Below are 57,034 nucleotides of genomic sequence, written 5' to 3'. Positions count from 1 at the left end.
GAAGTAATTGAAGTCGGCACAGAGCCTTTGCGCTTAGCAAGCCCGTTCACCCCTTGGAGCATGCGCAGTGAAGAATTGTTTGCCCGGGGGTCAGAGCCCAGTACAGTATCAGAGCGATTTGTGGCAGACCCTGACAGACCTTCTGGATTGAGAGCGGACGTCAGCGGCAATACAGCAAACCTAAGCTGGAGCTATGGCGACGCCGACGGCATTTCATTTGAAGTGTCGGTCAATGGCGAAGTCTTGACGACGACCAGTGATACCAATTATTCTTATAATGGCCTTGAACAAGGCGTCCCTTATACGTTCCGTGTCGTCGCCATCCAAAATGGCAGACGCAGTGAACCTGCTTCTACGACCATTGAAATTGCCCCTCCAGAGGAAGAAGAACCCGAGGAAGAACCGGTCGAAGAGGAACCTGTAGAAGAAGAACCGGTTGAAGAGGAACCGGTTGAAGAAGAGCCTGTAGAAGAAGAACCGGCTGAAGAACCAACCGAAGAAGAACCGACTGAAGAAGAGCCGGTTGAAACACCGGATGAGCCCGTAGATACACCAGAACAGCCAGAAGAGCCGGATTCCGAAGATGACGCAGCCGCTGACGAAGAAGAAAGTTCAAGCAGTAGCTCTTCATCCAGCAACAACGGTAACGGTGGTAACGGTAATAACGGCAACGGTAATAGCAACGGCGACAATGATGACGCTGAAGATAATAGCGGTAACGAGTCCAACCGTGAAGAAGAAGATGCTGCAGAATAATACGCTATGGCCATAACAAAGAACCCGCTCACCTAAAAGGTGAGCGGGTTCTTTTCGACTAAAAAACCGAACGGAAAGCGTTCTCCGTTCGGTTTCATGCTAGTGATGAGAAACGACATTGATATGCAATTTTCACTCTTGATGCTCGACTGGATACCCGATCTTTTGGCGGGCGATTTTCTTCTTCAGCTCACGGAATAATTGCTCAAGCTGGCGGTATGCTGCGTGATCGCTTTTTGAATTTTGGACAAAAGACAGCCTCTCTTGCTCATTCAACGGCGACGGTGAGGATTCGCCGAAAAGAATAACAAGTGTGTGCTTTAATTCCACGTATAATTCGCAGCCTTTTGATATTAACTGGCGGCAAGTTGTCGGCTCTCGTTCAAAGCAATTCTGAATATCTTGGGACAGCTCCTGCCACGATTCGTAAAACGGCGAAACCATTTCGTCAATTGATTTCTGTGACAAGTTCATGCTTTACAAGCCCTTTTTTATCCCGCTTTTTTCCTTCACGGCAGCGATCGAACAACGGACAGACGTGACATCCTGGATTTTGCGCTTTGCAATGATAGCGTCCGAAGAAAATGATTTGATGATGCGTTTTCGACCAATTTTCTGCCGGTGTTTTTTTCATGATCGTTTCTTCCACTTGCAAGGGCGAATCTTTCCAGCGGCATAAACCGAGCCGTTTCGAGACCCGCTCCACATGTGTATCGACCGCCAAAGCCGGTTTGTTGAAAGCGACGGAAACGACGACGTTGGCGGTCTTTCTGCCAACCCCTGGGAACGTCATCAGGGTATCCCGATCTTCCGGTACTTGGCCATTAAACTGCTCAATCATCATCCGGCTAAGTGCCTGGATATTTTTCGCTTTATTACGGAACAAACCGATCGAGCGGATGTCTTGCTCTAATTCTTCTAATGGCACGGAAATGTAATCTTCAGGTGTATGGTATTTCTGGAAAAGATCAGCTGTTACTTTGTTGACCAATTTATCGGTGCATTGTGCAGATAATAACACCGCAATAACCAGATCAAACGGATTCCGGTGAACGAGTTCACAATGGGCATCCGGAAACATATGATCCATTTCTTCCAAACAAGCCAACCATTCTTTTTTCGTCATCATCGTGTCACCTGCTAATTCCGCTCTTCCAGCCAGTTATAGAATTGCACTTTTTTGGCGGTGCTTTCCTGTGGCTGAATGCGGATGTTTTTTTCGCGGAACGAACTCGCGTGCCGGGATACTTGGCTGGACGTCCGGATGTTCTTTTTCTTCCACTCGAACAAAATCCGGTCCACGTAGCGCAAGCTGATTTTTTGTGAAATGACAGCTTCTTTCAATGCCATGCGGATCACGTCCGGCGTATGGCCATCCTGGTCCATCCACATGGAGATCGTCTCAATTTCCATCGGCGACAAAAAGCGCCCGAATTCCTGTTCAAATAGCTGGAATATCTCGCCTTCCTGCTCTTTTTGTGTATGCTCTTTTTCAGTTTGCGCTTTCAGCTCTAAACATTCCACCAACTTTTCCCATAAGGGCTGCAAAGAAATCGTTTCCGTCAGCATGCCCTCCACCGTTTCCTGGCGGATCGACAGGTAGCCTTGCTGCATCAACTTCTGCATCATCGTTGTCACGCCGTCGTGTGTGGCGGACATGCGCGACGCGATTTCTTCAGGCGTCGGAAAAACGTTCCCTGCCTGCTGGAAAGATTGGATTTGCAAAAGCAAAGCCGCTTCTTCATCGCTGATCTTCAAGCGCCGGTAAAACTGAAAAAAAAGCTGGGAAATGGTAACATTCCCCTGCTCAATCCACTGCTGCAATCGATCAGATTGTTTCATATCCCAACCACCTTTCTGTATGCAAATTTCTAGTTGTCTAAAACTATCAAGATAATTCGGAAAGCTGCGGAGACTCCCGCGGGAAAGCGCAGCAGTTTTGCTTTATATCTTCAAGTGAGGATTTTTTCAATTAACTAGTTCCTTATGGATAAAGACGGTTCAACAAACGTGGGAATGGAATCGATTCGCGCACATGTTCAGCGCCGCTGATCCAAGCCACTGTCCGCTCGAGTCCAAGGCCGAAACCGGAATGCGGCACTGCTCCGTATTTGCTCAGGTCCAGATACCATTCGTAAGCAGCTTCATCTAAATTATGCTCTTTTATACGCTGCTTCATCAATTCGTAATCGTGGATCCGTTCAGATCCACCGATGATTTCGCCGTATCCTTCCGGTGCGATCATGTCTGCACACAATACGACGTCATCACGCTCTGGATGCGGCTGCATATAGAACGGCTTGATCCCGATCGGATAATGAGTGATGAAGATCGGCATGTCGTAGCTCTCGGCTAATGCCGTTTCGTGCGGAGCACCGAAATCTTCGCCCCATTTGATGTCTTTAAAGCCATTGTCGTTCAGCCATTTGATCGCATCGTCATAAGTGACGCGCGGGAACGGCGCTTTGATTTTTTCAAGTTTGGTCGTGTCGCGCTCAAGACGCTCAAGTTCAATCTGGCAATTTTTCAATACCGATTGCACAATGTGCGCTACAAACTGCTCTTGGACTTCCAAGCTCTCAGCGTGTTCTACGAACGCCATTTCCGGCTCGATCATCCAAAACTCGATCAAGTGGCGGCGTGTTTTCGATTTCTCGGCACGGAATGTCGGGCCGAATGAGAACACTTTCCCAAGTGCCATCGCAGCCGCTTCCATGTACAGTTGGCCAGATTGCGATAAATAAGCATCTTCGTCAAAGTATTTGGTCGCAAATAGCTCCGACGTGCCCTCCGGAGAAGAGCCCGTCAAAATCGGCGGGTCCACTTTGACGAATCCGTTGTCGTTGAAGAATTCGTAAGTCGCACGAATGATTTCATTGCGGATCTTCATGATGGCATGCTGTTTTCTTGAACGCAGCCATAGGTGGCGGTTGTCCATCAAAAACTCAGTGCCGTGTTCTTTCGGCGTGATTGGGAAATCTTTCGCTTCGTGAATCACTTCAATATCTGAGATTGCGAGTTCATAACCGAACGCCGAACGCTCGTCTTCTTTTACTTCGCCTATCACATATAGAGAGGTCTCTTGCGTCAAGGCTTTCGCTTTTGCGAAAATCTCTTCGCCCGCTTCTGCTTTTACAACGATGCCTTGCACGAATCCAGAGCCATCGCGCAATTGAAGAAAGGCGATTTTGCCGCTGGAGCGTTTATTGGCGACCCAAGCGCCGAGTTTGATTGTTTGTCCATTATACTTTGCCATCTCGGCAATAGTGATTTTTTTCATCTGTAAAATAGCCTCCAAATATATAGTGCTTATTCTTGCCAATGTTTTTGAACAAATTCACTGATCCGTTCGACCGCTTGTTCCAGTACTTCAAGTGATGTCGCATAAGACAAACGGATTGTCGAGTGCGCACCGAACCCGGATCCTGGAATCACTGCAACGTTCGCTTCTTCCAACAAAGCTTTCGCGAAATCATCGACTGAAGAAAAACCGGTTTTTGCTACTGCTTCTGAGACATCCGGCAGCAAATAAAATGCGCCTTGCGGATGCAGTACGGTGAATCCTGGTATCGCTGCAAGTTTCGGAAAAATGGCTTCCAGACGGCTTTCGAATGCCTGGCGCATTTCCTCTACTGCATCTTGAGGGCCATTATAAGCTTCGATCGCCGCGTACTGCGACGTGGTCGCCGGGTTCGACGTCGAATGGCTCGCAAGGTCGGTCATCGCTTTGATCAATTCTTTATCGCCAGCAGCATAGCCGATCCGCCAGCCGGTCATCGAATGGGATTTTGAAACGCCGTTAATGAGGACTGTGCGTTTCTTGGCATCATCAGACAATTCAGCAACCGACGTATGGGTCACCTTGCCGTAGATCAATTTCTCATAAATTTCATCGGAAACGATCAAAATATCCGCCTCGCGGCAAACTTCCGCGAGTGCCTGCAGTTCTTCTTTCGAGTAGATCATGCCGGTCGGATTACTCGGCGAGTTGATGATCACCGCTTTTGTCCGGTCCGTAATCGCTTCCTGCAATTGCTGCGGCGTGATTTTATACGATTGGTTGGCAGTCGCTTCAATATATACCGGTACGCCTCCAGCCAATTTCACTTGTTCAGGATAGCTGACCCAATAAGGAATTGGAATGATGACTTCGTCGCCTTCATTCAACAATACTTGGAACAGTGTATAAAGTACATGTTTTGCCCCTATGCCGACCATGATTTCCTTTTGGTCATAGGAAAGCCCCTGGTCTCGCTCGAGTTTATCTTGTATCGCCTTTTTCAACTCTGGCAAACCACCAGCTGGCGTATATTTCGTCTTGCCTTCTTGCATGGAGCGGTTTGCTGCGTCCAGAATGTTTTGCGGTGTATTATAATCCGGCTCGCCTGCGCCAAGGCCGATCACATCGACGCCTTGTGCTTTTAATTCATTGGCTTTTGCCGTAATCGCCAATGTTGTCGATGGCGTTAATGTCTTTACACGATTTGCTAATGTCAACAAATTTCTCAACCCTTTCACAAATTCAGTATGCGTTTCCACCACGTGCCGTCTTCCGCCAACAGATACACATAGTTCAGGCGGTCCGATTCATTCAGGAAGGCAATTTCCCATACCGCTCCCGCACTTTCCATGCCGAGCTTCGTATGAAGGATTTTCTTCACTTCCATATCGGCTTGGACAATCTCGCGTGCTTGTTGCGCGGTTACTTGATCTTCCAGCATCAGCGTCTCCATTTCCCCGTCTTCAGAGACGAAAACCGCCTTTAATCTACCTTCTTCATCCGTCCCGAGAACCGTCACCGATTGCACAGCACTAGTATAGACATAAGCCCGGTCCACTTCCGAGAGGACCCCATCTGCCTCTACTTGTTCGATCGCTGCCTGCTCTGTTTCGGAAAACGGCTTATTGCCCAAAAATAAAATGATGAGGACGATTACAACGGCGAGCAAAGCAAGGAAGCCAACGATAAACTTCATCCATTCTTTCATATAATCACCTAGGTTTTATAAACTGTAAAAACCGCTTTTGTCTGGTCGTCTTTATCAAGCGCCAAACCAAACATCAAATCACGGTCCTTCAATGTCCGGTTTAATGCATCGACCACTTTGTACAGATCGGATTGGTAGTCGACTTGCACAGTCGTTAATACTTCGATTTTGGACTCCATTGTTCGGCACTTCCTTTCGATTGAGGGCGAAACTTTGTCCGCTTTATCCTGCTTTAACGGTCCGTAAGACTCTCACTTCTTTAAGCGGGAGATCAACGGGCCGTAAAAGTCCGATTGGATCAACTTACAATCAGTGGGGAAAAGAATCCCCATTGATCGAAGTTTCTCTTTATCCTTGCTTATTATACCAATGTTCAATATCCGTTACCATCTTTTCCAAAGACACTTTCGCTATCGGCACATCCGGCAGAGCCTGCAGAAATTCCTGTCCGTAGGATTTCGTTTCGATGCGGCGGTCGAGTACGATAAACAAACCTTTATCATTTTTCGAGCGAATCAGACGGCCGAATCCTTGACGCAGACGCAGCACCGCTTCCGGCAGTGCATAATGCAGAAACGGATTGATGCCTTCTTTCGAAATAATGCGTGACTTCGCTTTGAATACCGGCTCTTCGGGTGACGTGAATGGCAGCCTAACGACGACGACCGCGCGCAACGCATCTCCCGGCACGTCGACGCCTTCCCAGAAACTATTCGTTCCGAACAACACCGATTTTTGGAAGCGCTGGAATGATTTCAGCAGCTTCATCCGGCTTCCTGATGACATGCCTTGTGCAAATAGCATATAATCGTCCAATAACTGAGAATCCTGAATCAAATCGACAGTTTTTCGGAGCATGTCCTGTGACGTAAACAGCACAAAACAGCGGCCTTCCGTCACCAGCACCGTCTGCGAAACAGCATCCGCCACCGATTCGATGTATTCATGCTGGGCGACTTGCTGAATGTCCGGCATATCTTCTACGATATACACTTTTGCCCCGCTGTAGAACTGGTCGGCCGGCTCAAATTTCTCGATGGGCACATGAAGCGGAATGCCCAACTGGTTGACGATAAAGCGTTCGTTCGACGGAACGCTCATCGTTCCCGAAAGCCAAATAATCGCTTTTTCTCCGCGTGCCTGCCCCACCACTTTATCGACGAGCGAAGCCACTTCATACGGCCGCTTGTACAGCGACAAACTAGTCGGCATGCTGCGCAGGTCGCCTTCGACCCAAGAAACTTCGTCTTCTTTCGGAAAAACGAAGATTTCACTGAATTCCACAGCTTTAAGCAATAATTCTTCTGTCCAATAGCGGAAGTCCGCAATGATAAGCCGGTCGGCCATCGTCAATTCCGTAAAACGCTCGGCTTTTTGCAAAATCGTCTGAGCCATATCGATCCAGCTGTTCAAAAAGCGCAGCAACTCCAAAAATTGCTCCCGCTCGAAATTCAGCTCATCCAACAATGCGGCGCATTTTTTCTGGCGGCTATTGTGGAATTTCTCTTGAAAAGCTTGCGCCAAGTCGAGTGAGATGACATCGAACAAACTGGTATATTTCAAAAACAGCGACTCCATTTGAAGCAACTCCGGCACCCTTGCAAACCGCTGCGCTTCCGCAACACGGTAAAATGAAGCAAATAGCTGGTTTTCATCAAAACTCCCAATCTGCCCGAAGACGTAGCGCCACTGTGTGTAGACAAAAGTCTTCTCCTTATGGGCGACTGCTGCTTGCACAACTTGGTGCGCTTCATCCCATATGTAAGCATCGACATTTTTCAGCACTGAGCGCTTTTGCGTGTGGGGGTTCAACAAAAAGGCATGATTTGTCACGATGACATGGGCGTGTTCTGCCTCAGTCAACGCGTATTCATAAAAATCAACTTTTTTTTCTTCGCGGGACAATTTGCGCAAATGCGACCGCCTGACTTTATCAATCAGCAATTGGCCGCCACTCGATGCGTTCAATTCATTCAAATCACCTGTACGGGTCGCAGTAAGCCATACGAGAATTTGCATGATGGTAAAGGTTTCATCGTAGGATTCATCGTCTCCGTGAAGCAAATCGAAAAAGCGGCTCAAGTCGATGTAATGTGTCAGTCCTTTAATAAGTGAAACGCGAACTCCTGTTCCTAAAAACTGTTCAGCCAGTTTGACTTCTTTTGATACGAGCTGATCTTGCAGATGTGTCGTGTACGTACTGACCACGACCTGTTTGCCGGATTCAAGCGCATAAGAGGCGGCCGGCAGCAGGTACCCGAGTGTTTTTCCCATTCCGGTCGATGCTTCAATCACAAGTTCTTTGCGCTCACGGATCGCTTGATCGATCGATCGCATCATCGCCACTTGGCTCGGCCGATTTTCGTAATTCGGCATGATTTTTTCCAGCCCGCTGCGCCAATCAGTAAGCGGTTCTGACGATTCTAATCCTTCACGACTGGTTTTCGGGACGATCGGAATGCCGCGGAAGTGCTTGAAGCGGTCCGCTTGGCTATTGCGCTTTTGCTGGGTGATTTCAAACAGCAAACGCGACAAATCCGATTTTAACTGGAAAGAACGTTTATGCAGCAGCACCAGCGTGTCGTACGGAAGTTCCACCAGCGCCTGTTTGGCTTTTAAAAACAATTCCGCCGTCGCAAAGGCATCATCATCTGCACGGTGTGCGCTCTCGAGCGCAATTCCTTGTTCTGCCACGATGTCCTGCAATTTATAGCTGAAGGCGGTCGGATAGACGAGGCGCGCGAGTTCCACCGTATCCATCGCAAGCCCGTGCCACATCGGCAGTCCTGCCCGCTTCAATTCCGCCTGAAGAAACGGCAAGTCGAAATGGATGTTGTGGGCGACAAAAATTGTGCCTTCTAAGCGGCTATATACTTCTTCCGCATGCGATTCGAACGGTTCAGCATCTACAACATCCTGCTCGGTAATATTGGTCAAGTCTTGTATGAACGCAGGGATTTTGCGCTGCGGATTGATAAATTTCGTATATGTATCAGTAATTTCGCCATGTTCGATTGTAACCATTGCCAGTTGGATAATCCGATCACCTTTTGCAGGGGAATGGCCCGTTGTTTCGATATCAACAACGATATATTTTTGGGAATTCATATTAACCCCTCTTTCTCAGGTGGTTCTCTCACGAAAAATTGTAACATATTCCCCGCCTGTTCGCCGGCTCCAACACTATGAAAAAAATAAACACCGCAATTAGGAAATCGTGCATTCCTGTTGCGGTGTTTTAGAGCTGTATTGTTACATGATTGTTGCTTCTGGCTCATAATGGATGATTTCTTTGATTGAATTGTCTGTATTCATGATCGCCACTGTCGGCTTATGGTCGCGTGCATCTTTATCCATGACATATCCGTAAGACAAGATGATGACGATGTCGCCACGTTGGACGAGGCGTGCCGCTGCACCGTTGACACAAATAACGCCGCTACCGCGCTCTCCGGCGATGATATATGTTTCAAAGCGGGCGCCGTTATTATTGTTGACGATGTGGACTTTCTCGTTCGGCAGCATGCCGACTGCATCCAGAAGATTCTGGTCGATCGTGATGCTACCGACATAATTCAAATCGGCTTCTGTCACAGTGGCACGGTGGATTTTGGAATTGAGCATCATTCTAAGCATAGGTCAGTTCTCCTTTAAAGTGAAAATGATATTGTCGATAAGACGGGCGCGCTCGAACTGTACAGCGAGCGCCAAGATTACTTGTCCGTTCGGGTCCGGCGTCAAATCGGGATAAGAAAGCAGTTCAATATAATCGATAACGCCTGACGTTTCGGCCTGAAGGAACTGCTCCATTTCAGGAACGGGGTTGCGGCCTTGTTGGGCAGCTGTTTTCCCTTGCTGCAAAGCTTCATAAAGCATCGACGCTTCCTTGCGCTCCGGCTCACTTAAATACACATTGCGCGAGCTTTTCGCCAAGCCGTCTTGTTCACGGACCGTGGCGACTCGGTGTATTTCCATCGGAAAGTTGAAATCGCGCACGAGCGATTCGATGATAGCCAACTGCTGGGCGTCCTTCTGGCCGAAATAGGCGATGTCGGGTTCAGCGAGGTGGAATAACTTCGTCACCACTTTCAAAACGCCATCGAAATGGCCGGGCCTGCTCGCACCACATAGAACGGTTGCAAGCGATCCAGCGCTTATCGAAAGCTGTGATTTGCGCGGATACATCTCCTCAGCAGACGGTGCAAAGATCACATCGACTCCTGCTTTTTCCGCTAGCATGCTGTCTCGCTCGAAATCGCGCGGGTAACGATCAAAATCTTCATTTGGCCCGAACTGTGCCGGATTGACGAAAATGCTCATGACGACTTGATCGTTTTCCGCTTTCGCCTGTTCGACGAGCGACAAATGTCCTTCGTGCAAGAAACCCATCGTCGGCACCAACCCGATTGATCGGCCACTATTTTTCACTTCCCTGACCCACGCTTTAAAATCCTGTAAACTTTTTACCACTTGCATGTTTTCCTCTCCTTTTTAGGAGAAAACCATATAAAAAGCCTTCTGTCGAAAGACAGAAGGACAGAAAATTCCAATTCGGTTTCCTCCGTCCCTGTCATGCGCTGATCAAGGCAGATTTGTATACAATTGTATTTGCTGTCTTGCGTTGCTGCGGTGCAGTTCACAGTGGATACTGCCCGTTATTTTCACTATAGCAGAATTTCCTGAACTTGCCTATATCCATTACTTCAGTTCGATATCAGCCGAATAAATGCCATGGAGCTTGCCGTCTGCCGTTCGGAGCTGCAAGACGCCGTCTTCTGTAATCCCTTCGGCAATGCCTTCCAAAGTTTCCCTGGACATCCGCGCTCGCACCGCTTTGCCGATCGTTGCCGAATGCCCTTCCCATAAATGTTTTAACGGGGAAAATCCATGCTCGATATACATGTCAGTATACAGTTCTAAGCATCGCAAAATTTCCTGCGCCAATTCACGGCGGTTCACCACAGTGCCCGATTCCAAGCTTAACGAAGTGGCGATGTCTTGGACTGATGGGTCGAAATCATCCAGCTGCTGATTGACGTTGACACCGATACCGATGATCAGCGCCTGAATGCCGTCCGCATCCGACTGTAGTTCGGTTAAGATGCCTGTTGCTTTTTTCGCACCGAATAAAATATCATTCGGCCATTTGATCATCGGCTCAAGCCCTGTGACTTGTTGTATAGCCCGGACGACCGCGACGGCCGCAACTAGCGTAAACTGAGGGGCTTTATGTGGCGGAACATTCGGCCGCAGTATGATACTCATCCAGATGCCTTTGCCATGTGCGGAATCCCATTTTCTCATCAAGCGCCCTCTGCCTTCGGTCTGCAGCTCTGCGATGACGACCGTTCCGTCCACTGCTCCTTCTTGGGCTAATTTGTGGGCGACGATTTGCGTCGACGCACATTGCTCCAAATGAGTAATGTGGCCCCCGATTTTTTTTGTATTGAGCCCCGTCTGGACAGAAAAGGCTTCCAGGTTATCCGGGCTTTTCTTGACGCGATAGCCTTTTTTGCGGACCGAATCGATTTCATAGCCCATCTCTTCTAGCTCTTTCATATGCTTCCATATGGCTGTCCGGGAAATGCCGAACTCCTCTGCCAGTTGCTGGCCCGATACAGGCTCCTCGCCAGCTTCTAGCAAACGTTTCGCCAATTTATGTGTGACGGTGATATTCATCAATAAACCAATCCTTTATCCGTTCTTTGTCATTGGCTAAACGGCGATTTACGACCGCTTGCTCAATTTGCAAGATCCATTCTTTCAACCAGGAACCGGCTTTTCGCCCTGTCCATTCCATCAGATCGCGGCCATTGACCGCCAATTCCGATTTCGAGCGGACTGGCAAGGCAGCTTTTCGCTCATTAATGGCATCATCCTGATGGACAACAGTTTGTGCAATCGCCAACTGGCGCTCCGTATACTGATAATAAACCCAATCATCCCAAACTACCAGGCGGCTTGCTTCAAGTGCCCGCTGCAAATCCTTCTTGTCGTGATTAGAGAAGCGGTATGCCCCTATGACCTCAAACTGTTTGTCGTTGTGGTGCAGAAGATAAAACCAACCGGATAAGGCATCATTAGACGATGGGAACATCGACCAATCAAGCGCAAACAAATCGCCTGCCGGGAGAGACTCATTGAGCCCGGTTTCGAGCAAATAGCCCATGCTTAGCTTCGGTGCAGGGGATACCATCACTTTATCCAGTTCGGCTTTGATCCGTTCAATTGCCACTGAGCGGATTCTCTCTGCATGTTGTATGATGGCCAGTAAAGTATCAGGGTCAATGCGAAACTCCAGTTGCCCCGAAAAGCGGATTGCCCGGAGCATGCGCAACGCATCTTCATAAAAGCGTTCTTTTGGATTTCCGACCGCCCGAATAAGCCCGGCTGCCAAATCTTCCCTTCCTTCAAACGGATCGATAAGGTCCAATTGCTCCGTCATCGCCATCGCATTGATGGTGAAGTCGCGGCGCCGCAAATCTTCCTGTAAGGAATTTACAAACTCCACTTTATCTGGACGGCGGTTATCCGAATATCCGCTTTCGGTCCGGAAAGTGGTCACTTCGGTTCCCGCGCCGCCAATAAGGACTAGTACAGTGCCGTGCTCGATGCCAGTATCCACCGTCCGCTCAAATAAAGCTTTCACTTGCTGCGGTGTTGCAGAAGTAGCAACATCGATGTCATGTGGCGTCACGCCACGCAAATAGTCCCTTACTGCACCGCCGACCATATACGCTTCAAACCCCGCCAGCTTTAAGCAGGCGATGATGGTTTTTGCATTTTCCATCAGCTATCCGCCTTTTTTAAAAGACGCGCATAGAGCGCTTCGTATTCGGCTAGGATTTTCTTGGAACTGAAACTCTGTGTCGCAGTTTTTAAGGCAGCGTCGCTCATCCGTTGATAAAGCTCTGCGTCGCCCAAGATCTTTATGGCAGCATCCGCTGCAGCGTCGCTATCGCCCAGTTCGACCAAATAACCATTTTTACCCGGTTCGATAATTTCCGGAATGCCGCCTATGCGCGTTCCAATCGCTGGAACGCCGCAAGCCATCGCTTCTAGCAGCACTAAGCCGAACGCTTCTTTTTCCGACATCAGCAATTTCACATCACTCATGCTGTACAATTCCGACAAGTTGTCGCGTTTTCCGAGAAACAGCACATCATTTTCCAAATGCAGTTCTTTGACGAGTTGATGGATCCAGCTTATTTCCGGTCCATCACCGACGAGCAGCAATTTGGCATTGAGCGCTTCCCGCACTTTTGCAAAAGTATAAATAACGTCTTCGACCCGTTTCACTTTGCGAAAATTCGACACATGAATCAAAACTTTCTCGTGCGCTTCGATGCTAAGTTCCTGTTTTAACCCAGCTGAATCGCGTACATGATATTCCCGTTCATCCACGAAATTATGGACCGTTTCAATTTTTTGGTCAGGAGCGATCATTTCGTATGTTTGCTGTTTCAACGAATCTGAAACTGCCGTCACGATATCCGATTTTTCAATGCCGTAGCGGATGGCGTCTTTCAGCGAGCTGTCCGTCCCGAGAACGGTAATATCAGTCCCATGCAAAGTCGTCACGATGCCGATGTCGGAGCCGGCCATATCGCGGCCCAAAATCGCACAGACTGCATGCGGGATGGCGTAATGGACATGCAGTAAATCAAGCTTTTCGTTTTTGATCACTTCCGCAATTTTGGTAGCAAGCGCAATATCGTAAGGGGCATATTGAAATACTGAGTAGCTGTTGACGTCCACTTGGTGGCTGAATATATTGGCGTACATCCGGTTCAGACGAAAAGGCGTACTGGATGTGATGAAGTGGATTTCGTGGCCTTTTTCTGCCAGCATCTTTCCAAGTTCCGTCGCCACTACGCCAGACCCGCCGACCGTCGGATAACACGTAATTCCGATTTTCATTTTTCGCACAGTTTTCTCCTCCTATTTCCGGCGCTCGCTTAGGAGCCGCCAATCGACCAAGCCTTTTTCCAGACCTTTCAGGAGGACCTCAGCTGTTCCCATATTGGTCGCAAGCGGAATTTGATAGACATCGCATAAACGGATCAATGCCGTGACATCCGGTTCATGTGGCTGCGCCGTCAGCGGGTCACGGAAAAAGATGATCATATCCATATCGTTTTGTGCGACCATCGCACCGATCTGCTGGTCACCGCCATGCGGCCCGGATTGGAAGCGGTGTACGGAAAGCCCCGTCTCATCGATTACCCGTTGGCCTGTCGTTCCCGTCGCATATAAAGTGTGTTTGGAAAGAATCGGCTTATAGGCCGTCGCAAACTGTATCAAATCATCTTTTTTTCGGTCGTGGGCAATCAATGCGATGTTCATCCAATCGTCTCCTCTAGGCGATGATGTGCTCAAGGCCATAAATTAATTGTTGCTTTTCCATTACTTCCCTTATAGACAAACTAACTCCGGACATGAACGAGCCGCGATTGAACGAATCATGGCGGATCGTCAACAGCTGACCTTCCCCCCCCATGAGCACTTGCTGATGGGCGACAAGGCCCGGAAGCCGCACACTATGTATTCGCATGCCTTCGTAATCTGCACCGCGTGCGCCTTCCAATGTTTCTTTTTCATGCGCATGGCCCTGTGGATGAGCAATTCTCTCTCTACTCATCAGATGGGCTGTTTTCATCGCTGTTCCAGACGGCGCGTCGAGTTTTTGATCATGGTGCATTTCGATGATCTCGACATCCGGCAAATATTTGGCCGCCTGTTCGGCAAACTTCATCATCAATACGGCACCCACCGCGAAATTCGGGGCGATGATGCAGCCGAGTCGCGAAGCTGTTGCAAGTTCCGTCAACTCTCGCAACTCATCTGTCGAAAATCCGGTTGTTCCGACAACCGGGCGAATCCCCAGCTGCAACGCTTGTTTTGTGTGGGCATAGACGTGCTCAGGTGTGGTCAAATCGACGAGCACATCCGGTAAACAGTTCTTGTGAAGCTCAGCCAAGTCGGTGAAGACCGGAACTTGGAAACTTTCCGGAAACAACCCAGTATCGGCTAAGGTTTTGCCTATTTCTTTGTAATCAAGTGCTGCCACCAATTCCATGTCGACATTTTCCATTACGGTATGTACTGCTTCTTTGCCCATTTTGCCACGTGCTCCGGCTATCGCTACTTTTATCGTCATGATTGCTCTTCCTTTCTTGTCCAACGGTCTTTGTCCCGAGTTTGAAACTTATCCATCACACGGTCATGTGCTTCCTGCAAATCGATATCGAGTGAGTTGGCCATGCTGATCAAGACAAACAGCACATCGCCCATTTCCTCTTCGATATTCTTCTCGGCTTCTGTCGCTTTTTTCTTTTTCGGACCGTAGACATGATTGACTTCCCGTGCCAGTTCGCCGAGTTCCTCAGTCATCCGCGCCAGCATTTCCATAGGCGCAAAATAACCTTCTTTGAACTGGCCGATATATTCGTCCACATCACGCTGCAATTGCCGCATGCTTTTTTCATCGCCCACTGTCATCACACTCCTCTTTCAATCGTAAAGAAAAGGAAGGTTATTGTCAAAATCGGCATTATGACAGATAATACAGAAGTTGACGAAAGGGTGATTTTAAATATGAAAGAACTACAGTTGAAAAATATCTTGTTCATCGTTCTAGGCTCAGCTATTTATAGTTTTGGTTTCGTGCATTTTAATATTCAAAATGAGCTCGGGGAAGGCGGTTTTGCCGGAATTACATTAATACTGTACTTCCTGTTGAATTGGGACCCGGCATTGATGAACTTATTGCTGAACATTCCGTTGTTTTTTGTCGGCTGGAAATTGCTCGGGCGCAAAGTGTTGCTCAATACCATTATTGGAACGGTTGCGGTTTCCGTGTTTTTGAAAATCTTCCTTATATACGAAATACAGATTCCTCTACGCGACGATTTGTTCCTCGCTGCTTTATTTGCCGGGGTGTTCATCGGTGTCGGGCTTGGCATCATCTTCCGTTTTGGCGGGACGACCGGTGGAGTCGATATCATTGCACGGCTCGTCCAAAAATACATCGGCTGGAGCATGGGCAAGACGATGTTCCTCTTCGATGCACTGGTCATCATGCTGTCTTGGCTGACATTCCTCGACTACCGCTCCATGATGTATACGCTGGTAGCTGTATTCGTCGGGGCGCGAGTCATTGATTTCGTGCAGGAAGGCGCGTATTCGGGGCGCGGCGCTTTAATCATTTCCAACTCACAAGAAGAAATCGCCAGCCGCATCGCAATCGAAATGGACCGCGGCATTACTATATTAAGAGGTTATGGCCATTTCACCAAAGAAGAGCGGGAAGTGTTGTATTGCGTCGTTGCACGCAATGAACTGGTCCGGCTGAAGAATATTGTCAATTCGGTAGACCCGCACGCCTTTGTCTCCTTGATTGAAGTGCATGACGTCATGGGCGAAGGATTCACACTCGATGAACAAAAGCAGCCGATTTAGCAATTGAACTGCAATGGAAGCATCAAAAAACGGGCGGGAAAAGCGATCGCTTTTCCCGCCCGTTTTATTTTTATGAACGATTCATACTAGTGTAGATCAATAGCAAGCGCGCAAGTTCGATGACTGCGACAGCAGTTGCTGCTACATAAGTCATCGCCGCAGCGTTCAATACTTTTTTCGCATGGCGTTCTTCTTCATTGCGGATGATGTTATGCGATAACAATTCATTCATCGCCCGGTTAGAAGCGTTGAACTCGACCGGCAATGTGACCAATTGGAACAATACCCCGATTGCCAGGAGTACGATCCCGATCAACAAAGCCCCGCTCATTTGCGCGAACAAACCAATCATGATGAATACCCAAGACATATTCGATGAAATATTGACGACTGGTACTAAACGGTGGCGGAAACGCAAGAACGAATAATCCGTCGCATCTTGAATGGCATGGCCGACTTCATGGGCAGCTACCGCTGTACCAGCGACAGAAGGCTCATGATAGTTATGGCTGCTTAACGCAACCGTTTTTGTCATCGGGTTGTAATGATCGCTCAACATGCCCCGGCTTTCAACGACTTTGATGTTATGAAGGCCATTCTGGTCAAGAATGATACGCGCCACTTCAGCACCGGTATGCCCGGATGTTGACCGGACTTTAGAATATTTCTTATACGTACTTTTTAATTTCATTTGAGCCCAGATAGGCACAATCAACAAGACGATAAAATAAATCAAATAGCCGCCCAATCCCATTATATTGATCAACCTCTCTTTTTGTTTCTATAAGCCTATTTTACTTGTTTTTCCCACTCACGGTCAACTGATACGCGCGTCGCTTCATGACGATTCAATGAAGCGACGACCCACGCAAATGCAATGCAGGCAATCGACAGCCAAAATGTAAAATAGCCGATTTGCGCACTGTATTCACTCAAGCTCGAGTAAATCGGCATCTGCCCAAACACATAATCAATGACGTCGTTATGCAATGTCCAAATTGCTGCCAGCGCAACAGAAACATAGCCGAAGCGGTAATGGTCGATATAAAGCACAGCTTGGAGTGCCATCGCAAAATGCGAAGCAACCAGCATCCACCCGAGCCAGCCGATAGAGCCTGTTTGCCAGAGCGTCAGTAAATTCATGACAACCGCCCATAATCCGTACTTGATTAATGTGACGAATGCTAAAGCCTCAAGCAGTGAATTGCGTTTCCCGACGATCCATAGCCCCAGCACAATGGTGAAAAACAGGCTGGCTGTCGGACTATCCGGTACAAAGATTAGAAAAATCGGCTCAGTGATGCGCAATTGCCAGCCATACCAAATATAGCCATAAATCGTTCCGCCTAAATTAACGAAAAACAATAAGATTAAAAAAGGGCGGAACATCAGCCAAGCAGAAACTTTCGCAACGAACTGCAACATGAAACCTTCCTTTCTTGTGCAGAAAAAAGAGCCGGTTTCCCGACTCTTTTCTTTTGCCAACTTATTCAGCTTCGAGTCCAGCTATGAACTCAGCCATAACTTGCAGATCTTCTTCAGATCCGTCTTCCCAAGATGGCGGCATTACTTGTGCTCCATCTCTTTCGATACCGTTTACAGCAATTTCAGCGATTTCTTCAGGTGACAAGCCAGTTCCAACTAATGTCGGTCCGACAGCCCCTTCTAAATTATCACCGTGACAACTGATACATGAAGATTGGGTGTAAATTTCATATCCCGGATCTTCTGTATCGATTTCTGCTTCTTCTGTAATCTCGCCTTGGCGTGCCGCTGCTTCCCAGTCATGGTTAGCGACGGATTCATAAGTCAAGAAAATGATCGAAGCGATTCCCAGAAGCATAAAGCCTGTCGGCAATGGACGCTTAGATGGGCGTCGTTCCGGTCCGCGATCGAGGAATGGTGCTAACATCAACGCACCGAATGCAAGACCCGGTATGATGATGGCGCCGACGACGTTAAACGGTCCGGACGCAAATTCATATTTCAATAATTGGTATAAGAACAAGAAATACCAGTCTGGCAATGGAATGTATGCTGTGTCTGTCGGATCAGCCTGGCCTTCAAGAGGCGAAGGGTGGGCGACAGTCAAGAGCAAGTATCCAATCAAGAAAACCGAACCGATCATCCATTCTTTCAAAAGGAAGTTCGGCCAGAAGGCTTCTGTTTTGCCAGGATATTCGGAGTAATCTTTCGGGATATTCGGCTTCCGAAACTCTTTGCTCGGTACGCGGGAATCCCCTACAAATTTCATCCCTTTTCCACGGTGCATAGTGTCCCCTCCTTAAAATCCTTGGTTAAGGATGAATTACAATGGTCCTGAAATACCTTGTCTTCTAATCATGATAAAGTGTGCTGCGAGCAACCCAAGCAAAGCAGCAGGCAAGAAGAAGACGTGGATCGCGAAGAAGCGCGTCAATGTTTGAGCTCCAAGGATAGCTGTATCCCCTGCAAGCAAAATTTTGATGGTTTCGCCGATTACCGGTACAGAAGCTGCAATTTCAATCCCAACTTTTGTTGCGAACAATGCTTTCATGTCCCATGGAAGCAAGTAACCTGTGAAGGAAAGACCAAGGATTACGCCGAATAGCAATACTCCAACGACCCAGTTCAATTCACGAGGTTTCTTATATGAACCTGTAAAGAATACTCGCAGCGTATGAAGGAAAATCATAACTACTACAAGAGAAGCTCCCCAGTGGTGCATACCACGCACAATTTCCCCAAAAGCGACTTCATTCTGGAGATAATAAACCGACTGCCAAGCATTTTCGATATCGGGTACGTAATACATCGTAAGGAACATACCAGATAAAATTTGGATGACTGTGATAAAGAATGTCAGCCCTCCGAAACAATAGACAAATGCTGAAAAGTGGTGTGCGGGGTTTACGTGCTCAGGTACTTCATGGTCTGCAATATCACGCCAGATCGGCGTGATGTCCAATCGCTCGTCTACCCAATCATATAACTTGTTTAGCACTGGTGTCGTACCCCCTAACTATTAAACTAAAGTATTTTCTTTTACTGCTCCGATGGCTACAAAACCATCTTGGTCTTCAACATCGAACTCATCAAGAGGGCCGATTGGCGGCGTACCTGCAATGTTGGCACCGTTTTTCTCGTAGCGGCCAGCGTGGCACGGGCAGAAAAATTGTGTCGGGTGTTCTGCATCTCCACCCCAGTTAACTGTACAACCCAAGTGCTTGCAGACAGGTGATAGCGCGATTAGCTTATCTCCATCTCTGTAAACCCAAGCAGAGTTCGTGACGTCAGATGTATACCAGCCATCAACTTGTTCGTATGAAAAGTCAACTCTTACAGGTTCCTCTGTAATCTCAGAAACCGCTTGGCCAGTTAATACATAATCCCCGGCGTCTTTTTGCTGAAGAACTGGATCCACTGCAAAGCGAACCATTGGCATTAGCATCCCTGCTGCCATGAAACCGCCCACACCTGTTAGTGTGTAACCTAAAAATTGGCGTCGTGATACACGATTATTACTCATCCTTTTCCCCCCTCTAACATTACAAGGTCAGTCCAATGGACATACTCATTCAGATATAATTACTAGGACAACCTAATGATATATCAATCAAAACTCAAGGTCAATATCGCATTCAGCTGAATGGAACACTTTGTGAACATTTCATGAATGATGTGTCCATTCTTTCATAAACAGCGGCAGCACTTGCCGCAACTGGTCTTCCATTACCGATTTCTTGAATGTTTGGTCCATATCCCCTGTAGGAATCGCCGGCAGCCATAAAACATTCGGTAAATCGTCCAGGGCGCGCCACTGGGCATCCGCTGTCAAATAAAACACATGTTGGAAGCTGGTTTTGCGAAGTTCCGCCTGCAAGTCCACGGCAAGCTTTGTTCGGTCCGACTCCCGGGCATAAGAAACAGGCGGAAACAAAAGAATCCGCCCTTTGAATTGTTTTTCCAATATAGCAGTCAAAGATTGCATATATTCGGATGCATTGGCGCTCGCTTTCATGCCGTTTGCACTTAAGTCTAGTTCAATCAACGGGATAACCGCCGTATCAACATATTCTTTCTGGCCCACATATTGATCAATGTCTTTGCTCGTAAAATGCATGCGTTGATTCACACTCCATCTCTTTTCATCGATTTCACTGTAGCGAGCAGAGCAGAGAGCTCAAAGAATCTGTCTTTATCGCCCGCATCCAATGCTTCATCGATTTTTTTCAGTATCGTTTCTACCTGATAGGAAGACAAGCTTTCATTCAATACTTGCTCCGCTAATAACCGGTCCTGTTCGCTCACAGCCGCCCCTTTAGGCAAATGTGGATTTTCCTCAAGCACTGCCAAGTAAAGCGGAACTGGCGGTATGCTCGGGAAATTCAATTGCACATACAGTGCTTCTTCCGGGTTGAGCCTGAGGTCGTGGAACGACTTCTCGGCATCTGCTGTCATCAGTTTTCCTTTATAGAATTGAAACGGTATCTCTTTGGATTCCGTTGTGGACATGACCATCGCACGGGGACAATAATGCGCTTCCTCTACAAAATGCGTTTTCTCCAATAATTCATCATTGCTCAATAAATAATTGAGGATCCAAATGCATTCACGTCTTTTCATCTTATAGGACCCAAGGAACCAACGGACAAATTGTTTTTTCTCGCCTACAGAAACGGATGCGGTCATAATGTCTCCCCCTTTCAGTCAAACGATTGAAGCCAATCAAACCATTGCGGATTTTCCGGCTCCAACGCCTGCAGCTCTTTGATTATTTCGAGAGCGCGTTCCCGTTTCCCTTCTTCCACTAAAAATAACGCATATGACTCAAGGAAACTTGCATCGTCGGAAAATGCTGGATGGGCTTTTTCGTAATATTCCAGTGCCAGATCGAATCGCTCGGTCCGATTATACGCTTGTGCAATCATCGGATAAAGTGCGTTCCAATCATCTCCGCTCTCGACAGCCATCGACGCGAGCTCCAATAGCTCCTCATCCTGCTCTTCGGCATGGAAATACGCCATCAATACATAAAGAGCCTCCATATATTCCGGGTCGAGCGCGATTGCTTGACGCAGCATCTTGACGCCTTCTTGCGGCTTTCCGAGCTTGAGCGCCAATTTCCCAGCAAACAAATACAATTCCTTGTCGAACTCATCGCGAGCCAGCCCTTGTTTAATCGCCTCGTAGGCTTGTTTATAATCTTCCATCATATTGAAGCATTGCGCTTTCAACAAATATGCAGAGAAATAATCCGGATCAGCTTCCAATAGTTCATCGAGCCTGCGCACAGAAAGTTCATACTGCTTTGACTGAAACGCAGCAAAAGCCGCGCCGAATAACACATCAGGCTTTACTTCTTCTTTCAGCGCACGTTCATAATGCGGCAATGCTTCCTCATAGGCAGCCCCAGCACTGTATACTTCCGCCAAACGCTCGTTCAAATTGACGCCTTCGATAGAAACTTTGTTACTTTCCAACTCTTGGTAAATACGCGCCGATTCCAAATAACGCCCGGAATCGAGCAAAAGTTCCGCCTTTGCCTGCTGCAACAGCGGCTCGCCCGGCATCAGGTCGATTGCTTCATCAAGACGATTTTCCGCCGCCTCAAGAAGCCCCTGTAATTGAAACAGATCCGCCAAAGCGATCAGCGCTTGCGGGTATAACTCATCGCCTTTTGGAATTTCCATCAACTCATTGAGCGCCTCGTCTTCCAAGTCCGCATCAATCAACAGATTGGCGCGGTCGATGCGCAGCTGGGTTTCTTCTGGAAACATGTATTGCAGGTGTTCGACAACGCGGAGCGCTTCCTCGATAAACCCGATTTCCTGGAGCCATTCCATGACCGCATATTGTTCATCGGGATTGCCCTTCAGGAGATATTGATCGAGCAGCGTATCCAGCGCTACTGTATCACCAGCCTGTACGGCTTGTTGTATTTTTTCTAATGTTGCCATGCACATCACCTATTCTTTGCAGTTATTATTGTTATCGTACACGAAACCATCATTGTAGCATAATAAAAACTCCCCCGAAGGAGAGTTATTGTGTGAGCTTATCCAGGTGTTCGAAAAAGCTTGGGTAGGAAATGGAAATACAGCCCGGATCATCAATCGTCACTGGTCCGTCTGTAATGAGCGAAGCTACTGCCGCCATCATGCCAAGGCGGTGATCACCATAGCTGGTCATCGGTGCACCACGCAAGGCTGTGGGGCCTTGAATGACCATGCCGTCCTCTGTCGCTTCAATGTCAGCTCCGAGCTTTTTCAGTTCGGTGACGACTGCTTGGATGCGATCGGTTTCTTTGACGCGCAATTCTTCCGCGTCCCGGATGACCGTCCTGCCGTTCGCCTGCGTCGCCACAAGTGCAATCAATGGAATCTCGTCGATCAGCCTCGGAATAAGAGCACCGCCAATTTCAGTTCCGGAAAGTGCAGCACTACGGATCTGGATGTCCGCAGATTGCTCACCCTCTGAATCTCGCTCGGTCAATCGAATATCCGCGCCCATCGATTCGAAAACATCCAGTATGCCGGTTCGCGTCGGGTTGATGCCGACATTCTTCAGTTCGATGTCGCTGCCTTCTGAAACCAGAGCTGCTCCAATCAAAAACGCAGCAGATGAGATGTCGCCAGGCACTTGTACGTGTGCCGCACTGAGCTCCTGCCCGCCAGTTAACGAAATCACATCTCCCTGACGCGTGATGTCCGCACCGAAATGCTTAAGCATAATTTCTGTATGGTCACGCGATGGCACTGGTTCATGGACGGTCGTTATGCCATCAGCAGACAAGCCTGCCAAAAGGACCGCTGATTTCACTTGAGCGCTTGCGACCGGCATCGTGTAGTCAATTGCCTTGAGTTGTGTGCCTTTGACAGCGAGTGGCGTGAAATGGCCGTTGGCGCGCCCACGAATGTCCGCTCCCATGAGACGAAGCGGCTCGACAATGCGCTTCATCGGACGGCGTGCAATCGATTCATCGCCTGCCATGACGGAATGGAATTCGGTCCCTGCAAGCAAACCGAGCATCAACCGTGTGGTCGTCCCAGAATTCCCAGTATCTAATACCACTTCCGGCTCTTTCCACTCCCGTCTGCCGCCACTTTTAATGATTACGTGGTCACCGTCAATATTGATGTCGATGCCGAGTGACCGGAAGCAGCTGATCGTGCTCAAGCAATCATCCCCCATCAGGAAACCGTCGACAGTCGTCGTTCCCCGAGCAAGGGCGCCGAACATGACCGCCCGGTGTGATATGGACTTATCGCCCGGAACTTGAACGCTGCCGGATAGCGCCGGCTTCGTATAGCTGATCGTTTTGGACATGTAATTCATTCCTTTCAGGAGATATACGTATCATAAGCGGTTCGCTCGGAAAACACGCGCTGCGCGCTTTCCCGGTCTTCCGCTGTCTGAAAGCTGAGGACCAGTATGCCAAAAACATCTTCCCGCGTTTCCAGGATCCGCAAATTGACGATGCTGATGCCAGCTTCCGCTAAATACCCCGTCAGTTCCGAGATGATCCCCGGTACATCCGGGATATCGATATACAAATCAAACACGGAATACATCGCTCCGTGCCCAGCTTCCGGCAGTTCATCCCGTGTTTCTTTCGCTTTGGCGAAAAAGCGGTGAATCGGCTCCGGTTCATTTTTTTGCAAGATTTCACGCAAATGCGTCATCTGGTCCATCCAATGGTCCAATTGCTGCACGATCATTTCATTATTTTGCGTCGTGATGTCGCGCCACATATCCGGATTTGCAGAAGCGATGCGTGTGGTATCGCGGAACCCGCCTGCCGCGAGCTGCCGCGCAAACGGAAATTGCTCTTCCCGGTCAAGCTGGTGGACAAGAGCGGCTGCGATCAAGTGAGGGAAATGGCTGACAATAGCCGTCATATGGTCATGGTCTTTTGCTTCTAGCACTTTTATCTTCGCTTTAGTAACCGAAAGCAGCGCGGTCAGCCGCTCTATATCCCGCTCACTTGCACGCTTGCCGGGCGTCAAAATATAAAATGCATTTTCAAACAGCACATCTTTTGCCGCTTCAACACCGCTTTTATGGGAACCCGCCATGGGATGTCCTCCAATAAAGATGTGCTCTAGTTTTTCAGCAGCTTCCATAATTTGGACTTTGGTGCTGCCGGTATCCGTTAAAATGACATCATCTTTCAATTCCCAATATTTGCTTCTCTCCATCAACTTGACCGTAGCCCCTACCGGTGTCGCAAACACGATGACATCAGCCGCAGCTGCCGCCTGCTCAAGTGAAGGCGGTGAGCTTTGGATGATTCCCATTTTGAAAGCTTTTCTGGCGGTCAATGCATCTGCATCATAGCCCGACACATGAACATTGTCGTTTCGCTGCAATGCCTTTGCTAAAGAACCGCCGATCAATCCGAGGCCGATGATGAGTACTTCTGTTTTCACGCTTGGCTCACCTGGCTTTTCTGTGATAGATCGGGACGCAGTTTCACAGCGTCGTTCATGTAAATATGCTGGATTTTATCTTGCGCAATTTTCGTATTGACGTGCATCATGACACGGATGCACAGTGGCATGCTACCCGGAACGTCCATTTCATGCGTGCACATGACCGGCACATAGGTCCAGCCGTCGATCGTCCGGACGGCTTTTGCCGGAAATGCTGCAGAAATATCCGTAGTAGTCGATATGATCGCCGATGCCACTTCATCCGGTTTGATATCGTTTTCTTTGGCCATCTGCAGGACTAGCCGACGCGTTTGTTCCAATATTTCCGGCGCTTCATTTTTTGATATGGTGATTGCGCCTCTGACTCCTCGAATCATCAAATCATCTCCTTGATCGTTATTCCCAACTGTCTAAAAGCTACTTGCGCCTGCTGTTCTTCGACTTTTTCCACATAAGGCTGACCTACTGCCCCGAGCAACACGAAATTCAGTGCCGAAGCAGTCGATTTTTTGTCTTTTTTCATATAAGGCAAAAGTGCTTCAAACGGCATGTCCAACAAAAGTTCGAGCGGATAATCATTCGCTTTTGCCCACTTGAGAAAGTCTATAAGTCTGGCGTTATCCGACAACTCGAGCGCGTAAGCCATTCCGAGAACGACCGCTTCTCCATGCGTCAGTTTGCCATAACCCAAATGCGCTTCAATGGCATGGGCGAGCGTGTGACCAAAATTCAAAAATTTGCGGACGCCCCCTTCAAACTCATCTTCTTCGACAATCGCCGCTTTTACAGCGATGCCTTTTTCAAGATGAATCGACAGCTCAGTTTCAGACATGGCGCCAAAATCGTTGATTGCCAAAAGTTCATCCAGCCAGCGTTCATTCGAGATGAACGCATGCTTGATCACCTCCGCCATCCCGGAACGGACTTCCTTGTCAGGAAGCGTCCCGAAAAAGCTGCTGTCGTAAATGACTGCCTGCGGCTGATAAAACGTGCCGATCATGTTTTTCCCGAGTGGATGGTTGATCGCCGTCTTGCCGCCGACCGCACTGTCGTGTGCCAAAATGGTCGTAGGCACTTGAATAAACGCCACTCCGCGCATGAATGTCGAGGCGACAAAACCTGCCAAATCCCCGACTGCGCCTCCGCCAAACGCCAAGATGACGGTATTTCGCGAACAGTTCTCCGATAATAAGAAGCTATGGCAATCCATAAAGCTTTCTGCGGATTTCGCTTTTTCCCCGGCCGGCACTTGAAACACTTTCGGGTGGAACTCCTCTAGCTCTGCCAAAAGCTTATCCAGGTGCAACTCAGCAACCCGGCTATCGGCAATCACGACCATCTGATCCGCTTGTGCCAATAACACCTGGTAACGTTCCGCTAATAGCCCGATGGCATGCGGCCCGATATGCACAGAATATGGATGCCCCGTTTCAACCCGCAGTTCTCTCATCTCTTAAAACTCCTTCGTATAGGCTCTAAAGCTTTCGATGTTTTCTTTTAGTCGCGGCAATTGGTCCGCATCAAATTGTTCGAGCAAAGCATTCGCCGCTTCAAATGCGACCACGTGCTCCGCTACAATTGAAGCAGCCGGCACCGCACAGCTATCCGATCGTTCGATGCTTGCCTGAAATGGTTCTTTCGTTTCGATATCCACGCTTTGCAGTGGTTTATAAAGCGTCGGGATCGGCTTCATCACACCACGGACGATGATCGGCATTCCTGTCGTCATTCCGCCTTCAAAACCGCCCAGATTGTTCGACTTCCTTGTATAGCCTTGTACTGCGTCCCAAAGAATTTCGTCATGGACTTCACTGCCCGGACGTCTCGCCATTTCAAACCCTAAACCGAACTCCACGCCTTTAAACGCATTAATGCTCATAACAGACGCAGCAATTTTCGCATCCAATTTGCGGTCGTAGTGAACATAGCTGCCGATTCCTGCAGGCATGCCTTCGACGATGACTTCCACCGTTCCGCCGATCGAGTCACCATTTTTCTTCGTGGCGTCGATCAAATCGGTCATTTCAGACGTTTTTGTAGGATCTGCGCAGTATACTGCATCGTTTTCGACAATGTCCCGGATCTCATCGGCTGATTTTCCGATATAGCTTGCCGGGTCGACCTTGATGCCGCCGATTTCAGTCACGTGGGAGACGATTTTGACGCCGAGTTCGGCAAGCAATTGCTTCGCTACTGCCCCGACCGCTACACGCACAGTCGTCTCACGCGCAGAAGAACGTTCCAATACATTACGCAAATCCCGGTGGCCATATTTCATGCCGCCGTTCAAATCGGCGTGACCTGGGCGCGGCCGTGTTAATTGACGCTTCACTTCGTCTGTTTCTTCGATCGGTTCTATCCCCATAACATTCGTCCAATGCTTCCAGTCATCATTCTTAACGACCAACGCGACCGGCGAACCGAGTGTTTTCCCGTGTCGGACGCCTGAGACGATTTCTACGGTATCTGTTTCAATCTGCATCCGTCTGCCGCGGCCATGGCCGCCTTGGCGGCGTTTCAACTCTTTATTGATCATTTCCGCCGTCAAAGGCAATTGTGCTGGCAAACCCTCGATAATGGCGGTCAATTGCGGTCCGTGAGATTCTCCTGCTGTTAAATAACGCATGTACACTTTCTCCCTTCAACGTGCTAAAGTATTTATGTTTCACTATACCATATGGCATTTGTTCAATTCTATCCTAAATATCCAGAAAACTAAACATTCGAATAGCAACTGAACCCCCGCCCCAAAAGAAACCGCTTTCACTCACGAAGCCAGTCGTCCTCTCTCCATTCGGGCAAATAAAAAAAAGGCGGCCGATTGCACGGCCGCCTTTAATCGAAATCCGGATCAGTTGACCCAGTTATTCATTGTTTTTTCGTATGATACTAATTCTTCTTGTTTGAAGAACAAGCCGATTTCACGCTCAGCGCTTTCAGCTGAATCAGAACCGTGGATCATGTTTTTGCCAACAGTGACTGCGAAGTCGCCGCGGATTGTTCCTGGAGCAGCATCTTTAGGGTTTGTAGCGCCCATCATTTGACGTGCAGTCAAAATGACGTTTTCGCCTTCCCAAACCATAGCGAAAACAGGGCTGGATGTGATGAAATCAACAAGTTCGCCGAAGAACGGACGCTCTTTGTGCTCTCCATAATGTTGTTCAGCAAGTTCAGTCGGGATTTGCATCAATTTAGCTCCTGCCAAATGATAGCCTTTCTTCTCGAAACGGGAAACGATTTCACCGATGACATTGCGTTGCACACCATCAGGTTTTACCATCAAAAATGTTTTTTCCACTATTGAACACTCCTCTATTAGAAAGCTCGGGCAACTTGCCCACCTTAAAAAATACTATCATTGTCCAAACATTTGTCAACCGGAAACTAAAACTTTCGCTTGCCGATAAAGAATGCGATTTTGCGCATCGTTTTCGTTGCGGGGCCTTTCGGCAAATAGGCCAATTCCTGTAATGCTTTTTCAAGATACAGGCTGCTCATGAGCTTGGCTTCATCGACTGCCGAGCTGCTGCGGATGGTCCGGACAATTTCCAAGCGCTTATCATCCGAAATGTCTTTCTCCAAATTTTCGCTAAGCAACCGGTAGATAGCCGGATCCCGCCGCGCGTATAAAATAGGCAGCGTGATATTACCTTGTATAAAATCACTGCCAGCCGGTTTTCCAAGCTCTTCGTCACTTGCCGTGAAATCCAAAATATCATCGATGATTTGGAACGACATGCCGATAAAATAGCCGAAACGGCGCAAATGCGCTGCGGTTTTTTCATCTGTCCCGGAGACTAATGCCCCTAGTTCACAGCTTGAAGAAATCAACAATGCGGTTTTCCGTTTGATGCGGCGTAAATAATCGCGCAAACTCTGGTCCAGCCGATACTTATGTTCGATTTGGATGATCTCTCCGCGGCACACTTCGATTAATGTCTTCGACAAAACATCATGGACTCTCGGAATGTCGATTTCTGTAATCCGCTCTAATGCCCGTGCCAAAATGAAATCTCCTGTATACATTGCGACGCTATTGTTCCATTCCGACTTTACTGTCGGACGCCCTCTGCGAATCTCGGAATCATCGATGACATCATCATGGACGAGCGATGCCATATGTATCAATTCCAACGGTACAGCCACTTTTTGGAGTAGCTCGACATTGTAATTGCCGAATTTTCCAGCAAGCAAAACAAAAACAGGGCGGATTCGCTTTCCTCCAGCCTGCAATAAATGAAGAGAAGCCTCATTTAATAGAAGGGATTCGGAATCCACTGCCTGTTCCAATTCTGTTTCGATCAGTTCCAGCTCTGGTTTCAGGTCGGAATAGAGCAATTTCAACTTCATCTTTTCCACTTCATAACCTTCTCCCGCTCGTTTACTTTTTCAATCCCATATGAAGCGCAGCTGCGCCTCCGGAATATGGTTTAAACTTCACTTTAGTGAAACCGACCTTGCTGAAAAGTCCGGCAAGCTCACGCATGCCTGGAAATGTTTTAGCCGATTCCTGCAGCCAGGAATATTCTTTATAGCTTTTTGCGAACATTTTGCCGAAAGCCGGCATGATGAAACGGAAATAAAAACGGAAAAACGGTTTAAAGAAAAAGCTTTCCGGCTGGGAAGTTTCAAGACAAGCTATCATGCCACCCGGCTTCAGTACTCGGTGCATTTCAGATAATGCTTGCTCATAATCCGGCACATTTCTAAGACCGAAGCCGATCGTCGCAAAATCAAATGAATTATCAGGATACGGCAACGCCATTGCATTGCCCTGGACCAGTTCGATTTGAGGCATATGCGCCGTTTTGCCATGACCGACATTCAGCATGTTTTGGCTGAAATCCAAGCCGACCACTCTTCCTGTAGGCCCCACTGCATCGCCTAATGCGATTGTCCAGTCGGCTGTGCCGCAACAAACATCGATGCACGATGCGCCTTGTGGCACCTGCATTTTATGCATCGTATCATTGCGCCATTTATTATGCTGCTGAAAACTGATGACCGAGTTCATCTGATCATAGTTTTCGGAAATTTTTTCAAAAACTTCATGCACGCGTTGTTCTTTCGTTTTTTGCATCATCGTCATCCTTCTCGCGTCAGCTGTTCAGCACTGTGCTGATGCGGAATAATTTGGTCGAGCAATATAGCCTTAACTTCAAAATCCAGCTGGCAATCATTTGCCGCTAAAAGAATTTGTTCACTTAACGCATCGAGCCGCTCCATGAGCCATTGTTCAATCAACGAACTATGGACCATCGTCTCGCTTAGAAGGCTTAGTACATAGCTGAACTGTCCAGTCTTTAGCGCTTCCAATTCATCCGTGTAGCGCTGGTACAAAAGAGAGCATTCCATCAGTTCGCGGTAGTTGCCGAATTCACTCACTTCGTAGAATGAATTGAGCAATGCCGTTTCGATCACTTTCACCGTTTCTTCGACTTCCTCCGGTTGTTGGACACGGTGTTCATGGAACGACGCTTTTTTTTCGCTTACTTGAATAATTGCAGCAGCCAGCTTCTGGACCATCTCCATGTTTTTAAGTTTGGCGAGCATTTGGTAATAAATGCCGCTATACAAATCGCCCGCCAAAACGGTAAGTTGCTGTTCTTTGCTAATCGGCATTTCTTCTTTCACCTTGTCATGGGCATGTAAAGCCGCATAGACAATTGCTACCGTATTTGCGCTTGTATCCATTTTCGCTGACCATTGCTCCCCGTTAAAGTACGGCAGCAGCAAGAAAAACAAACGGGACTCTTTGACAAACGGCCCATCTGTCCACTGATCAAGTGTGCGTTGACGAACTGCATTCAGGACGTCAATTTCCATGGAGATAATTTTGGATTGTATTTGGTGTCCGTTCATACTGCCTGCTCCATTCATAGGTTAGCCATACGTCATATTATACCATAATGGCCATATAGCCTTCACTATTAACGCTTATTTTTTGGCATCGCTTTCAATGATGCCGTGAGCGGAATGGATTTCCGCCTTGCCGCGGATTTTCATCGCTGAAGTATGTTCGGTAAATTGCGCGATCATCACTTCGCCGCGGTCCAATTTTTCCGTATGGTGAAATTTTGTATCATTGCCGCGCGTTAAGCCGATAACGTTGACTCCGTCTTCTTGTGCACGGATGACAATATATTCTGTCTGTGCCATTTCTTTCACCTGCTTTTTAAGTTTGTTAGTTCATATTGATATACGTAATGACTTCAGAGCGTTTAATATCATCCGTCTCCAGAAGCCCTCTTGAAACAGCGGTCACAGTCTTGGATCCAGGCTTCTTGATGCCCCGCATCGTCATACACATATGTTCCGCTTCGACCATCACATAGACGCCGTGCGGATTCAGTGTTTCCATGAGGGAGTCGGCAATTGTAGATGTGATCCGCTCCTGCAATTGGGGACGTTTGGCTACAGTTTCGACTGCACGGGCCAATTTACTCAGCCCCGTCACGACACCGTCGCGCGGAATATAAGCGACATGGGCTTTGCCAAAGAACGGCACCAAATGATGTTCACACATCGAATAAAACGGAATGTCTTTGACCAGCACCAATTCTTCATGGTTTTCATGAAAAACCGTTCTGAAATATTCTTTCGGGTCTTCTTTTAATCCAGCGAAAACTTCCGCATACATTTTCGCGACACGCTTGGGGGTGTCTTGCAGCCCTTCACGGCCGACATCTTCCCCGACAGCCTCCAGGATCATGCCGACAGCCTTTTCTATTTTTTCCAGATCTACGTTATGGCTTTTCATATCTATCACATTGTTTCCTCCTGTAGAAAAAATCACTCTATTTGGGGCAGCAAGCAGTAAACCACTGAATTGAGGCGCGGTTTTAGTGTCCGGTTTTTCGAGCCTCCGTTCATCTCCGCTTTTCTCACATGAATTGTAGCATTTACGGGGGGGATTGGCAAAAAGGAGGCCGAAAAAAAGAATGGCCTTTGCAAGAACGAATCTCACAAAAGCCATTCTATGTACAGTTGCCGAAGCTTATTTCACTGCGTCTTTAAGTGCTTTACCTGGCTTAAAGGCAGGAACTTTGCTAGCGGCGATCTCGATTTCAGCACCTGTTTGTGGGTTGCGTCCTTTACGGGCCGCGCGCTCACGTACTTCGAAGTTACCGAATCCGATCAGCTGTACTTTGTCACCTTTAGTTAGAGCATCTTGAATCGCTTCAAATGCAGCGTCAACTGCTTTCGCAGCATCTTTACGAGAAAGTTCAGCCGCTTCTGCAACAGAGTTCACTAATTCTGTTTTGTTCATGCTATTCACCTCCTCTCAAAGGGGATGCTTGCCATCAATCCTGTAAAAAGAGTATCACAACGAAAATCGCATAGCAACAACAAATAGGCCGCGTTTCGAAGAAAACCACCAAATACTCCCAAATTTTTTAAAAATATGTGGATTTTCTTGAAATCCGCGCTGCATCAAGGGTTTTCACTCCGTCAGAAAGATCGGTTCCCCATTTTCATCAATAGTGTACGGAAGTGAATATGCGGGAACAATCGGGCTATCTTCATACAAGATAAAGCGGATGTCCTGTCCTTCTTTCAGCTCCCCGTCGTACTCCTGGATTGCTGCATATAGGTCGATGGAATAGTCGACGTAAACATCGCCGCGTCCTGTGATGACCATCGGCAGCAATTGGCCGCTATAAGGACTTTGCACCACCGGCTCATCACTGAATCCCATAGCCTCATGGTTGAACCTGTAGACATTGTCAGCCACGACTTCAGCAATCGGTGCCCTCCCACCGTTTGCACTCTTTCGTACATTGACCGAACGGATGCCCTCTGCTACACGCAAATCGACAAGCTTCACTGAAGGATTTTCTTCGACATCCATTAAGACATATTGATAAACTCCGCCCACTTCAAACGCATTCGACGGTATTTCAGCAGTGAAATCCGGTACGATTTTGGAAAAATCGACTGGGTATTTGATGTATTGATCCACGTCCATATCCCGTGTCTTGATCGGCAATAAACCGCCATTAGACTCCTGGTAACGCTCGACCGCATTGGTTACTGTCATCAATTGATCCTCATAGGGAATCTCATTTTCCGCGCGTTCACCGCTCGGATAAGCACATCCCGCCAAGGCCAAGCTGATGAGCAGTGTGAATAAGAAGATTGCCATCTTTTTCATCACGTTCATCTCCTCAAGCGCCGCCTGTCGGTCCGCTGAATATCGTAAACACCATAATAAAGAAGCCGAGAATCAGCAGAACATACGCAATCAGCGCAAATAGAAATTTAAAGATACCGTTTTGCAATTTGTACCGGCTCAGATAAATCATTCCCATTGAAATGATCAAAAAAGCGATCCCTGCAAAAGATACCCACATTTTATCCAAAGAACTCATGAATAAGCCGCCTTTCGTCGAGTTTCAGTCAATAGTATAGCATAGAAAAAGAAGGGGCAGCAGCAAGCAACCCCTCCGTTTGTGACAAATTACAGCAAGTCGATCAAATCTTCCATTTCATTTTTTCTCATGCGCCCCATCAGTTCCTCTACAGCTTTCTCCGGCTTGACGCTTTCGAACAATACCATGTAGAGAGCATCTGTGATCGGCATCGGCACTTGATATTTTTCGGCCAATTGGTGAGCCGCTTTGGTCGTGCGGATTCCTTCAACGACCATGCCCATTTCATCGAGCACTTCTTCTACGTTCTTGCCTTTGCCGAGCATATTGCCGGCGCGCCAATTGCGCGAATGGACGCTCGTGCACGTGACGATTAAATCACCAACGCCGGACAAGCCAGAGAATGTCAGCGGCGTAGCACCCATCTTCACGCCGAGGCGAGCGATTTCCGCAAGGCCCCGCGTCATGATTGCAGCTTTCGCGTTATCTCCATAGCCAAGACCATCCGTGATCCCGACCGCTAAAGCGATGATATTCTTCAAGGCTCCGCCAATTTCCACTCCGATGACATCCGTATTCGTGTAAACACGGAAATAGGAATTCATAAACAAATCCTGGATGCGATTTGCAGCTTGTGTATTGCCGCATGCCGCAGTTACCGTGGTCGGATGTTCCAACACAACTTCCTCTGCATGGCTCGGCCCGGACAGGATCACGACTTCTTCAATGAGCTCCTCAGGAATTTCTTCACGGATCATTTCACTGATGCGTTTTAATGAATCCGGTTCGATTCCTTTTGAGACATGGACAAACAGACCTTTTTTAGTCATTCGCGTACGTATGTCCCGGGACACTTCACGTATCGCTTTGGTCGGTACAGCAAGCACAAAAATATCAGCATGTGCCACCGCTTCATCGAGATCGGCTGTCGCTTTTAACGAATCGGGCAGACGAATCCCTTTCAAATAACGTTCATTTGAATGTTCATTGATTTCTTCAGCCTGTTCTTTGCGATGGGTCCACAAAAGAAGGTCATGGCCATTTTGCGCCAGTACATAGCTAAGCGCAGTACCCCAGCTTCCGGCACCAAATACTGTGACTTTTTCCATCGATATCTCCCCTTTACCCAGCTTTAACGGCCTGTAAGACTCCCGCTTCTACAAGTAGGAGATCCGACTTTCCGTAAAAGTCCGATTGGATCAACTAAACTCTCAGCGGGGTTAAACAACCCTACTGAGTAAAGTTTCTCTTTATGTGCGCGCTCGCGTGATCAAGCGCAGCGGCGTGCCTTCAAAGTCGAAGCTATCACGGATCCGGTTTTGCAAAAACCGCTCGTAACTGAAGTGCATCATTTCCGGTTCGTTGACGAAGACGACAAAAGTCGGGGGCTTAATGGCCACTTGGGTCACATAATAAAGGCGCAAGCGGCGTCCTTTATCAGACGGTGCCGGGTTCATCGCTACAGCGTCTTCAATGACTTCATTCAGGATACTTGATTGAATGCGGCGCGAATGGTTATCGTTGACGCGGTTGATGACTTCTAGGATATTGTGTACGCGCTTGCCGCTGGTCGCCGAGACGAACATGATCGGTGCATAATCCAAAAACAGGAAATGTTCACGGATTTGCTGCGTGAATTTGTTCATTGTTTTATCGTCTTTTTCCACAGCATCCCATTTATTGACGACGATGACGATCGCTTTTCCGGCTTCATGGGCATAGCCCGCAATTTTCTTATCTTGTTCTTGAATGCCTTCTTCCGCATTCAAGACGACCAGCACAACGTCTGAACGTTCAATTGCGCGCAATGCACGAAGCACGCTGTATTTTTCGGTTCCTTCGTAAACTTTCCCTTTTTTGCGCATTCCTGCAGTATCGATAATGACATAAGGCTGCTCATCGTATTCGTATTGCGTATCGATGGCATCTCTTGTCGTACCGGCCAGCTCACTGACAATGACGCGCTCTTCGCCTAGGAACGAGTTGACAAGTGAGGATTTGCCGACGTTCGGACGGCCAATCAATGAAAACTTGATGACATTGTCCGGATATTCTTCTTCCTCTTCTGTCGGGAAGTGTTTCGCCACTTCATCCAGCAGATCGCCAAGACCCAGTCCATGAGAGCCGGACACCGGGAACGGTTCGCCTACGCCGAGCGAGTAGAAATCATATACCATGTGGCGCATATCAGGGTTATCAATTTTGTTAACAGCCAGCACAACTGGCTTTTTCGTACGGTATAAGATTTTTGCAACTTGCTCATCTTGTTCCGTCACGCCGTCCCGTCCGTTGACGAGGAAAATGATGACGTCCGCTTCATCCATCGCCACTTCGGCCTGGCTGCGGATTTGTTCGAGGAATGGCTCATCGCTGAGGTCGATTCCTCCTGTATCAATAATATTGAATTCATGTGTCAGCCAATCAGCCGAACTGTAGATGCGGTCACGTGTGACTCCCGGGATATCTTCCACGATGGAGACGCGCTCACCAACCACGCGATTAAAGATCGTGGACTTTCCTACATTCGGCCGGCCAACAATTGCTACTACCGGTTTAGGCATAATTAATTCATCCTTCCACTTCTGATATGCTTATTATACACGAAAAAGAGGACGACATCTGCATAATGTCCATCCCCTTAAATTGTCCAATATTCAGTTTTTCACAGGAACCGCAAAATGTTCCGCATCATAGCCGCGCTGCTGCAGATGAGACAACAGTTCTCCACTGATCACAACAGGGCTTGACCGGATTTCTTCAATTGTCCGTGCTCCGAGAGCAGTCATGAGCATGCGCAAATCCTCGTGCAGAGCATTGATCTCCTCGATCAATCCGCTCTCCCCGCAATTCACTGCACGCTTCAGAAAGCTACCAGCAATTCCAGCTGCATCCGCACCGAGACGGAACGCCCGCACCAAATCACCGGCATCCTGAAGACCACCCGATGCTAGGACCGTGCGTTCAAAGCCTTCACGGCACTCCACAATCGCTGCTGCAGTCGGGATGCCCCAATCTTCAAAATACGCCAGTTTGCGTTTTCTGCGTTCGTTTTCGATGCTCGCAAAATTTGTTCCACCGAAGCCGCTTGCGTCGATTGCTGCTACACGCGTCTGACCAAGGGCTTTAGCGGTTTCTTCCGAAATGCCGAAGCCGGTTTCTTTTATGATGACAGGCACATGAAGTGCCTCCGCAATTTGCCCGATGCGATCCAACGCTCCGCGAAACTGGCGGTCGCCTTCTGGCATGGTCAACTCCTGGACGACATTCAAATGGATCTGCAGTGCATCGGCCCCGATCATCTCTACCGCTTCTTGGGCTTGCACGACAGTGGCTTCGCTTCCGAGATTCCCGAAAATGATGCCATTAGGGTTCTCTTGCCGGACGACTGCATAACTGTCGCGCTCAGCTTTGTCTTTGAGCGCGGCCATCTGGGAGCCGACCGCCATCGCGATCCCTGTTTCTTTTGCTGCCCTTGCAAGCAATGCGTTCAACTGCAGTGTATCCTGTCCGCCGCCGCCAGTCATGGCATTAATAAAAACAGGTGATTTCAACTTCAAATCACCTGTTTTCGGCTCTAATGAAACATCAGCGACGCCGATTCCCGGCAGCGCTTGGTGGACAAAGCGGACACAATCAAGCCAAGTCTCCCGCCCTTGTCCAGTGGACAGTGCATAATTGATATGGTCCATTTTTCTTTTAGCCCGTGACATTTATTCGGATTTAAACCCTTTTAATTTATCCCCAATAACATCGCTGATGGAAAATCCAGTTGATTCTTCCGGCATATCGTATTGGGAGAAGTCTTGTTCCGTGTCTTTTTCCTGAAGCTCTTTAATGCTGAGCGATAAACGCTTGTCATCTTTATTCGCTTCAAGCACTTTCACTTGGACTTCCTGTCCTTCTTGAAGAACCTCGTGCGGTGTCGCGATATGCTTATGGGCGATTTGTGAGATATGCACCAAACCTTCTACTCCCGGCAACACTTCTACAAACGCTCCGTAGCTGACAAGGCGTTTTACTATACCTGGATGGACAGAACCTTTCGGCGCTTTTTCATCAATCGAATCCCAAGGACCAGGAAGGGTATCTTTAATCGATAAGGAAATGCGTTCCGAATCACGGTCGACCGAAAGGACCTTCACTTTCACTTCCTGCCCTTCCCTCACGACGTCCGACACTTTGTCGACATGTTCATGCGACAGCTGCGAGATGTGCACTAAACCATCGACGCCGCCAATGTCGACAAACGCCCCGAATGAAGCGATCCGCTGAACTTTTCCGTCCAATACATCGCCGGCATTGATCGAATCCATTACTTGCTCTTTTTTCGATTCCTTTTCGCTTTCCACAACAGCACGGTGGGAAAGAATGAGGCGATTGTTTTCTTTTTCCATTTCAACAATTTTAAAGGTCATAACACGGCCTTTATAATCTTCAAATGATTCCACGAAATAATCTTCCACGAGTGAAGCCGGCACAAAGCCGCGCACGCCAAGGTCAATTACAAGACCGCCTTTGACGACATCTTTCACTTCCGCTTCAATAATTTCACCGGATTCAAATTTCTTCTCGAGATCGTCCCAAGCGGATTCAGCATCTACTTTGCGTTTGGATAATACAAAGTTCTCATCCTCCACCTTTGTGATGATCAGTTCGAGCTCGTCGCCTTCTTGGACCGAGTCCGAAGCTTTTTCGATATGGAGGCTCGATAATTCGCTGATCGGGATGATCCCGTCGAATGGCGCTCCCTCGATTGTCACCGTTACTGCTTTATCCTCGATTTTGGCGACTATACCTTTTACGCGATCTCCTATTTGGAAGTCACGGTTTTCCATCAAATTCATATCCTCTGACATAAGTAGCCCTCCTTCACAAACTGTCCATCTTCTATTTTATTCGAATTCTCTAATAAAAACAAAAATAATCACTTATTTTCGAGGTTTTTATCCAGAATTTTTTGAATACTTGCCATGATCGCTTCTGTCACTTCTTCTGCATTTGCTTTCCGTTCGCGGTATGGCTCCATTAAAATCGGTTCACCGTAGATGACTTTCACTTTCCGGAAAGGTTTGTATGGTCCGATGATGGCACAAGGCATGACATCGGCATTGCCGCGTAGCGCAAAGAATCCAGCACCGCTCAAGCCTTTTTTCAACACGCCGTCTGTTGAGCGTGTCCCTTCCGGAAACAGCCCGACCACTTCGCCGCTTTTCAACAGCTTCAAGGCAGCACGGAGCGCTTCACGGTCGCTCATTCCGCGTTTGACTGGGAATGCGTGGACTTTCGGCAAAATCGCCCCCAGTATCGGTGCTTTGAACAGTTCTTCCTTCGCCATAAAATGAACCGTTCTTGGTGCGGTCATGCCGACTACCGGCGGATCAAGGGCATGGATATGGTTGCTGCACAACAGCACGCCGCCTGTTTTCGGGAAATGCTCCGTGCCACTCACTTGAAAACGGTAAAGCGGGCTTAATGCTGTCTTGACGAGCGTCTTGCCGATTGCATATAAATTCATAGCGCCACTGACCTCTCTTCTGCCAATTTCATGATGGCTTCTGCCGCCTCGCTGATCGTCAAAGGCGTCGTATCCAAAAACACAGCATCTTGCGCTTGCTGCAGTGGAGCGACTTCACGCTCCGAGTCCATCTTGTCCCGCTGAGCGATTTCCGCTTGCAATTCTTCGAGCGGTGTCGTGATATTGCGCTTTCTATTTTCTTCGAAACGCCGTCTTGCACGTTCTTCGACTGTTGCGGACATGAATACTTTAAGTGCCGCGTCCGGCAAGACATGCGTGCCGATGTCGCGGCCGTCCATGACGACGCCCCTAGCTTCAGCTAGCTTTTGCTGAAGCTCGACCATGCGTCTGCGGACGAGTTCGTGAGCCGCCATTTCCGACACCGCTTTCGTTACATGCTGAGACCGTATGGCTTCCGAGACATCTTTGCCATCTAGCAATACTTTCTGTCCGCCTTCGACTGGGATCAAATCAATTTCCGTTTCCGCAAGCAATGCGCCCGCTTCTTCATTGCTCGCCAAGTTAATCCCGGTATCGAGCGCTTTCAGCGTGATGGCACGGTACATCGCCCCTGTATCGATATAAATATAACCCAGTTTTTCTGCCACTATTTTAGCGATCGTGCTTTTGCCCGCAGCAGCCGGCCCGTCGATCGCAATTTGTATTGCATTAGTCAAAACTGTCACCTCATCCTAAGTAGTCATTTTATTTTATCATAATCCGCAACTGTATAAACTGAAGTTCTAATTTTAAACTGCCGTCGTCTCGCAAAACGCATGCACCGTGTGACAGCGATGCACACCTCTTATGAATAGGTAATATGTAAAACCGAATAAACGCAAAAAGAAAAAGCCTTGCAGATCAAGGCTTTTTAGGTCACGGTTACTCGGGTGTGTGTTTATGGTAATGGTCGATGGACAAGCGGTGTGCTTGGCGGACTTTGCGCAAGCCGAACCACCATAAAAATAACATGAACGGAACCGCTCCGAAGAGCAGATTGTCGTAGACGTAAAGTGAAGCGTTATAAGCGATATGCAGTGCTGAGGCGGCAACAAGTGCAATCCCCAGCCACCATTTGCTTTCGTTCTTGTTACTGAACTTCGCTTTGCCGAAATAATAACCCATGACCACGCCGAACAGCGCATGGCTCGAAACCGGCAAAAAAGCTCGAAGAAAAGCAGCGCCTAAGCCGAATTCCAGAAGATACAGGATATTCTCCACTGTCGCAAACCCTAAAGACAAGCTGGCACCGTACAAAATCCCGTCATACGGATCTTCAAAATCGATGTGGCGGAATACGGCTACTACCAGAACGATCCATTTGAAGAATTCTTCAAGCAGGCTCGAAAACAAAACTGATTTGACAAACGTGCTTTGAAAAACGCTCTCGGCTTCGAACACATACTGGATAAATAAAATAGGGAATGTCATTATAGCGCCGTATAAAAAGCAATGAAATATCAATTTTGACGGTTCCCCGGCAAACTGATCGCGCAAATAAAAATAACTGAACAATGCGAGTCCGGGCGCAATAGCCACCGTCAACAACTCAAACATATGCGCCCTCCTCCATTCAACTTTAGCGAATCGTTAAATTTCGAAAGCCTGTCGGTCGACCACTTCGTTGCCGGACAATAAAATCGCCAGCTTAATGCGTGCTTTTTTGCTGTCGTAATCACTGCCCAAAATGACGCCGCGTTTCAACAAATCGTGTGCACTTCCCGGGTAACTATACGCCGGATAAGCATTTCCTTCTTCTGCGCTGGTCGTTAGAACAACTGGAACCCCTGATGTGACTGCTCGTTCGATCGCGAACACCATAAGTGGCGAAACTTGGCCTCGGCCAGCTGCTTCCAATACAATGCCTTTCGCCCCACCTTCAAAAAGCATATCGACAATCAAGCCATCTTGGCCGGAATAGCATTTGACGATATCGACACGTGGCATCCCCCCGGGTATCCGGTGAACTTCACGGAACGCCGGTTTTTGATAAATACGCACTTTATCGTTATCGATGATCCCTAAATAGCCATGCCCGAATGAATCGAATCCCTGCAAATTGCTGGCATGTACTTTTTTGACATATTTTGCGCTATAAATCCGCTCATTGAATACGACAACCGTTCCAACCCCTTGAATGACCGGGTCGACCGCAACATAGATAGAGTTGCGCAAATTGGAGTAAACGTCCGTGCCGACCTCTTCCGGCGACCGCTGGCTGCCCGTCACGACCACCGTCCGGTCATCACCAATGGTCAAATCCAGAAAATAAGCCGTTTCTTCCAGCGTATCCGTTCCATGGGTAACAACGACGCCTTCCACAGTAGGATCTTGTAGTTCCGTTAAAATCGCTTGTTTTATGAAGTTCATTTCCGTAAAGCCGATATGCATGCTCGGCAATTGATAAATGTCGATTACTTTTACTTCAATTTCCTCCGGAAGCTGGCATAATTCAGCTAGTTCTTTCCCGGAAATCGCACCAGATTGCAGCAAACCATCTGAAATGGCTTTGCTGGCAATGGTTCCGCCTGTCGTGATCAACGAAACTTTCTTTTTCATAAAGCACCTCTTTCTTGCTTGTTTACAGCTATTCGCGCAGTCGCTCTTGTTTTTCGGCTATGGCTGCGGCTATTTGCTGCCCGTGAAAACGGCCATTTTCAATGAAGATTTCATTGGCATTATTACCGGCTGCAATGACACCCGCAATGAATAAGCCTTCGACATCGGTCTCCATCGTTTCTTCATCAAACGTAGGTCTGCCGCTTGCTTTATCGATTTCGATGCCCATCTGTTCGAGGAAGCGGTGGTCCGGGTGATAGCCGATCATCGCGAATACAAAATCATTCGGCAGCGTTTCTTTCGTATCATTGACCGTCAGTTCCACTTCGCCATCACGGATCTCATCGACAATGGAATCAAACAGCATCGTGATTTCCCCTTTGCGCACCAAGCCGTCGAATTCAGGCAGGATCCACGGCTTAACACTTTTCGAATAACTCGTGCCGTGATAGGAAACGGTCACGCGGCTTCCGGCTTTATGTAATTCGAGCGCTGCATCTACCGCGGAGTTCTTGCCACCGATGATCAGCACATCGCAATCGAAATACGGATGCCCTTCCTTGAAATAATGCATCACTTTCGGCAATTCCGCACCCGGTACATCAAGTGTATTCGGATGATCATAATAGCCTGTCGCCACGACTACATAGCTGGCTGTGTATTGCGATTTTGTCGTCTTGACGAGAAATTTATCGCCCCGTTCGACCGATTCCACTTTTTCGAACGCACGTATGTCCAGCGCGTGGCGCTTGACCACTTCCCTATAATAGACGAGCGCCTGATTGCGCTTCGGCTTGCGGTCTTCCGTAATAAAAGGGACATCTCCGATCGACAGTTTTTCGCTGCTGCTGAAAAACGTCTGATGAGTCGGATAATGATAGATGGCATTGACGATATTGCCTTTTTCGATAATGACGGCGTGCAGTCCCAGTTTCTGAATTTCTATGGCGGCCGATAACCCGCAAGGACCGCCCCCTATAATGATGACGTCAGCATGTTCCATTTAAACCACTCCTGTAGTAATGTCCATATTCATCTTATCCGATTCGAACCGATTGTGCCAAGCGCACATCGCCTTTCGTGGGATGAATTTCAAGCACGTGATATTCCGCAGTTGCTCCGAGGCGCAGCGGCAAAGTAGTTGTGCCAAAGCCATTGCTGACCAACTCAGTAAGTCCTTCCTCACTTTTCAAAACACCCCGGTCGAAAATCCCGAACGGCCCTATGCGGATTTGGCCGCCGTGTGTATGACCGGCAAGCAGCAGGCTTGCCGTGTAGTTGTCTTTCACTTTTTTAAAGATGAAGGGCGTATGGCAGACGAAGATGACGGAATCATCTTTTTGCACTGTTTCAAATGCAGCCGATAAACTGTTCTCGCGAAAAGCAAAATAATCAATACCGACTAATTTTAACCGGGGGTTATCGAATAACACAACCGCCTCATCATCCAGCACTTTCACGCCCTCTTCCTTAAACAGCTTGCGCAGCAACTTTTCGCCTACTTCCCGGTCGTTATTGCCGAAAATATAATAAACCGGTGCGGCTTTCCTCAGAATCCGCAAGTTCTCCCGAATCCGCTCTATTGGAACACCCCGCTCGACAAAATCCCCTCCAATGACGACAAGGTCAACTGGTTCAGTAAACAGCTTACGGTGAAGTGTACGTCGGTGGACATCAGAAATGAACAGCATTTTAAAGGGATCAAAATCGGCTTTTCCAGCTAAGTGGACGACCGCTTGCCTCTTCTTTTCGTTATGGGCATTGCGGTACATGCAAGCGATCAATGCGGCACTTGCTGAAGCCAGTCGTAAAAACCATTTCATGATGTACATCCTTTCCAAATCAATAAAAAAACATAAGCTGTGCTTATGCTCTCTGTTTCAACCGCTATTCAGTCTTGCGTAATATCGAGAATGCGGAAACCGGATTTTTCCAGCTCTTTTGTGAATTTGTCAATATTGTTTTTCTTTTTCACCTTCAAGACGATGCGTCGCACGACTTTATCGGTTTCATCGAACGTTACGAGTGAGACGACCGACTCTTTGTATTTCTCGATGATTTCCCCGAGGCGGCCGATGCGCCCTTCAGATTCAACTGATGTGAACGTGATGCGGAATCCAGACTGTTGCATCCCGAAAGCACTTTGCAATTGATTTACCACATCAAAGCGCGTAACGATCCCTAAAAACTTCCCTTCGTCGACAACGGCAATAATCGGAAAATCACGCAATTCGACGAGCGCTTTTTCGTAAACATCATTGATGTTCAAATAAACATCTTGGTTGACCATAATGTCTTTTATTTTTGTCGAACGGATAAATTCGTCTTTGTTTGCATTGGAATAGAAAAAGGCACGGTACGCATGGTACCAAGTGAAAATACCTTTAAACTCCTGACCTTCGACAACGGGCAGCGCGTCTACGGAATGCTTCTCCAGCAACTCGAGCCCTTTTTCCATCGTATCTTCTGGGCGGACGGTATAACATTTTTCTTTTTTCACTAACGCACTCTTAACGAACATCTGCTCACCTCTTTTTACATTTATTGTATCTTTTTCCTATCAGGCGGCATGTAACCTCATTTTACGGCAAAATCAATGTTTGTCCCGGGCTAATATCGTTCGATCCCAAACCGTTCGCTTGTTTAATCTTTTCTACTGCTGCGGCCGCTCCGCTCGCCCCGTAATTATTGACAGCGATGCGGTATAGCGTCTCACTCGATTGAACGACAATCGTTTTGCCGCCGGCCGGCGGAGTTTCTTGTTCCGTTTCTGTTTTCTCTTCAGCTTGCTTTTTCTCTTCTGCTTGCTTTTTCTCTTCTGCTTGCTGTTGTGCAAGTACTTTTGCTTGTGCTTCAGCTTCTTCGCGCTCTTTTTGTTCAGCGGCTGCGATTTCTTGGGCTTTTTTGTCCGCTTTCGCCGCAGCTTGTTGTTTCTCTTCTTCAGCGGCTTTCGCTTCGCGTTCACGGGCTCTTTCTTTTAGTTCTTTTTGTTCGGCAGCTTCTTTAGCTTTCAACTCTCCTGCATCTTCTGTCGAATCTTCGGAAGCAGCGAGTACTGTGCCACTTGCTGGAGGCTGAGAGTTCAATTCAAAACTGACTTCATTCTCATTGGTTTTGGCAGTTAACGTGTCATCCGGTTCATAATAAAACGCAACATAAATCAATAAAGTGACCGGAATCAAAATAAAGATGAAAAACAAGGACGGCAACAACAAGCCCTTGCTTTTGGCTTTCGGTGCCTGGCGTGAACGCCTCGACAACTCTGCCATTCGTTCCTGCGACAATTCCTGACGATTTTTCTCCATCGATTCATGATATTTATCGTTTCCCATTCCACGACTACCCCTATCTGTACTAATATATCTATTATGACGAAAAAAAACTTATTTGTAAATAATAGAATATAAATTTCATATAGGGAGAATGGCCTTTAATCGCTCTTGCCATGACGGGGCCGAATCGCGTTTTGGCTCCGGTCGATGCGCTTTAAAAAGCTCGTGGTCAATTCCGTGAAAACCGCAGCAATTAGGCGGTATGACAGGCGTTTCTTGATCGAAGCTGGCACTTATAAACTGGCGCAGACAGCCCTTTTCGTGGACCAGCTGACGGATTGTGCTGGCTTGACGGAGCTTTTCCTTTTTCAATAGCTCCATCTGGTTCAAAGTGCCTTCCATAGAGATGCGTTCACGCCAATAGATGAGGATCCGATAAGCTGTTTCCCGCACCAAGCCTTGTTCGACCAGCTGTTTTGCTTCTGCGCCTGCTGCATAAATCAATTCCACTTCATGACGTTCAGGCAAGTCATCCAACACCAAGCTTTCGATAAGCCGTTCGTCTCCATCCACGTATAGCAAAGTCGCAAGGGATGGCTTGCCGTCACGTCCTGCTCTTCCGACTTCCTGGACGTAGCCTTCAATTGATGACGGGAGCTGAAAATGTATCACCTGGCGAATATCCGGGATATGGACGCCCATGCCGAAAGCATTCGTAGCACATACCCACTCCAATTCTTTGTTGTGGAATTGCTGTTGCACAAAAATACGATCTTGCTGTTCCATTCCACCGTGATAAAAAGCCGCTTGAATTCCGTGATCCAGCAGACGGCTCGCCAATTCCTGAGATCTTTTCCGGGTGCCGGCGTAAATAATTCCTGGCCCTCCATAATTTTTTACCATCCTCAATAATTGTTCTATTTTTTCTTTCTCATTCTCGAACTTCCGGATATCGTAGCTGATATTCGGGCGATCCATCGGGTGTGCATAAATAAACGGCTGCCTCAGTTTTAAATAACGCTGTATTTCATCGGTAACTTTATCGGTGGCCGTCGCAGTCAATGCAAGCGTCTGCGGATTCCCTAAAGAGGGCAATACCTCTGAAATCCGCAAATAATCAGGACGAAAATCAAAGCCCCATTGGGAAATGCAATGGGCCTCATCAGCTACAAGCAAAGATATTCCGATCCCCTTCAGTTTCCCGAGAACATAAGGTTGGACAAGCATTTCCGGTGCGATGAAAATGAACCGGTATTGTTCGAGCGTCTTCCATACCCGCTCCCGTTCATCCGGTTTCATAAACGAATTGATCGCCACAACCGATTTCTCCCCCATTTTTTTCAATTGGGCAACCTGGTCCTGCATGAGTGACAAAAGCGGTGAAACAATGACAACCGCTCCCGGCAAAACTTTCCCCGGCAATTGATAGCACATCGATTTCCCCATACCTGTCGGCAACAACGCCAAAACGTCCCGGCCAGCAAGCACTTGTTCAATCACTTCTTTTTGTCCTGGCCGGAACTCAGTAAATCCATATGAATCGTATAACAGCTTCTCCAAATTCACTTCCCGGCACCTCTCATCGCCAGCGCCAAACGAATCTGGAAATAACTCGCTTCCGGCAACTGCTGTTTAATATCGCGCAGGCGCATGGTCTTCAACTCCTCGCTGGTCTTATGGATCATCTCGTAGACTGTCGCATCCATGAATAGTGTATAAAGAAAAGCCGGGTCGTTCATCGCCAGCTCCACAAAATGATCTTCAATGGTGCTCGTTTTCAACTGGCGCAGTTCCGCAATTTGTTGAAGCGAAAATCCCCGTTCAAATAAACTTTGAGTTCGTTTCGCCGATTCTGTTAAAGCAGACTGCTGAATCACGCCCTCAAGCAGACTTATTAATAAAGGGGGCTGGTGTTCTTCCAGAACGGCCAGCGAGGCATGCAGCACTTCCACAGCCGCCAGCTGTGCATCGATTGGAAAAATTTTCCCTCGATTGGCTATTTGATCCCATGTAAGGCCGCCGATATTGAACCCTGACAGTCGCTCAATTATAATGTCTTTTTGCCATGACGCTGCATCAGCCCGTTCCAACATGCTCTCCAATTGCATTCTGAATTCATGCTGAACAACGGAATCGCGGAAATGGATGCGGTGTAAATACGTTTTTACCCAATTTTGAATCGCTTCATCGGAAACGACCGGGTCAAACCGGTTTTGCCCTTGTATAAAACAAGACATCGTTTGGACGATTAACGACAAGCGAGCAAAAAAGCGCCTTTCGTTTCCTCTGTATTTCCAGCCGTTCAAGGGCGTCGTTGGCAATGGGACCTCGAATCCCCGAGCCGTGAGCCGGACCTGCTCCGCTTCCGGCTCGAGCATGCCTGTCGACTGCAGCCGCGCGACTGCCGCTAGGTAATCAGACTTCTCCAATTTGGGAAGCACGCCAAAAAAAGGATGCAAATTGAAATAGCCGATATCCTGAATGGTTTGGCCTGATTTTTTTCCTTTAATTAAATGATAGGGGGAAGAAATGGTCCGCTGACCGTCGACCGCTTTCATTATTGCTAAAACGACTTCATCGAATCGCACAGAAACAACCTCCCGGCGGTTTTGGGTTGAAAAACAGATGGAACATCTATAGAATAAAAACGATAGTATAACTGAACTTGTTCGGAGATAAAGGAGAGGAACTGGAATGGCTAAATATACCATTGTTGATAAGGATACGTGCATCGCTTGTGGAGCATGCGGAGCTGCAGCACCAGATATTTATGATTATGATGATGAGGGCATCGCTTTCGTTATTCTTGATGATAACATGGGGACTGAACAAGTACCAGATGAGCTGTTGGAGGATATGGAAGACGCATTCGAAGGGTGTCCGACCGATTCCATTAAAGTTGCAGACGAATCATTTGAAGGCAATCCATTAAAATACGAAGATTAATAAAAAGCGGCTGTAAGAGTAAATCTTACAGCCGCTTTTTTTATGACAAATAATAGGAACGCTGTTTTTCAATCCACGTATGCATACTGCCGAAAATCAACAAGACGACCGTAGTTAATGCCAGGCCTTTGATCAAATTAAATGGCAGGATACCGAGTACGATGGTTGTATAGAGCGCACTGCCCGTCTGCGCGGGCATATTGAGGAAATACGTATACATCGGCAAAAACACGAAATAATTGAGTATGCTCATTCCGATAGCCATCGAAAGAGTCCCAATCACCAATCCGAATGCAATGCCTTTTTTAGTCGAAACTTTACGGTAAATGGCGTAGACTGGCAAAATGAACAGGAGGCTCGTAGCAAAATTCGCCATGTGGCCTACAGGTACACCTGTCGGGCTTCCGGAAAAAATCCAGTCCAATACGTTTTTAAAGAATGCGACTAGCACTCCGGCGACTGGCCCCATTGTAATGGCCGCGATAAGTGCGGGCACATCACTGAAATCCACTTTCAAAAATGCTGGCAATGCCGGCAGTGGAAAATTGAAAAGCATCAATACAAATGAGATGCTGCTCAGCATACCGACAACGATCATCGATTGCAATTTCTTGTTCTTCATAATCCTCTCTCCTTGTCGTGATTCACCAGAAGAAAGATTCGGACGCACACGGCCATTAGAAATCCCTTAAGCACAAGCGCTTAAGGGAGAATAGGCACACCAAATAAACGGTCCACTTAATAATAAGCGGCATACGTCCGTACCTTCACCTTCTCCCATCCAGACTATACTGTCGGCTTTGGAATTTCACCAAATCCTGCTTTTTACGGCTCGCGGGCTGATGGACTCTTGTCCAATTACCGCCGGTAGGGACTTTCACCCTGCCCCGAAGATGAATCGATAATTTTTTATACAAGTCAATCTTATAAAAAAATGGCAACAATGTAAACCGTCCTGCTTACATTGTTGCCGTTTTATTTTTGTGGCCAGTCGATGCGGTTTGGTGCAACCGGCAATTCGATCGGGCCTGCGAATTCAAAACCGCCCCATTCAGGTTGAATGATATTTTCAAATTGCAGGGAAACTTCGTAAGATTCCGCGGTCAAGGCCATGCTTTCGATCATTTGCATCGCCTCTTGTTCATCAAGCGCCAGAAGATCGAGTGGTTCATCGAAGACGACCGTCAAAGCATCCCCCAGTTCTTCAACTGCATAGCCGATTTGTGAAGGAACCGGGCTTGCGTAATCATCATTTGGCGCATTCTGCAAAGCCAGCAGTGCATCTTTTGCCTGCGCTTCCGATAACCCATAAGCAGGCGCTAAATATTGCCATTGTGCAGAAGCGAGCACATAAAAGCTTTTCCCCTGCTCACCCGGAATTATCGGATTGGCAACGCCCAGATGGGAAAACTCTGCCGCTGTGCCTTCCTCATTCAGGATATGGATTTCCTGCTGATCCATGAACGTTTCCTCCAAGCTGTACAAATACAATAGCGTGGAAGCTGAACCTTCGTCGTAAGGGTGATTATTCGGCAAGAAATGGTTGAGGCGTTCAGCATCCTGCTGGAAATTCCCTTCGAAAGGATGATATTCATTAAAGCCCAGCTGTGTTTCATCGATTTGTTCCGCAAATTGATCGTATAAAGCGAGTGAACCGGAGGCTGATGGCACTTGTCCATTCGGAATCAGAAAACTCACCGGCACCACATAAGCTTGATGCGCCAAACCGATGCGAAACAGCTGACCTTCCGCCAAATCGCTTTCATACACCGCTGTTCGCAATGCATCCGTTTCGGGCGGAACCGCATATTCCGGCTCATCCCCGCCCGGCGCGGCTTTTTCCGTTTCCGCTTGGTCGGTCGACATTGTAGATTGAGATTCATCGGTTGCCGGCTCGCTGATGCTTGAATCGTTTCCATCTTGCTGCAATAAGGAAACGACCAAGACGCTGATGCTGAAAAATGCCACGATGGCCACAAGCAGAGGCAGCCACCGTTTCGGCTGCCTTGCTGCCGGTTTTGTTTGGGCTAACTGTTTATACACTTCGGCTTTAGGCCGTTCATCTTGGATTTCGGGGAAATCCCGCAACAAATTTTCGATTTCTTCATCGTTCCATTTGTCATTCGGCATATTCTCCTCCTCCTTCTGCTACGCTTAATTTTTGACGTAGGGACCGGATTGCACGGTGCTGGGTCGTTTTCACTTTTCCTTCCGACCAGCCAAGGACCTCGGAGGTTTCAGCGATGGAAAGGTCTTGAAAGTAGCGCATGATGATGACCAGTTTTTGGTCTCCCGTGCACAAATCAAGCATGTGATAAAGTCGGATTTTATCTTCATTTAGCAAGGAAACTTCTTCCGGAATGCGTTCAGAAGATACCAATTGTTGAGTTTCCCAATCGAAGAAATCCATCGAATGCTTTTTTCGCACGGCCGTTTTTCGGAAATGATCGATTGCTACATTTTTAGCGATTGAAAAAAGCCAAGTTTTTTCTGAACTTTTCCCTTGGAAACGATCGTATGCCCGAAATACCCGAACATACACTTCATGCATCAAATCCTCTGCCAAATGCCGGTCCTTTACTAAATAGACGAGAAACTGAAAAACGTCCTGATGGTATTGGTCGTAAAGCCGGTGAAACACGGAGTCATTCACGTAACTCCCCCCGTCCCTTGGATTAGTCGTCGACTTGCCAAAAAAAGTTACATCTTCGTGATCGGCAGTGTGAAGATGAAGGAAGTGCCTTTGCCGAGTATGCTTTCGACATGGATTTCCCCAGCATGCGCTTTAATGATATTGCTGGCAATCGCCAAGCCCAGTCCTGTACCGCCTGTACCAAGCGTACGAGCTTTATCTGCTTTATAGAAACGTTCAAAGACAAATGCCAAATCTTCTTGTGAGATTCCAGCTCCTGTATCGTTCACCGATACTTTTGCGTAGTCTCCAGTTTGTTCGACACGCACGCATACTTGCCCTCCTTGTGGCGTATGGCGAAGTGCATTATCGATCAAATTGGTCATCACTTGTTCGATGCGGTCTTCATCCAAGTCGGCAGCTGCCCAGTCATCGATTTCACTCGTGAAGCTAAGTGTGATGCCATTTTCTTTTGCAGCTTGAGCAAATTTATTGGTCATGCGCTCAATAACGGTATTGAATTGAACAAGCTCTTTGTAAAGCCTCATATGGCCGGATTCCATGCGGGCCAAATTCAATAGATCCGTCACCAGGCGACCCATGCGCTGAGATTCCTCATAGATGATCTTAGTCATTTCATTGCGTTCCTCATCACTTGCGCCGACGTCATCAAGAAGCGCTTCGCTATAGCCTTGAAGCATCGCAATCGGCGTGCGGAGTTCATGGGAAACATTGGCGATAAAGTCTTCGCGCAATTTTTCCAACCGGTGCTGTTCGGTCATATTGTGAAGCACCGCTACCGCCCCGCGCACGCTTTGCCCTCCATACAGCGGACTGAAGTTGATGGCATAGTAGGCGCCTTCAATTTCAAGTTCTTCTTCTATTTCCTCCTGGAATGTCAAGACATGATCAAGCATATGCAGCATTTCCGACGGCAAAGCTTTCGAATCCGTTTTCCCGCCTTTTTGCAACCATTGGTGCAGCAACTTTTCGGCAGGGGGATTGCTCAGCAGAATCGTTTTATCCTGGTTAAATGTAATAACCGCATCTGCCATTGATGTCAAGATGCTCGACAACTGTTCTTTTTCCTGATTGATTACTTCTACGTGATCTTTTAACTGCCTGCCCATCTGGTTAAACGCAATCGCCAATTGGCCGATTTCGTCTCCTGATGACACTTTCACTTTCGTATCAAAATTCCCTTTGGCGAGTTCGAACGCCCCTTCTCTCATATTGCGGAGCGGCGAGGTGATGCGCGTCGACAGGAAAAAGGCAAAAATCGTCGTCAATAGCAAGGCGAGGAAAGCAGAAAGAAAGACGATATTCGTCGTCCGTTCAGCCGTTCGGTCCATTACTTCCAACGATTGATAAATGAATACCGTTCCATGCAGTTCATCATTGGTTTGCAATGGGGAAGCCATAACGATGTATGATTCCATGCGATCTGATTCTGACAAGGACGGCAGCAACATTTCCTTGGTCACGGGTTCATTACTTTCGAACACGGTTTGGAACTCGGGTTCGCTGATAATTTTTTCCCTAATTTCCTCGCCATTCAATCCGTCATGCAGAAAATAGGAAATAGAGCCAGGCTCTTCAGCAATCACGGCATTGGTCTCATCTCCCAACACTTCGCCGACGATCGAAAGCGTGCTGTCCCCTTCGTAGTCATTAAAGATCCGGGCAATCATATTCGCTTCATTATGGAGTGCTTCTTCGACGGTTTCACTATGGAAATTGCCGAGAAACTCCAATAACAGGACGGTTACAATAAACAGGACAAAGGAAACGAGAAGCAAAATGGTTACCCACAGCTTCCCGACGATACTATTCCATATTCTATTCATTGCCGACCTCGAATTTGTATCCGACGCCCCAAACCGTGACAATCATTTTAGCGGCGGATTCAGATACGCGGTTCAGTTTTTCACGCAAGCGCTTAACGTGCGTGTCAACGGTACGCAAATCACCAAAAAAGTCATAATGCCATACTTCTTTCAGCAGGTGCTCCCGGTCGAACACTTTATCCGGGGATTTCGCGAGAAAATACAGCAATTCGTATTCTTTCGGAGTTAAGTTCACTTCGACACCATCCGCCGTTACGCGGTGTGCGTCGTGATCGATCGTTAAATGGGGGAACACGACCAAGTCTTTCGATACGCTCGAGCTTGTCGTCGGCGAATACGCGGAAGACCGGCGCAAAATCGCTTTGACCCGCAGCACCACTTCCCGTGGGCTGAACGGCTTGACGATATAATCGTCGGCTCCGGATTCAAATCCTTCCACGCGGTTCGCTTCCTCCCCTTTAGCAGTCAGCATAATGATCGGCGTCATTTTTGTCTCGCGAAGTTCTGTCGCCACTTCAATACCATTCTTCTCCGGCATCATGAGGTCGAGCAAGATGCAATGGTAATCGGTTTCTAATGCTTTCTCCATTGCTTCCACGCCGTTTTCAGCTTCTTCTACCATATATCCTTCGCGCTCTAAATACATTTTCAATAAGCGGCGGATTCTTTCTTCATCGTCTACTACAAGAATTTTAATTTCTTCAGACATGCTAACCCCTCCAACTTTCATCTCAATAGTTTCATTGTACCGATAAGGGTTCTAAAAATAAACAAAAAGCCTTTTCCATTGAAGGAAAAGGCTTTTTTCGTCAAGCGTACGAGTGCAATCCTGCAATAATCAAGTTCACCGCCACCAAGTTGAACATGATGATGACAAATCCGATCACCGCAAGCCATGCAGACTTTTCGCCTGCCCACCCTCTGCCGAGCCGCAAATGCAAATACGCAGCGTAGAACAAAAATGTAACCAGTGCCCAAACTTCTTTCGGATCCCAACCCCAGAAGCGCGACCACGCAATTTGCGCCCAGATCATGGCGAAAACCAACGCACCGAGCGTGAAGATCGGAAAGCCAATAATGACTGCCCGGTAATTGATTTCATCCATCAACTGCAAATTCACATTTTTTGTAAAAGGCTGCAGCATCGCGGAGATCCGTTTGCGGAAAATCAGTCGAATCAATAAATACAAAACCGTTCCGACCAGTACAGACCAGAAGACCGTCGTCAATTTACCAGCATGGATGACCGGTGGCATTTCCACAAGCGGTGTAAATGTCCCATCGGAAAGCGACTCGTAATCGTTCATGCCGAAAATCGCTGGCATATTGTAAGTGATTTGAGAAGCTTGCTCATCTTTGTTGACATAAGCGAAATCCGCTTCGTAATTCGTCAAAGTGAAAAACGTGCTGATAATGATGAAGCCGAGCACGAGTACTAGCGAGTACATAATCGCTTCGAGCCAGAAGCGCTGTTTCGATTTTTTCTTTTGATCGATGACTTTGAGCAGATAAATCAAGCCCGCCGCTGCACTGATCGCAAGAATCCCTTCCGCGATGACGACTGTAATGACGTGAATCGCCAGCCAGTTGGTCTGAAGCGCTGGAATCAAAGGACTCACTTCACTCGGGAACATGCTTGCATAAGCAATGATTAACAGCGCGACCGGCAAGACGATCATACCGAGGACAGCCGTCCGGTAAAGTGCGTAAAGTATGATGAATCCACCGACAAGAGTCATCCCGAATGCAGTCGTGAATTCGAACATATTACTGATAGGGGCATGCCCTGTTACTATCCAGCGTGTGATGAAATAGCCAAGCTGCGAGAGGAAGCCGATGACTGTGATGGTGATGGCCACTTTGCCCCAACGCTGCTCTGATCTGAAAGAGCCTTCTTTATTGCCTTTGACCGCTCCTCCGAAAATAACGGTTGCTATCAAATAAGCGATAAACGCTACGTATAATAAATTGGAGCTAATATCGGCTAACGTCATGTCAATTGTTCACCTTCCCTTTTCTCCTGCGCTTCCAAATCTTCCTGCTGGTCGCGATAAGCTGGAAGAGAAGCGTGTTCATTTACTTGATCCAAATCTTTCTTTAAGCCAAACCAGTTTTTGTTTGTGTGTCCTGCAAGCAGGATGCTGCCATCCTGCTGTTGCTGGATCCAGAAGCGGCGATGGTTGAAATACATCCCTTGTGCGACGCCGATCATGAAGATCAAACCGCCGAGCCCAAGAATCGGTAATGTGCGGTCTTTGCGCACCGTCAAGCCGGATGCATCTCGTGTTTCTACGCTCTGGAACGCCAGTTTATAGTCGTTGTCGCCCAAAGGCTCGACCGTATTTTGGATCGTGATGAAACTGGTTTCCCCGTCCGGCGTATCCGGTGTCGTCATCTTGACGAGGAATCCTGGATTTTTCGGAAGCGGCGACGCTGTTTGCGGTTCCCCATTCTCGAAACCGGAGAAGTCCGGGTAATAGCCGAGCAATTCGACTACCGATCCATCCGCAAGTTCATAATTCGTTTCTGGATTCACCAGGTCGATTGTCAGATCGCCGCTGCTGTCGCCTGTTTCTTTGTTTTCCAGTGCAAAGCTCATTGTGCTGAATTCATCTTGGCGGAAGTCCATTTGATAAAGCGCATAGCCATCGAACTTAAACGGCTGATTGACGCGGATCGGGTATTCTTCTACCACTTCCATCTCGTCCGTATCGCCAGGCAATGCACCTTCTGGAATTTTATAAAGCACAACATCCGTCTGGTAATTTTTCGCTACCGTTCCTACGCGTTCAATGGCTTCGCCGAATTTCTCCTGTTCGCCTTCACCCGTATAGGTTTCTAGTGTAAAGCCTTTGCTTTCAAGCACATACCCCGGTGCATCCGGAATGGCACGCGTCTCACCTTCTCGGATCCACAATGTTTCATCCACGTAAAAACCGGGAATCATGCGCAGCATAACGCCGAACAGAAAGATGATCAATCCAATATGGTTAACATAAGGGCCCCACCGCGAAAAACGGCCTTTTTCAGCTAGCAGGCCGTTCTTATCGGTCGACACTTTGTATTTCAGCTCGCTCAACTTCTCTTCCGCTTTTTGCAACGTATCTTCTTGTCCCGGTCCGTGTCCATAAATCCGTTGCTTGCGCATAAAACTTGGATGGCGCAAGACCCGCTGGTTTTTCAGTGATCTGTAGAGCGGCACGAAACGATCCAAGCTTGCAATAATCAACGAAATCGCCAACATCCCGACCAGTCCGATAAACCAGAACGAATTGTACATATCATGGAAGCCTAAGGCATGGTAGACCGTTCCGACCGTTCCATAAATATCGGTATAATATGCTTCAATAGTAGCTTCCGTGTTCGCCGGCACATATTGCTGCTGCGGCAGAATCGTACCTAGTGCCGCGGCGATCAATAAGATGATGATAATGCTGACACCGATTTTTACACTGGAAAAGAAGTTCCATATTTTGTCGATAACCGATTTATTGTATGTCTGTGACCGCCTTGCCGTACCTTCGTAACGCATGTCGGCTAATTCCTTATTTTCTTCCTGTTCGTTAAGCGGCCGCCCGCACGATTCGCAGAGAACCGTGCCTGGTGGATTTTCATGGCCGCATTTGCAAAGCAATTTGTCCATCCAAAAAATCTCCTTATTCAGGTTTGATTTCTTCCATAAAACCTGCGATGTCCTGTTCTGTCATTTCACCGGTGACGATGCGCTCGATTTTGCCTTCCGGGTTCACTAGCATCGTCGTTGGAAGCGGGCGGATGTTATATGCAGTCATGACGCTTTTATCGCGGTCGATAACAATCGGGAAATTGAGTCCATATTGGCGAGCGAACGTTTCCACTTCAAAATTCGATTGTGCAATATTAACTGCGAGAATTTGGACACCTTGCTCTCGATATACATCGTATTGGCTGGCCATCGCCGGCATCTCTCTAACGCATGGCTCGCACCATGTGCCCCAGAAATTCAAGAATACGCCTTGTCCTTCGTACTCCGACAATTTATGGGATTCCCCGTTCAAATCCGTCAGTGTAAAATCAGGTGCCTGGTCTCCCACTTTCAACACTTCTACTTCCCCGGCTGTCACGCTATTGTAAATAGTGTAGCCGATAGCAGCGATCAAAAGCAGCAAAATGGCTGTACGCATAATCGTTCTATTTTGTTTTTTGTTTCGTTTTTTTTCCATACTCATGAGAATCCTCCTTCGAAGGAAAGATGCAACCCAATTATAACAAAGTTTCTCTAGTCACCTGAATCGAGTTTTGAAGGGTTTGTGAACGTTAGTGCCTTTTTCCAGTATCCGCCAAAACACGCAATAATTTCACTTCGTGCGGGCTGAGCTCTCTTGATTCGCCTGCATTAAGTCCATGCAATGTCAAAAAGGCGAATTGTTCACGGCTCAATTTCTGCACAGGGAAGCCGATTGCCTCGAACATGCGGCGGACTTGGCGGTTACGGCCTTCATGGATGGTGATTTGGACGATGGCTTTTGCCGCTTTGCGTTCTGCTGACAATAGCTTCACCTTGGCCGGTGCCGTCATGCCATCTTCCAATTTAATGCCGCGCTCAAGCTTTTGCAGGTCTTCCCTTTCCGGAATCCCTTTCAAACGGGCAACATATGTTTTATCGATTTCAAACTTCGGGTGCGTCAGGCTATTCGCGAATTCGCCGTCATTGGTCAAGAGCAATAGCCCTGACGTTTCGTAGTCAAGACGCCCGACCGGGTAAATGCGCTCTTCGACGTTCGGGAAAAATTCAGTCACCACTTTGCGGTTTTTGTCATCGGAAACAGCTGAAATGACGCCTCTCGGCTTGTAAAGCAGAAAATAGACTTTGCGTTCTTTCTCCAGCTGGACACCTTCTACTTCTATTTTATCGGACGCTGATACTTTGACGCCCAATTCTTTTATTGTTTTTCCATTCACTCTTACTTTACCGTCCAAAATCATTTGTTCAGCTTTGCGCCTCGATGCAATCCCTGCATGAGCCAGCACTTTTTGTAATCTTTCCATTTAACCGTTCACCTCATCTATTTATTTGTCGATCGCATATGCCATCGATTCCGAAAATTTCCGTCCATCTACACGAAATTATGTCACAATTCCAAGTAAAGAGAAAGCGCATAGCTCAAACGAAAAGAAGACTGTTTGCGCGTCCCAGTCTTCCCAGTAAGCCATTATGCGTTTACTTCTTCTTTGAAAGCTTCTTGAAACTTCGTCATGAAAAGATCGGTTTCTTCATCCGCCTCATCCGCCA

General features: G+C 47.7%; 65 protein-coding genes, 1 pseudogene and 1 riboswitch (2 of these 67 cut by a window edge). Of the genes and pseudogenes, 4 read left to right on the top strand and 62 right to left on the bottom strand.

What is annotated here, in order from left to right:
* Positions 1-345, top strand: a pseudogene (locus J7E21_RS04585) (PBP1A family penicillin-binding protein); its annotated part reaches 1,977 nt to the left of the window's first position; the annotation flags it as partial.
* A gap of 238 nt (positions 346-583) precedes the next feature.
* Entirely contained in the window at positions 584-772 is a 189-nt protein-coding gene (locus tag J7E21_RS16635; RefSeq protein WP_483313476.1) for a DUF3084 domain-containing protein, read from the top strand.
* Positions 773-888: 116 nt separating this feature from the next.
* On the opposite strand, the gene J7E21_RS04580 is transcribed toward J7E21_RS16635, so the two are convergent.
* From J7E21_RS04580 to J7E21_RS04505, 16 genes are all read right to left on the bottom strand, one after another.
* Positions 889-1,230 carry a YpoC family protein gene (locus tag J7E21_RS04580; RefSeq protein ID WP_215105167.1) on the bottom strand — a complete coding sequence of 114 codons (342 nt, stop codon included), beginning with the start codon at positions 1,228-1,230 and terminating at the stop codon, positions 889-891.
* Positions 1,205-1,885 carry an endonuclease III gene (gene nth / locus J7E21_RS04575; protein WP_215105165.1) on the bottom strand — a complete coding sequence of 227 codons (681 nt, stop codon included), beginning with the start codon at positions 1,883-1,885 and terminating at the stop codon, positions 1,205-1,207. Before nth ends, J7E21_RS04580 begins: the two co-directional genes overlap by 26 nt.
* A gap of 11 nt (positions 1,886-1,896) precedes the next feature.
* A complete protein-coding gene (locus J7E21_RS04570) occupies positions 1,897-2,598 on the bottom strand; it encodes a DnaD domain-containing protein (protein WP_215105163.1) in 702 nt (233 codons plus the stop codon).
* 142 nt (positions 2,599-2,740) lie between these two features.
* Entirely contained in the window at positions 2,741-4,036 is a 1,296-nt protein-coding gene (gene asnS / locus J7E21_RS04565) for an asparagine--tRNA ligase (protein WP_215105161.1), read from the bottom strand.
* Positions 4,037-4,065: 29 nt separating this feature from the next.
* A complete protein-coding gene (locus tag J7E21_RS04560; protein WP_285228733.1) occupies positions 4,066-5,265 on the bottom strand; it encodes a pyridoxal phosphate-dependent aminotransferase in 1,200 nt (399 codons plus the stop codon).
* 5 nt (positions 5,266-5,270) lie between these two features.
* Positions 5,271-5,744: a cell wall elongation regulator TseB-like domain-containing protein gene (locus tag J7E21_RS04555; protein WP_215105159.1), complete on the bottom strand. Its 474-nt coding sequence runs from the start codon at positions 5,742-5,744 to the stop codon at positions 5,271-5,273.
* 8 nt (positions 5,745-5,752) lie between these two features.
* Positions 5,753-5,923: a YpmA family protein gene (locus J7E21_RS04550; RefSeq protein WP_215105157.1), complete on the bottom strand. Its 171-nt coding sequence runs from the start codon at positions 5,921-5,923 to the stop codon at positions 5,753-5,755.
* Between the two features lie 169 nt (positions 5,924-6,092).
* Complete coding sequence (gene dinG / locus J7E21_RS04545; RefSeq protein WP_215105155.1) at positions 6,093-8,852, bottom strand: ATP-dependent DNA helicase DinG; 2,760 nt, start codon at positions 8,850-8,852, stop codon at positions 6,093-6,095.
* A 144-nt stretch (positions 8,853-8,996) separates the two neighbouring features.
* On the bottom strand, positions 8,997-9,380 hold the full coding sequence (gene panD / locus J7E21_RS04540) for an aspartate 1-decarboxylase (protein ID WP_215105152.1): 384 nt from the start codon (positions 9,378-9,380) through the stop codon (positions 8,997-8,999).
* A 3-nt stretch (positions 9,381-9,383) separates the two neighbouring features.
* Positions 9,384-10,220: a pantoate--beta-alanine ligase gene (gene panC, locus J7E21_RS04535; protein ID WP_215105150.1), complete on the bottom strand. Its 837-nt coding sequence runs from the start codon at positions 10,218-10,220 to the stop codon at positions 9,384-9,386.
* A gap of 222 nt (positions 10,221-10,442) precedes the next feature.
* Positions 10,443-11,423 carry a biotin--[acetyl-CoA-carboxylase] ligase gene (locus tag J7E21_RS04530; protein ID WP_215105148.1) on the bottom strand — a complete coding sequence of 327 codons (981 nt, stop codon included), beginning with the start codon at positions 11,421-11,423 and terminating at the stop codon, positions 10,443-10,445.
* A complete protein-coding gene (locus tag J7E21_RS04525) occupies positions 11,401-12,534 on the bottom strand; it encodes a CCA tRNA nucleotidyltransferase (RefSeq protein WP_215105147.1) in 1,134 nt (377 codons plus the stop codon). The genes J7E21_RS04530 and J7E21_RS04525 overlap by 23 nt, the downstream gene beginning before the upstream one ends.
* Positions 12,534-13,664 (bottom strand): N-acetyl-alpha-D-glucosaminyl L-malate synthase BshA, encoded by a 1,131-nt coding sequence (bshA, locus tag J7E21_RS04520; protein WP_215106109.1) that lies wholly within the window; start codon positions 13,662-13,664, stop codon positions 12,534-12,536. The genes J7E21_RS04525 and bshA overlap by 1 nt, the downstream gene beginning before the upstream one ends.
* Positions 13,665-13,685: 21 nt before the next feature.
* The gene (gene mgsA / locus J7E21_RS04515; protein ID WP_215105145.1) at positions 13,686-14,090 is read right to left on the bottom strand and encodes a methylglyoxal synthase; all 405 of its coding nucleotides are present in this window, start codon (positions 14,088-14,090) and stop codon (positions 13,686-13,688) included.
* 13 nt (positions 14,091-14,103) lie between these two features.
* Positions 14,104-14,904 (bottom strand): 4-hydroxy-tetrahydrodipicolinate reductase, encoded by an 801-nt coding sequence (dapB, locus tag J7E21_RS04510; RefSeq protein ID WP_215105143.1) that lies wholly within the window; start codon positions 14,902-14,904, stop codon positions 14,104-14,106.
* Positions 14,901-15,245, bottom strand: coding sequence for a nucleotide pyrophosphohydrolase (locus tag J7E21_RS04505; RefSeq protein WP_215105141.1), 345 nt, complete (start codon positions 15,243-15,245; stop codon positions 14,901-14,903). Before J7E21_RS04505 ends, dapB begins: the two co-directional genes overlap by 4 nt.
* A gap of 96 nt (positions 15,246-15,341) precedes the next feature.
* On the opposite strand from J7E21_RS04505, the gene J7E21_RS04500 reads away from it, so the two are divergent.
* On the top strand, positions 15,342-16,205 hold the full coding sequence (locus J7E21_RS04500) for a YitT family protein (RefSeq protein WP_215105139.1): 864 nt from the start codon (positions 15,342-15,344) through the stop codon (positions 16,203-16,205).
* 70 nt (positions 16,206-16,275) lie between these two features.
* Here J7E21_RS04500 and J7E21_RS04495 read toward each other — a convergent pair whose 3' ends face one another.
* The 36 genes from J7E21_RS04495 to J7E21_RS04320 form a co-directional block, all read right to left on the bottom strand.
* Positions 16,276-16,959, bottom strand: a complete 684-nt coding sequence (locus J7E21_RS04495; RefSeq protein WP_215106107.1) for a zinc metallopeptidase — start codon at positions 16,957-16,959, stop codon at positions 16,276-16,278.
* A gap of 35 nt (positions 16,960-16,994) precedes the next feature.
* Positions 16,995-17,630, bottom strand: coding sequence for a lipoprotein heptaprenylglyceryl N-acetyltransferase LhaT (lhaT, locus tag J7E21_RS04490; protein WP_215105137.1), 636 nt, complete (start codon positions 17,628-17,630; stop codon positions 16,995-16,997).
* 61 nt (positions 17,631-17,691) lie between these two features.
* Positions 17,692-18,477, bottom strand: a complete 786-nt coding sequence (locus tag J7E21_RS04485; protein WP_215105135.1) for a menaquinol-cytochrome c reductase cytochrome b/c subunit — start codon at positions 18,475-18,477, stop codon at positions 17,692-17,694.
* A gap of 36 nt (positions 18,478-18,513) precedes the next feature.
* Entirely contained in the window at positions 18,514-19,188 is a 675-nt protein-coding gene (gene qcrB / locus J7E21_RS04480) for a menaquinol-cytochrome c reductase cytochrome b subunit (protein ID WP_215105132.1), read from the bottom strand.
* A gap of 21 nt (positions 19,189-19,209) precedes the next feature.
* The gene (locus tag J7E21_RS04475; RefSeq protein ID WP_215105130.1) at positions 19,210-19,713 is read right to left on the bottom strand and encodes a QcrA and Rieske domain-containing protein; all 504 of its coding nucleotides are present in this window, start codon (positions 19,711-19,713) and stop codon (positions 19,210-19,212) included.
* 141 nt (positions 19,714-19,854) lie between these two features.
* Entirely contained in the window at positions 19,855-20,319 is a 465-nt protein-coding gene (locus tag J7E21_RS04470; RefSeq protein ID WP_353047724.1) for a YpiF family protein, read from the bottom strand.
* Positions 20,316-20,876, bottom strand: coding sequence for a ReoY family proteolytic degradation factor (locus J7E21_RS04465; protein WP_215105128.1), 561 nt, complete (start codon positions 20,874-20,876; stop codon positions 20,316-20,318). Before J7E21_RS04465 ends, J7E21_RS04470 begins: the two co-directional genes overlap by 4 nt.
* A 14-nt stretch (positions 20,877-20,890) precedes the next feature.
* Complete coding sequence (locus J7E21_RS04460; RefSeq protein WP_215105126.1) at positions 20,891-22,144, bottom strand: tetratricopeptide repeat protein; 1,254 nt, start codon at positions 22,142-22,144, stop codon at positions 20,891-20,893.
* Positions 22,145-22,229: 85 nt separating this feature from the next.
* A complete protein-coding gene (gene aroA, locus J7E21_RS04455; RefSeq protein ID WP_215105124.1) occupies positions 22,230-23,513 on the bottom strand; it encodes a 3-phosphoshikimate 1-carboxyvinyltransferase in 1,284 nt (427 codons plus the stop codon).
* 14 nt (positions 23,514-23,527) lie between these two features.
* Positions 23,528-24,616: a prephenate dehydrogenase gene (locus J7E21_RS04450; protein ID WP_215105122.1), complete on the bottom strand. Its 1,089-nt coding sequence runs from the start codon at positions 24,614-24,616 to the stop codon at positions 23,528-23,530.
* Positions 24,613-24,996 (bottom strand): chorismate mutase, encoded by a 384-nt coding sequence (gene aroH, locus J7E21_RS04445; RefSeq protein ID WP_215105120.1) that lies wholly within the window; start codon positions 24,994-24,996, stop codon positions 24,613-24,615. Before aroH ends, J7E21_RS04450 begins: the two co-directional genes overlap by 4 nt.
* Positions 24,996-26,069, bottom strand: a complete 1,074-nt coding sequence (gene aroB / locus J7E21_RS04440; RefSeq protein ID WP_215105118.1) for a 3-dehydroquinate synthase — start codon at positions 26,067-26,069, stop codon at positions 24,996-24,998. The genes aroH and aroB overlap by 1 nt, the downstream gene beginning before the upstream one ends.
* A gap of 3 nt (positions 26,070-26,072) precedes the next feature.
* Entirely contained in the window at positions 26,073-27,245 is a 1,173-nt protein-coding gene (aroC, locus tag J7E21_RS04435) for a chorismate synthase (RefSeq protein ID WP_215105116.1), read from the bottom strand.
* Positions 27,246-27,470: 225 nt separating this feature from the next.
* The gene (gene ndk, locus J7E21_RS04430; protein ID WP_215105114.1) at positions 27,471-27,917 is read right to left on the bottom strand and encodes a nucleoside-diphosphate kinase; all 447 of its coding nucleotides are present in this window, start codon (positions 27,915-27,917) and stop codon (positions 27,471-27,473) included.
* An 86-nt stretch (positions 27,918-28,003) separates the two neighbouring features.
* The gene (gene hepT / locus J7E21_RS04425) at positions 28,004-28,978 is read right to left on the bottom strand and encodes a heptaprenyl diphosphate synthase component II (RefSeq protein WP_215105112.1); all 975 of its coding nucleotides are present in this window, start codon (positions 28,976-28,978) and stop codon (positions 28,004-28,006) included.
* 22 nt (positions 28,979-29,000) lie between these two features.
* On the bottom strand, positions 29,001-29,699 hold the full coding sequence (locus tag J7E21_RS04420; protein ID WP_215106103.1) for a demethylmenaquinone methyltransferase: 699 nt from the start codon (positions 29,697-29,699) through the stop codon (positions 29,001-29,003).
* Positions 29,700-29,704: 5 nt separating this feature from the next.
* Positions 29,705-30,481: a heptaprenyl diphosphate synthase component 1 gene (locus tag J7E21_RS04415; RefSeq protein ID WP_215105110.1), complete on the bottom strand. Its 777-nt coding sequence runs from the start codon at positions 30,479-30,481 to the stop codon at positions 29,705-29,707.
* A 75-nt stretch (positions 30,482-30,556) separates the two neighbouring features.
* The gene (gene mtrB, locus J7E21_RS04410; RefSeq protein WP_215105107.1) at positions 30,557-30,778 is read right to left on the bottom strand and encodes a trp RNA-binding attenuation protein MtrB; all 222 of its coding nucleotides are present in this window, start codon (positions 30,776-30,778) and stop codon (positions 30,557-30,559) included.
* Positions 30,779-30,803: 25 nt separating this feature from the next.
* Positions 30,804-31,379 carry a GTP cyclohydrolase I FolE gene (gene folE, locus J7E21_RS04405; protein WP_215106101.1) on the bottom strand — a complete coding sequence of 192 codons (576 nt, stop codon included), beginning with the start codon at positions 31,377-31,379 and terminating at the stop codon, positions 30,804-30,806.
* Between the two features lie 237 nt (positions 31,380-31,616).
* Complete coding sequence (locus J7E21_RS04400; RefSeq protein WP_052651392.1) at positions 31,617-31,889, bottom strand: HU family DNA-binding protein; 273 nt, start codon at positions 31,887-31,889, stop codon at positions 31,617-31,619.
* Positions 31,890-32,063: 174 nt separating this feature from the next.
* On the bottom strand, positions 32,064-32,774 hold the full coding sequence (locus tag J7E21_RS04395) for a hypothetical protein (protein ID WP_215105105.1): 711 nt from the start codon (positions 32,772-32,774) through the stop codon (positions 32,064-32,066).
* A 13-nt stretch (positions 32,775-32,787) separates the two neighbouring features.
* Complete coding sequence (locus J7E21_RS04390; protein WP_215105103.1) at positions 32,788-32,991, bottom strand: DUF2768 domain-containing protein; 204 nt, start codon at positions 32,989-32,991, stop codon at positions 32,788-32,790.
* A gap of 89 nt (positions 32,992-33,080) precedes the next feature.
* Positions 33,081-34,100 carry an NAD(P)H-dependent glycerol-3-phosphate dehydrogenase gene (locus J7E21_RS04385; RefSeq protein WP_215105102.1) on the bottom strand — a complete coding sequence of 340 codons (1,020 nt, stop codon included), beginning with the start codon at positions 34,098-34,100 and terminating at the stop codon, positions 33,081-33,083.
* Positions 34,101-34,241: 141 nt separating this feature from the next.
* The gene (der, locus tag J7E21_RS04380) at positions 34,242-35,552 is read right to left on the bottom strand and encodes a ribosome biogenesis GTPase Der (RefSeq protein ID WP_215105100.1); all 1,311 of its coding nucleotides are present in this window, start codon (positions 35,550-35,552) and stop codon (positions 34,242-34,244) included.
* Positions 35,553-35,645: 93 nt separating this feature from the next.
* Positions 35,646-36,701: a type 2 isopentenyl-diphosphate Delta-isomerase gene (fni, locus tag J7E21_RS04375; RefSeq protein WP_215105098.1), complete on the bottom strand. Its 1,056-nt coding sequence runs from the start codon at positions 36,699-36,701 to the stop codon at positions 35,646-35,648.
* Entirely contained in the window at positions 36,702-37,847 is a 1,146-nt protein-coding gene (gene rpsA / locus J7E21_RS04370) for a 30S ribosomal protein S1 (protein ID WP_215105096.1), read from the bottom strand.
* A gap of 68 nt (positions 37,848-37,915) precedes the next feature.
* Entirely contained in the window at positions 37,916-38,506 is a 591-nt protein-coding gene (locus J7E21_RS04365) for a lysophospholipid acyltransferase family protein (RefSeq protein WP_215105094.1), read from the bottom strand.
* The gene (gene cmk / locus J7E21_RS04360; RefSeq protein ID WP_215105092.1) at positions 38,503-39,183 is read right to left on the bottom strand and encodes a (d)CMP kinase; all 681 of its coding nucleotides are present in this window, start codon (positions 39,181-39,183) and stop codon (positions 38,503-38,505) included. Before cmk ends, J7E21_RS04365 begins: the two co-directional genes overlap by 4 nt.
* Positions 39,184-39,388: 205 nt before the next feature.
* The gene (gene prsW / locus J7E21_RS04355; protein ID WP_215105090.1) at positions 39,389-40,063 is read right to left on the bottom strand and encodes a glutamic-type intramembrane protease PrsW; all 675 of its coding nucleotides are present in this window, start codon (positions 40,061-40,063) and stop codon (positions 39,389-39,391) included.
* A gap of 33 nt (positions 40,064-40,096) precedes the next feature.
* A complete protein-coding gene (locus tag J7E21_RS04350; protein WP_215105087.1) occupies positions 40,097-41,065 on the bottom strand; it encodes an asparaginase in 969 nt (322 codons plus the stop codon).
* Between the two features lie 28 nt (positions 41,066-41,093).
* Entirely contained in the window at positions 41,094-42,068 is a 975-nt protein-coding gene (locus J7E21_RS04345) for a YpdA family putative bacillithiol disulfide reductase (protein WP_215105085.1), read from the bottom strand.
* 34 nt (positions 42,069-42,102) lie between these two features.
* Positions 42,103-42,888, bottom strand: a complete 786-nt coding sequence (locus J7E21_RS04340; RefSeq protein ID WP_215105082.1) for a metallophosphoesterase — start codon at positions 42,886-42,888, stop codon at positions 42,103-42,105.
* Positions 42,889-42,956: 68 nt separating this feature from the next.
* Positions 42,957-43,586: a CBS domain-containing protein gene (locus J7E21_RS04335; RefSeq protein ID WP_215105080.1), complete on the bottom strand. Its 630-nt coding sequence runs from the start codon at positions 43,584-43,586 to the stop codon at positions 42,957-42,959.
* Positions 43,587-43,647: 61 nt separating this feature from the next.
* A complete protein-coding gene (locus tag J7E21_RS04330) occupies positions 43,648-44,397 on the bottom strand; it encodes a LysM peptidoglycan-binding domain-containing protein (protein ID WP_215105078.1) in 750 nt (249 codons plus the stop codon).
* A gap of 78 nt (positions 44,398-44,475) precedes the next feature.
* A complete protein-coding gene (locus tag J7E21_RS04325; RefSeq protein ID WP_215105076.1) occupies positions 44,476-45,903 on the bottom strand; it encodes a RecQ family ATP-dependent DNA helicase in 1,428 nt (475 codons plus the stop codon).
* Positions 45,900-46,925: a YpbB family protein gene (locus J7E21_RS04320; protein ID WP_215105074.1), complete on the bottom strand. Its 1,026-nt coding sequence runs from the start codon at positions 46,923-46,925 to the stop codon at positions 45,900-45,902. Before J7E21_RS04320 ends, J7E21_RS04325 begins: the two co-directional genes overlap by 4 nt.
* Positions 46,926-47,031: 106 nt before the next feature.
* On the opposite strand from J7E21_RS04320, the gene J7E21_RS04315 reads away from it, so the two are divergent.
* A complete protein-coding gene (locus tag J7E21_RS04315) occupies positions 47,032-47,283 on the top strand; it encodes a ferredoxin (RefSeq protein WP_215105072.1) in 252 nt (83 codons plus the stop codon).
* 40 nt (positions 47,284-47,323) lie between these two features.
* Here the strand turns inward: J7E21_RS04315 and J7E21_RS04310 are convergent, their stop codons facing one another.
* The 10 genes from J7E21_RS04310 to scpB form a co-directional block, all read right to left on the bottom strand.
* Positions 47,324-47,905 carry an ECF transporter S component gene (locus tag J7E21_RS04310; RefSeq protein WP_215105070.1) on the bottom strand — a complete coding sequence of 194 codons (582 nt, stop codon included), beginning with the start codon at positions 47,903-47,905 and terminating at the stop codon, positions 47,324-47,326.
* A 143-nt stretch (positions 47,906-48,048) separates the two neighbouring features.
* A riboswitch (FMN riboswitch) is annotated at positions 48,049-48,182 on the bottom strand.
* 76 nt (positions 48,183-48,258) lie between these two features.
* On the bottom strand, positions 48,259-49,413 hold the full coding sequence (locus tag J7E21_RS04305) for a hypothetical protein (protein ID WP_215105062.1): 1,155 nt from the start codon (positions 49,411-49,413) through the stop codon (positions 48,259-48,261).
* Positions 49,403-49,936 carry an RNA polymerase sigma factor SigX gene (gene sigX, locus J7E21_RS04300; RefSeq protein ID WP_215105060.1) on the bottom strand — a complete coding sequence of 178 codons (534 nt, stop codon included), beginning with the start codon at positions 49,934-49,936 and terminating at the stop codon, positions 49,403-49,405. The genes J7E21_RS04305 and sigX overlap by 11 nt, the downstream gene beginning before the upstream one ends.
* A gap of 47 nt (positions 49,937-49,983) precedes the next feature.
* Positions 49,984-51,762: an ATP-binding protein gene (locus tag J7E21_RS04295; protein ID WP_215105058.1), complete on the bottom strand. Its 1,779-nt coding sequence runs from the start codon at positions 51,760-51,762 to the stop codon at positions 49,984-49,986.
* Positions 51,755-52,471 carry a response regulator transcription factor gene (locus J7E21_RS04290; RefSeq protein WP_215105056.1) on the bottom strand — a complete coding sequence of 239 codons (717 nt, stop codon included), beginning with the start codon at positions 52,469-52,471 and terminating at the stop codon, positions 51,755-51,757. Before J7E21_RS04290 ends, J7E21_RS04295 begins: the two co-directional genes overlap by 8 nt.
* Before the next feature lie 100 nt (positions 52,472-52,571).
* Complete coding sequence (gene ccsB / locus J7E21_RS04285) at positions 52,572-53,756, bottom strand: c-type cytochrome biogenesis protein CcsB (RefSeq protein WP_215105054.1); 1,185 nt, start codon at positions 53,754-53,756, stop codon at positions 52,572-52,574.
* Positions 53,753-55,405, bottom strand: coding sequence for a cytochrome c biogenesis ResB family protein (locus tag J7E21_RS04280; protein ID WP_215105052.1), 1,653 nt, complete (start codon positions 55,403-55,405; stop codon positions 53,753-53,755). The genes ccsB and J7E21_RS04280 overlap by 4 nt, the downstream gene beginning before the upstream one ends.
* Before the next feature lie 13 nt (positions 55,406-55,418).
* A complete protein-coding gene (gene resA / locus J7E21_RS04275; protein ID WP_285228725.1) occupies positions 55,419-55,970 on the bottom strand; it encodes a thiol-disulfide oxidoreductase ResA in 552 nt (183 codons plus the stop codon).
* An 88-nt stretch (positions 55,971-56,058) separates the two neighbouring features.
* Complete coding sequence (locus J7E21_RS04270) at positions 56,059-56,790, bottom strand: pseudouridine synthase (protein ID WP_215105050.1); 732 nt, start codon at positions 56,788-56,790, stop codon at positions 56,059-56,061.
* Between the two features lie 164 nt (positions 56,791-56,954).
* Positions 56,955-57,034 carry the end of an SMC-Scp complex subunit ScpB gene (gene scpB, locus J7E21_RS04265; protein WP_215105048.1) on the bottom strand. 511 nt of this gene lie beyond the right edge of the window, so 80 of the gene's 591 nt are visible here — the last part of the coding sequence; its start codon lies off the right edge, out of view; its stop codon occupies positions 56,955-56,957.

It is taken from the genome of Planococcus sp. ISL-109 (assembly GCF_018613655.1).
Lineage (GTDB): Bacteria > Bacillota > Bacilli > Bacillales_A > Planococcaceae > Planococcus.
Note: the sequence above shows the minus strand (reverse complement) of the source record. Positions and strands in the feature narration are given on the sequence as shown.

Coding starts and splice junctions, on each gene's coding strand:
- asnS (WP_215105161.1), bottom strand. CDS start 4,036: ATGAAAAAAATCACTATTGCCGAGATGGCAAAGTATAATGGACAAACA.
- J7E21_RS04345 (WP_215105085.1), bottom strand. CDS start 42,068: ATGGAACATGCTGACGTCATCATTATAGGGGGCGGTCCTTGCGGGTTA.
- lhaT (WP_215105137.1), bottom strand. CDS start 17,630: ATGTTGCAGTTCGTTGCGAAAGTTTCTGCTTGGCTGATGTTCCGCCCT.
- J7E21_RS04485 (WP_215105135.1), bottom strand. CDS start 18,477: ATGCACCGTGGAAAAGGGATGAAATTTGTAGGGGATTCCCGCGTACCG.
- panD (WP_215105152.1), bottom strand. CDS start 9,380: ATGCTTAGAATGATGCTCAATTCCAAAATCCACCGTGCCACTGTGACA.
- prsW (WP_215105090.1), bottom strand. CDS start 40,063: ATGTTTGAGTTGTTGACGGTGGCTATTGCGCCCGGACTCGCATTGTTC.
- J7E21_RS04400 (WP_052651392.1), bottom strand. CDS start 31,889: ATGAACAAAACAGAATTAGTGAACTCTGTTGCAGAAGCGGCTGAACTT.
- J7E21_RS04310 (WP_215105070.1), bottom strand. CDS start 47,905: ATGAAGAACAAGAAATTGCAATCGATGATCGTTGTCGGTATGCTGAGC.
- J7E21_RS04420 (WP_215106103.1), bottom strand. CDS start 29,699: ATGCAAAAAACGAAAGAACAACGCGTGCATGAAGTTTTTGAAAAAATT.
- dinG (WP_215105155.1), bottom strand. CDS start 8,852: ATGAATTCCCAAAAATATATCGTTGTTGATATCGAAACAACGGGCCAT.
- folE (WP_215106101.1), bottom strand. CDS start 31,379: ATGAAAAGCCATAACGTAGATCTGGAAAAAATAGAAAAGGCTGTCGGC.
- mtrB (WP_215105107.1), bottom strand. CDS start 30,778: ATGGCACAGACAGAATATATTGTCATCCGTGCACAAGAAGACGGAGTC.
- J7E21_RS04340 (WP_215105082.1), bottom strand. CDS start 42,888: ATGAAATGGTTTTTACGACTGGCTTCAGCAAGTGCCGCATTGATCGCT.
- J7E21_RS04570 (WP_215105163.1), bottom strand. CDS start 2,598: ATGAAACAATCTGATCGATTGCAGCAGTGGATTGAGCAGGGGAATGTT.
- J7E21_RS04305 (WP_215105062.1), bottom strand. CDS start 49,413: ATGCCGAATGACAAATGGAACGATGAAGAAATCGAAAATTTGTTGCGG.
- mgsA (WP_215105145.1), bottom strand. CDS start 14,090: ATGAACATCGCATTGATTGCCCACGACCGAAAAAAAGATGATTTGATA.
- J7E21_RS04500 (WP_215105139.1), top strand. CDS start 15,342: ATGAAAGAACTACAGTTGAAAAATATCTTGTTCATCGTTCTAGGCTCA.
- aroA (WP_215105124.1), bottom strand. CDS start 23,513: ATGTCCAAAACGATCAGCTATACGAAGCCGGCGCTATCCGGCAGCGTT.
- J7E21_RS04530 (WP_215105148.1), bottom strand. CDS start 11,423: ATGAATATCACCGTCACACATAAATTGGCGAAACGTTTGCTAGAAGCT.
- J7E21_RS04290 (WP_215105056.1), bottom strand. CDS start 52,471: ATGTCTGAAGAAATTAAAATTCTTGTAGTAGACGATGAAGAAAGAATC.
- resA (WP_285228725.1), bottom strand. CDS start 55,970: ATGAGTATGGAAAAAAAACGAAACAAAAAACAAAATAGAACGATTATG.
- J7E21_RS16635 (WP_483313476.1), top strand. CDS start 584: ATGACGCAGCCGCTGACGAAGAAGAAAGTTCAAGCAGTAGCTCTTCAT.
- J7E21_RS04525 (WP_215105147.1), bottom strand. CDS start 12,534: ATGGAAAATGCAAAAACCATCATCGCCTGCTTAAAGCTGGCGGGGTTT.
- J7E21_RS04415 (WP_215105110.1), bottom strand. CDS start 30,481: ATGAACGGACACCAAATACAATCCAAAATTATCTCCATGGAAATTGAC.
- J7E21_RS04580 (WP_215105167.1), bottom strand. CDS start 1,230: ATGAACTTGTCACAGAAATCAATTGACGAAATGGTTTCGCCGTTTTAC.
- J7E21_RS04550 (WP_215105157.1), bottom strand. CDS start 5,923: ATGGAGTCCAAAATCGAAGTATTAACGACTGTGCAAGTCGACTACCAA.
- ccsB (WP_215105054.1), bottom strand. CDS start 53,756: ATGACGTTAGCCGATATTAGCTCCAATTTATTATACGTAGCGTTTATC.
- J7E21_RS04555 (WP_215105159.1), bottom strand. CDS start 5,744: ATGAAAGAATGGATGAAGTTTATCGTTGGCTTCCTTGCTTTGCTCGCC.
- J7E21_RS04280 (WP_215105052.1), bottom strand. CDS start 55,405: ATGGACAAATTGCTTTGCAAATGCGGCCATGAAAATCCACCAGGCACG.
- fni (WP_215105098.1), bottom strand. CDS start 36,701: ATGTCACGGGCTAAAAGAAAAATGGACCATATCAATTATGCACTGTCC.
- J7E21_RS04365 (WP_215105094.1), bottom strand. CDS start 38,506: ATGAATTTATATGCAATCGGCAAGACGCTCGTCAAGACAGCATTAAGC.
- J7E21_RS04465 (WP_215105128.1), bottom strand. CDS start 20,876: ATGACCGCATCCGTTTCTGTAGGCGAGAAAAAACAATTTGTCCGTTGG.
- aroC (WP_215105116.1), bottom strand. CDS start 27,245: ATGCGTTATTTAACAGCAGGAGAATCTCACGGACCGCAATTGACCGCC.
- J7E21_RS04335 (WP_215105080.1), bottom strand. CDS start 43,586: ATGTTCGTTAAGAGTGCGTTAGTGAAAAAAGAAAAATGTTATACCGTC.
- dapB (WP_215105143.1), bottom strand. CDS start 14,904: ATGACGATAAAAGTAGCGATAGCCGGAGCACGTGGCAAAATGGGCAAA.
- aroH (WP_215105120.1), bottom strand. CDS start 24,996: ATGATTCGAGGAGTCAGAGGCGCAATCACCATATCAAAAAATGAAGCG.
- J7E21_RS04385 (WP_215105102.1), bottom strand. CDS start 34,100: ATGGAAAAAGTCACAGTATTTGGTGCCGGAAGCTGGGGTACTGCGCTT.
- aroB (WP_215105118.1), bottom strand. CDS start 26,069: ATGAGAGAACTGCGGGTTGAAACGGGGCATCCATATTCTGTGCATATC.
- rpsA (WP_215105096.1), bottom strand. CDS start 37,847: ATGTCAGAGGATATGAATTTGATGGAAAACCGTGACTTCCAAATAGGA.
- bshA (WP_215106109.1), bottom strand. CDS start 13,664: ATGAAAATCGGAATTACGTGTTATCCGACGGTCGGCGGGTCTGGCGTA.
- J7E21_RS04460 (WP_215105126.1), bottom strand. CDS start 22,144: ATGGCAACATTAGAAAAAATACAACAAGCCGTACAGGCTGGTGATACA.
- J7E21_RS04475 (WP_215105130.1), bottom strand. CDS start 19,713: ATGAGTAATAATCGTGTATCACGACGCCAATTTTTAGGTTACACACTA.
- J7E21_RS04270 (WP_215105050.1), bottom strand. CDS start 56,790: ATGGAAAGATTACAAAAAGTGCTGGCTCATGCAGGGATTGCATCGAGG.
- J7E21_RS04390 (WP_215105103.1), bottom strand. CDS start 32,991: ATGAGTTCTTTGGATAAAATGTGGGTATCTTTTGCAGGGATCGCTTTT.
- nth (WP_215105165.1), bottom strand. CDS start 1,885: ATGATGACGAAAAAAGAATGGTTGGCTTGTTTGGAAGAAATGGATCAT.
- J7E21_RS04295 (WP_215105058.1), bottom strand. CDS start 51,762: ATGAATAGAATATGGAATAGTATCGTCGGGAAGCTGTGGGTAACCATT.
- J7E21_RS04315 (WP_215105072.1), top strand. CDS start 47,032: ATGGCTAAATATACCATTGTTGATAAGGATACGTGCATCGCTTGTGGA.
- J7E21_RS04330 (WP_215105078.1), bottom strand. CDS start 44,397: ATGGGAAACGATAAATATCATGAATCGATGGAGAAAAATCGTCAGGAA.
- J7E21_RS04395 (WP_215105105.1), bottom strand. CDS start 32,774: ATGAAAAAGATGGCAATCTTCTTATTCACACTGCTCATCAGCTTGGCC.
- J7E21_RS04495 (WP_215106107.1), bottom strand. CDS start 16,959: ATGGGATTGGGCGGCTATTTGATTTATTTTATCGTCTTGTTGATTGTG.
- panC (WP_215105150.1), bottom strand. CDS start 10,220: ATGCAAGTGGTAAAAAGTTTACAGGATTTTAAAGCGTGGGTCAGGGAA.
- der (WP_215105100.1), bottom strand. CDS start 35,552: ATGCCTAAACCGGTAGTAGCAATTGTTGGCCGGCCGAATGTAGGAAAG.
- J7E21_RS04505 (WP_215105141.1), bottom strand. CDS start 15,245: ATGACAGTGGGCGATGAAAAAAGCATGCGGCAATTGCAGCGTGATGTG.
- J7E21_RS04350 (WP_215105087.1), bottom strand. CDS start 41,065: ATGAAAAAGAAAGTTTCGTTGATCACGACAGGCGGAACCATTGCCAGC.